Source organism: Gabonibacter massiliensis (assembly GCA_001487125.1).
Lineage (GTDB): Bacteria > Bacteroidota > Bacteroidia > Bacteroidales > Marinifilaceae > Gabonibacter > Gabonibacter massiliensis.
Genome location: LN913013.1, coordinates 1,573,796 through 1,631,466, shown reverse-complemented (window position 1 = coordinate 1,631,466; position 57,671 = coordinate 1,573,796). Strand labels below are relative to the sequence as shown.

Genomic DNA, 57,671 nt, shown 5'->3' with positions numbered 1-57,671 from the left:
CGCTTCCATTCTCTTCACCAGCTCCTGGCCGTATTTGGTCGGGTGCAAAGAGAGGAATGCAGCTCCGAAACAAGCGGAGAAGGTCGGTGTCGGTTCGGTGATTCCTCTTTCTGTCCCGGCTAATTTGGCGGTGAAACCACTCAAGAAGTAGTATTGGGTTTGTTCCGGAGTTAATTTGGAAACGGGAGGTAGTACTCCGAAAGCATCGGCTGTCAGGAAGATTACTTTTTTAGCATGTCCCCCTTTGGAGATCGGTTTTACGATATTCTTAATATGATAAATAGGATAAGAAACACGGGTGTTTTCAGTAACCGACTTGTCTGCAAAATCGATCTTTCCGTTAGCATCTACCGTAACGTTTTCGAGCAACGCGTCGCGGGTAATGGCATTGTAAATATCCGGTTCGGCTTCCTTGGATAGGTTGATGACTTTGGCATAGCAACCGCCTTCATAGTTGAATACTCCCTCGTCGTCCCAGCCGTGTTCATCGTCCCCGATCAACAGACGTTTCGGATCGGTAGACAGGGTCGTTTTACCCGTTCCCGATAAACCGAAAAAGATGGCTGTGTTTTCTCCGTTCAAATCCGTGTTGGCGGAACAGTGCATGGAAGCAATACCTCTTAACGGATTCAGATAGTTCATGATGGAGAACAATCCCTTTTTCATCTCTCCGCCATACCAAGTGTTCAGGATAACTTGTTCCTTCGTGGCCAAATTGAATACGGTCGCTGTTTCGGAGTTTAAACCTAACTCTTTGTAGTTTTCGACTTTTGCTTTGGAAGCGTTGAAACAAACAAAATCGGGTTCCCCGTAGTTAGCTAACTCTTCTTCCGTGGGACGGATGAACATATTTTTAACGAAGTGTGCCTGCCAGGCTACTTCCATGATAAAACGAACCTTCAAACGGGTACTGGGATTTGCACCGCAAAATGTATCTACCACAAACAATCTTTTTCCGGACAGCTCTTTGACAGCTAATTCTTTCAATGCTTTCCAGGTAGCTTCGGATGTCGGTTTGTTATCGTTTTTATATTCATCGGAGGTCCACCATACTGAATCTTCACTTGCTGCATTTTTTACAAAGAATTTATCTTTGGGAGAACGGCCCGTGTAGATACCGGTCATTACGTTTACAGCCCCTAATTCGGTTACGACACCCTTATCGTAGCCGGTTAAACCCGGTTTCGTCTCTTCCTCGAAAAGAGTTTCGTAGGAAGGATTGTGTAAGATCTCTGTTACACCGGTAATTCCGTACTTGCTTAAATCTAATTTTGACATAATAGTAAATTTATATAAACCATTTATTAATACTTTTTTTCTGTAATTACTTTGCAAATGTAGGAAACATTTCGTTATAAAATTGTCTTCTTCCTTTTTCCTCTTCTCCTTTATGCTTTATTAACATTCAATTTTCATTCTATATTTACACCGCTTCTCAAACGTTCGAAAATCAGTCGAACGTATTTATCCGTCCCGATTTTAGAAGCGATGTTTTGGATATAATTAGCCGAAAACGGGGTATTTAGCTTTTTTTCGATCCGATTTCTTGCGATAGCGGTTAAGGCGGCTACTTGAAGGTAGGGGACGCCCGATTCCAAAAATTCATCTACTATTTCTTCTAAATCTTCTCGTTTGGATAACACGAGGGTTCCAAAATATTCGGCGATTTCGAAATTGAAACACAAAGATAATAATTGTGTAATTTTTTCTTTAATTGCCAAAGAAGGAGGTAACAAGAAACATGCCAAGATTTGTTCTTCGCGTCTTTGGGTACCCCATAACAAGAGAGCGAGTTCCAGATTTCGGGGATAGTTCCGGGATAGCGTTTTCAGGGATATATAGCTGGCTCCGACTTGTCCTTGGGTATCCGCCCCGATTCTTTCCAAGCTGTCTAATCCTTTTCCGTTCTGTAACCGGCGTATCCGGTGGCGAATCTGGTGAAACAATTGTTCCAGCTCTTTATTGATCGGGCGTATTTCCATAATCCGGTAAATATGAAGTCTGCATGTTATTTTTATACTTCACAAAGTTAGCGATAAGAATTTAGATTTTTTTATTTGCAAATATGTTTTGTAGCATATGCAAACGTTTGAGTAGATGAGTTTTATCACTCAACTTTGTTTGTTAAAAAATTATTAAGTCTTTATAAAAAATAAATTATTCCAATAGATGTTTCTATCTTCGTTCCCATTTCGAGAAAAAAGGTTTATTTAAAAAATAGTATAATGATGATGAGATGTTTTCTATGGTTATTTCCTTGTTTCTTTGTTTTAATTTGTACCGGTCAACAAGCCAACTATAAACGTGCCGAGCAATTTATGCGGGGAAGGGGAAATGATTTGATCGGCTCGACGAAAGTCGAACCCCGATTTCTTAAAGAGAGTGATAAATTTTGGTTTACGTACAAAACGGGAGACGGCTTGCGCTACTATTTCGTCGATCCGAAGGCCCGGAAAAAGCAAGAACTTTTCGATCGTGATTTTATGGCGAGAGAGTTAAGCAAGATCACTCACAAACCGATGAATAGTAAAAATTTAACTTTACAGAATATCCGATTCAAGGAAGATGAAAAAACAATGACTTTTCAGATGGATACTTTTGCATTTTCTTATGATATATTTGCCCGGCGATTGGTTAAATTGGATTCTTTAGAGAAAGAAGAAAAGTCGAAATCCCGTGCTCCGGGGCTTATCGGTAGCTATTCTCCTGACAGTACTTACGTGGTGTATGCTAAAAAGCATAACCTGTACGCGATGCGGGTAAAGGATTCCGTTGAAACCCAGTTGACTACCGACGGGGAAATTTACCATTCCTATGCTTATGCGGAAGAGGATACTTCCGCTCAGAAGATGGCTGCCAAGATTGTGTGGTTTAAAAATTCCAATCGGTTTTACGTGAGACGGTCGGATGACAGGAAAGTAAATTCTTTATTTGTTGTTAATGTCCTGGGAGAACGTCCTCGCTTGCAAAAATATAAATATGTTTTTGCCGGAGACGAGCACGTGACGCAGTACGATCTCTCTGTTTTCGATGTGGATGCCAAAAAACAGATTCGGGTTCCGATTGAGAAGTGGAAGGATCAGAAAGTGAGTGTTTTATATGTGGCGAAGAAAACGGATAAATTTTATGTACAACGTAAAAAGCGGACGTGTGACGAATTGGATATTTGTGAGGTCGATGCGATTACCGGTGAGGTGAAGGTTTTGATAAATGAGACGGATAAGCCTTATTTTAACGATGATTTTTACCATATCTCTTTTCTGAATGACGGGGAGGATATCATATGGTGGTCCGAGCGTACGGGACACGGACACTTCTATCATTATGACGGAGAGGGAAATTTAAAAAACGAAATTACTTCGGGGGAATGGACAGCCGGAAAAATGATAAAAATCGATACGGTCCATCGAACGATGTATTTTGCAGCCTATGGGCAAGTAAAGGGAGAGCCTCCTTATTATGCACGGATTAACAAGGCCGATATAGACGGGAAAAAAGGTGTTGAGATATTGACACCGGAGATGGCAACCCATGCTGCCGATTTTTCTCCCTCCGGACGCTATTTTGTGGACAATTATTCCCGGGCGGATTTGGAACCGAGGAGTGTGTTGAGAGACAACAGAGGTAAAGTCGTGTTCGAATTACCGAAGCCTGATCTTTCCCGTTTGTATGAAACGGGGTGGAAAATGCCGGAACCTTTTACCGTGAAGGCGGCCGATGGGGTGACCGATCTGTACGGTTTCATGTGGAAACCTTTTGATTTTGATTCGACCAAGACTTATCCGGTTATCTCCTACGTCTATCCGGGACCGCAGACAGAAGCTTTCCCGTTAGTCTTTAGCGTTACTTCCGTTTACAACGCGGGGTTGGCTCAGGTCGGTTTTGTCGTAGTCTCGTTCGGGCACCGCGGGGGAACTCCCTTGAGGGATAAATGGTATCATACTTACGGTTACGGAAACTTGAGGGATTACCCTCTGGCGGATGACAAGTACGGTATAGAACAGTTGGCATCCCGTCATCCTTTTATCGATATTTCGCGGGTGGGTATTTTCGGGCATTCCGGAGGTGGTTTTATGTCTACGGCCGCCTTGTGTACGTATCCTGATTTCTATACGGCAGCGGTATCTTCTGCCGGTAATCACGATAATAATATCTATAACCAATGGTGGGGAGAGACCCACCATGGAATAAAAGAAGAAGTTCGTGAAATCCGGGAAACGGTAAAGGATTCTCTTACCGGGAAGGACACGACGATCGTTCGTCGGGAGACTTATTTTAAAACCCGCGTTCCGACTAATATAGAGTTAGCGAAACAGCTGAGAGGGTATTTATTGTTGGTGACGGGAGATGTGGATAATAACGTGCATCCGGGTAATACCCTTCGGATGGCAGATGCATTGCTGAAGGCCGGAAAAAATTTCGATTTGGTGGTGCTCCCGGGTATTCGTCACGGGTTTTCCGGGATTCAGGATGATTTCTTCCAGCGGAAGATGTGGTTTCATTTTGCCAAGCATCTTTTAGGAGATTACACGTCGGAAACTTATCGGGAAATTGATGAGTATAACAGGAAAAAATAAAGGTCGCCGAGCGACCTTTATTTTTATAATTCGGCCAACTGTTGCTCGATGGCTTTAATTCTGGCTTCGGCATCCGCCTGCTTCTTTTTTTCGTTTTCGATTACTTGTGCCGGGGCTCCGTTCACGAATTTCTCGTTGCCGAGTTTTTTCATGACGGAAGCCAGAAAACCTTTGGCGTAAGCCAGGTCCGTTTCTAATTTTGCTTTTATCTCTTCCGTGTTCAGTTGCCCGACGGCGGGAATAAAATATTCCACGGTATCGGCAATGAAACTCCATGCTCCTTTAACGCTGTCGCTAACCTCCTCTACCCGTTCTATATTTCCCATCTTTCGGATAATGGATTCGAATTTTTTCGGATAGCGTTCATTACTTTTTATCTTTAGAACGATAGCCTCTTTAAAAGCGACGTTATTTTGTTTACGTATGTTGCGGATGCCGGCAATTACTTCTTTGGCGTGCTCGAATTCGGTTAGAAAACGATTGTCGTATTCTTCCAGCGTCGGCAATACGGAAACCATAATGCTTTCTCCGCTTTTTCTTTCCCGTAAATTTTGCCAGATCTCTTCCGTGATAAACGGCATGAAAGGGTGGAGGAGCTGTAACATCTCTTCAAATAGGCGCAATGTTTTCTCGTAAGTCGTCCGGTCTATCGGTTGCTCGTAAGCAGGTTTGATAATCTCGAGTAACCAGGAAGAGAATTCGTCGCGAAAACCGGTATAAACAGTCATTAAGGCTTCTGATATCCGATACTGGTCGAATTGGGCGTTCAGGGTCTCTACGCTTTTTCGTAAGTATTGTTCGAACCATTCGATCGCTAACTTCGAGTGAAGAGGTTGTTCAATGTCGGCAACCTTCCAGTTGTTAACGAGACGGAAAGCATTCCACATTTTTGTTGTAAAGTTTCGTCCTTGTTCCGGTAGGCTTTCGTCGAATAACAAATCTCCTCCGGCCGGAGAGCATAACAACATGCCTACGCGGACGCCATCGGCTCCGTATTGTTCAATCAGGTCTAAAGGATCGGGAGAGTTCCCTAAAGATTTGGACATTTTTCTTCCGATCTTATCCCGGACGATTCCCGTGAAATAGACACTTCGGAAGGGCATGGCCTTTCGGTATTCGTATCCGGCCATAATCATGCGGGCAACCCAAAAGAAAATAATATCCGGAGCCGTGACGAGGTCACTCGTCGGATAATAGTAGTTGATTTCATCGTTGTCCGGATGATTGATGCCATCGAATAGGGAGATAGGCCATAACCAGGAGGAGAACCAGGTATCGAGGCAGTCCTCGTCTTCCCGGAGATCGGCAAGCGTGAGGCTTTTGTTGTTGCTTTTTACCTTCGCTAATTCTAACGCTTTTTCAGCTGTTTCCGCCACCACGAATCCTCCTTCCGGGAGGAACCAGGCCGGGATCCGATGTCCCCACCACAACTGTCGGCTGATACACCAGTCTTTGACGTTTTCCATCCAATGACGGTATGTGTTTTTGAATTTGGCAGGATAGAATTTGATATCGTCCTTCATAACGGCATCTAATGCCGGTTTGGCTAAATCGGCCATTTTCAGAAACCACTGCATGGAGAGTTTGGGCTCTATCGGTACATTCGTGCGTTCTGAATAACCTACTTTGTTTTCGTAGGATTCGACCTTCTCCAGCAGCCCCGCGGCTCTCAGATCTTGTTCGATCTGCGTACGGACCTCGAAGCGGTCCATGCCGATATACAGTCCCGCGGCCTCGCTAAGAGTTCCGTTGTCGTTGAAAATATCGATGGAAGGCAGGTTGTATTTTTCGCCTAACATATAATCGTTCACGTCATGGGCGGGAGTCACTTTCAAACAACCGGTTCCGAATTCACTATCCACGTACTCATCCTCGATAACTGGAATGACGCGGTTTACTAAAGGCACGATCACTTTTTTACCTTTTAAATGTTGATTTTTCGGATCGTTGGGGTTGATGCACATGGCCGTGTCTCCCATGATGGTTTCCGGACGGGTGGTCGCCACGATGGCGTACCCCTCTTCTCCTTCGATTTTGTAACGAAGATAGTATAGTTTGCTATGCTCCTCTTTGTAGATAACCTCTTCGTCGGAGAGGGCGGTCAAGGCTTTGGGATCCCAATTTACCATTCTCACTCCGCGATATATCAATCCTTTGTTATACAGGTCGACGAAAACCTTGATAACGCTTTCCGAACGTTTGTCGTCCATGGTAAAGGCTGTCCTTTCCCAGTCGCAGGAAGCCCCTAATTTGCGAAGTTGTTTTAAAATAATACCCCCGTGCTCTTCCGTCCAATCCCAGGCGTGTTTCAGAAATTCGTCTCGCGTTAAATCTGTTTTTTTGATCCCTTTCTGGGCTAATCTGTTTACTACTTTAGCTTCCGTGGCAATGGAGGCATGATCGGTTCCCGGCACCCAACAGGCATTTTTACCGGATAAACGGGCCCTTCTGACGAGAACATCCTGAATAGTATTGTTCAACATATGTCCCATGTGCAACACTCCGGTCACGTTGGGAGGAGGAATTACTATGCAGTAAGGAGTTCTTGTTTTGTCGACCGAAGAATGAAAGAGCTTGTGTTCCATCCAGTATCGATACCATTTCTCTTCGCTCGTTTTCGGGTCATAGTTTGTGGGAACCATTTTCATTTACAGTTTTAAATTTACGATTTCTAATTTTTAATTGAAAAAAGAGGTTGTCCGAATGTTTTGTCGGCAACCTCTTTATTTTATTTAAATATTCAGCTTCTTTTATTCATCCGCTTTTTTTACTCTTCTGCTCTTCTTCTTCTGAGATTCAAGTGCTGCTTCCAGGTCTGCCTGTTGCTGTGAACCGTCGTAGTCACAGATGTATTTGTCAATTAATATACGGCCGCAATATTCACAGACGATGATTTTTTTCCGGGAACGGATGTCCAATTGTCTTTGAGGAGGAATTTTGTTGAAACATCCTCCGCAGGCATCCCGGTCCACGGTGACGACGGCTAAACCGTTGCGAGCATTGGCGCGAATCCTGCGGTAAGCCGTGACGAGACGCTCATCGATAGTGGCAGCCAATTGTTCCGATTTGGCCGTCAAAGACTCTTCATCTTTATGTGTCTCTTGGATGATATCGTTCAATTCACTTTTTTTAGCTTCCAAATCAGCGACTTTGTCTTCATACCGTTTGGTGGCTTCTGCCATTAAAGCTTCTTTTTCCGTTTTGTTTTTTTGCGATTCGCGAATTCGTTTGTCCTGAAGTTCGATTTCTAATTTTTGGAATTCGACTTCCTTGCTCAAAGCGTCGTATTCCCGATTGTTGCGAACATTATCCAATTGTTCGCTGTATTTTTTGATGGCATCTTCAGCCTTCTTTATATCTTGTTTTCTTTGAGCGGTTGTTTTGTCCAATTCACTCAATTCCGTTTTAAAGTTTTCGATTCGAGTTTCTAAACCTGCGATCTCGTCCTCAAGGTCCTGAACTTCCAACGGCAACTCGCCCCTGAGTGTTTTGATTTTGTCGATCTCGGTGTCAATTCGTTGTAATTCATACAGGTTCTGCAATTTCTCTTCAATTGTCAGATCTTGCATTTTTTCATTGTTATTCGTCACCATATATTATAAATAGTTTATCGGATTTGTATTAATATCAGAAAACTGAACGGCAAATTTAGGCATTTTTTTTGTAACTAACTCATAAAAGATATCTTTTGTGAATTGTTCACTTTCATAATGTCCGATATCGGCTAAAATAATCCGGTTCTCCGTTAAGAAAAAATCATGGTATTTGAGATCTCCCGTAATATATAGGTCTGCCTTTTTAAGAATCGCCGTTGGCAGAAATGAAGCCCCGGCTCCCCCGCATACGGCTACCCGTTGGATTTGTCTCTTGGATGGGTTCGTATAACGGATGCCTTTACAATGAAAAGTCTCCTTCACGTGTTGGAGGAAAAAGATGGGATCGACAGGGGAATCCAGCGTTCCGATGATGCCATATCCGTATGGATAGGGCGTCTCTCCTTCCTGTTGCAATATTTCCTGATCTGTCAAACATAGTTTATCCGCCATTCTGCCGCTGACTCCCTGGGCGATAACGTCCATGTTCGTGTGGGCCGCGTAGATCGCGATCTCGTTCTTAACGGCAAGTATAATGGATCTTTCGACGTAAGTTGAAGGGGTGATTTGTTTTAATCCTTTGAATATAAGAGGATGATGGGAGATGATAAGATTGTGTCCTTTTTGGATTGCTTCCCGTACGACATCCTCTGTTACGTCGATACAAAGTAAAATCGAAGTGACTTCTTGCTCGACATCCCCACAAATCAGCCCGGAGTTATCAAAATCGGCCTGTAACTCTCTTGGTGCATACGCTTCGATGATCTGAATAATCTCCTGTATTTTCATGACGAATGGGTTTAAATCGTAGAAAGATTCGTTTTACTTCAGATTCTCCTTGATGGAAATCAGTTCTTCCTTTATGTTTTTTAATTTCTTAATGATCTCGAATCGGAGTTCCGTTTCTTCTTTTCTGTCTTTTAGTTGTAACTGGGCTCCTTTCAGGGTCATTCCTTTTTCTTTTACAAGATGATAGATCAAGTGAAAATTATCCACGTCGTTTTTGGTGAATTGTCGGTTGCCCTTTTTGTTTTTGTGCGGCTTTATGATATCGAATTCTTTTTCCCAGAAACGGATCAAAGAAGCATTTACGCCGAACATACCGGCTACTTCTCCGATGGAGTAATATACTTTTAAATCTTGTTCTTCTTTTTTCATAATCCCGTATGATTTTTAGTCTGGATTACAAAGTGATTTAGTCCATACTCTGTCCCGTATTGTTAGCCGCCTCAACCATGGCATCGAATTCTTCCGCGGTAAGGTCGTTAAAATAGTAGTTTATCGGATCTACAGGTTTTCCGTTTTTCCGGACCTCGTAGTGTAAATGAGGACCTGTGGAAAGTCCCGTATTCCCTAAATATCCGATGACATCACCCCGTTTTATTTTTTGCCCTTTTTTCACGTAAGACTCTTTCATGTGAGCGTAAAGGGTTTTATAATTAAAGCCGTGGTCGATAACAACATGGCGTCCATATCCTTTGTCGAATGTGTTGCTCTCCACGATTCCGTCTCCCGTGGCATAGATGGGAGTTCCCACGATACCGGTGAAATCCATTCCTGCATGAAATTTTACCGTTTTGTAGATGGGGTGCATGCGCCATCCGTACGAAGAAGAGACAGGATGTGCTGCATTTTTAGAAACGGGTAGGATGGCCGGGATAGAAGCTAACATTTCGATCTTGTTTTTGGCCAGCTTTTCGACTTCGTCGTACGATTTGCTCTGAATATAGATGGCTTTGGATAATTGATCGATTTTCCGGGCTGTTTCTATAATCAGATCTGAATTTTTCAGGTGCTCCAAGTACTCGTATTTGTTGACTCCTCCCGTGCCGGCCCGGCGTATGGAAGTTGCAATCGGGTCCGTTTCGAAGATGACGCGGTATATGTTATCGTCTCTCTGCTCGAGATCTTTTAAAATATTGTCTAACCGTTTAACTTCGTTACTTAATAGATGATATTGGGTAAGGATCTCTTCGTTTTCCCTTTTCAGGGCTTTCTCCTTGGGCGAATCCATAAAAGCAAATATAAGAAGAAGCATCACGATGGCTAAAGAGAAACTTGAGATGAATTTTTGAATGGCCTTTCTGATTCTTTTTCTTATCGTTGTCTCTATTTTATCAAAAGATAATGTTTCTGAATTAAAATGATACCCAGCTTTTGGCATAATCTGGTTTGTTTGTAATAAATTTATTGTTTCCGGCGCAAAGTTAAAAGAAATAATCTAAATTTGCAACCTTATAATTCTATGGCCTTTCGGACACGATTGCAGTTCGTTAGCGGAGTTTAATTATTTAGAAAAATAGCTATATGAAGTCGGCAGAGATCAGACAAAAATTTCTGGATTTTTTTGAGAAGAAGTCTCATATGATAGTCCCTTCCGCCCCGATGGTAATTAAGGGAGATCCCACGTTGATGTTTACAAATGCTGGGATGAATCAGTTCAAGGATATTATTTTGGGAAACGTGCGGCCGAAAGCGACGAGGGTGGCCGATTCTCAGAAATGTTTACGGGTTTCAGGTAAACATAACGATCTGGAAGAGGTGGGACATGATACCTATCATCATACGATGTTCGAGATGTTGGGAAATTGGTCGTTCGGTGATTATTTCAAAAAGGAGGCGATTGCTTACGCGTGGGAGTTCCTGACCGAGGAGATGAAATTGGATAAAGAGAGATTATATGCTACGGTGTTCGAAGGTAGTAACGAGGATCATCTGGATGCGGACACGGAAGCTTTAACATTTTGGTCCGATTATTTACCCCGGGAACGTATCCTCTTCGGGAATAAGAAGGATAATTTCTGGGAGATGGGAGATATGGGGCCTTGCGGTCCCTGTTCGGAGATCCACATTGATTTGCGTCCCGAAGAAGAACGAAAATTGAAGCCGGGGTGCGAATTAGTGAATAAAGATCATCCTCTCGTAATCGAGATATGGAATCTGGTATTCATGCAATATAACCGGAAAGCAGATGGTAGTTTGGAGAATCTTCCCAATCACCATGTGGATACGGGTATGGGATTTGAACGGTTGTGTATGGCTGTTCAAGGTAAACGTTCCAATTACGATACGGATGTATTCACTCCCATTCTTGAAGAGATTTCCGAGCTTAGTGGAATTCGCTACGGTAAGGATGAAAAGGCGGATATCGCCATGAGGGTGGTAGCCGACCATTTGAGAACCATAGCTTTTTCGATTACCGACGGGCAATTGCCGTCCAATGTGAAGGCGGGTTATGTCATTCGTCGTATTTTGCGGAGAGCGGTACGTTATGCGTATACCTTTTTAGGCCAGAAAGAGGCTTTTATGTTTAGGTTGGTTCCCGTGTTGATAGAAGTTATGGGGCAACATTATCCCGAATTATCTAACCAACGGGTGTTAATAGAGCGTGTGATCCAGGAAGAGGAACAGGCTTTTTTTAAGACGTTGGATAAGGGGATAAAGTTGTTGGACAGAATTATTGCCAAAACGAAGGAAGAGGATTACGTGACGGTTCCGGGGAATGTAGCTTTTGAACTTTATGATACGTATGGTTTTCCTTTGGATTTGACGGAATTGATTCTTCGTGAAAACGGATTAGTTGTAAATCGCCGGGAATTTAAAGCGGAAATGGAGGCTCAAAAAGAACGTTCCAGATCAGCTGCCGCTGTCGATACAGACGATTGGGTAGAATTGATCGCGGACGATACGCAAGAGTTCGTGGGTTACGATTACACGGAGACAGAAGTACGGATAGCCCGTTACAGAAGAATAATCACCAAGGGAAAAACCTTTTATCAACTTGTGTTTAATATTACTCCTTTTTATGGAGAAGGGGGTGGTCAGGTAGGTGATAGCGGTTATCTTATTTCTGATGTTGAAAAAATACGGATCATCGATACCCAGAAAGAAAACGGATTGACGGTACATATTACGGATAAATTACCGGGAGATCTGACCCAGACGTTTACGGCACGGGTTGACACGGAAAGACGGACGGCTATTGCAAACAACCATACGGCGACTCATTTGTTGCATCATGCTTTGCGGGAAGTGTTGGGAACGCATGTGGAACAAAAGGGGTCATTCGTGAGTAACGACTATCTGCGTTTTGATTTCTCCCATTTTCAGAAGGTTACGAATGAGGAGTTGGACAAGGTCGCTGCTATCGTGAATCGTAGGATACGGGAAAATTCGCTGCTGGAAGAGAATCGTTCCATGCCTATAGGGGAGGCGAAGAAAATGGGAGCAATGGCGATTTTCGGCGAAAAATACGGGGATTTGGTACGCGTGGTGAAATTTGGGGAATCTGTGGAGTTGTGTGGAGGAACGCATGCCCATGCTACCGGACAACTCGGATTTTTTAAAATCGTTTCCGAAAGTTCTGTTGCCGCGGGGATACGTAGGATTGAAGCGATAACGGCAGCAAAGGCCGAAGAGTACATTTTGAATCATTTCCATATGTTTAACGAGGTGGAGAATATGTTCAAGTCCAATCGCGGGGTTTTGGAGAATATTCGGAGTCTGTTGGAAGAGAACGTGGAATTGAAAAAAGATATTGAAAAGTTTGAGAATGAGTCGCTAAAAATAGCCAAAAACGGTCTGAAAAACAGTAAACGGGTAGTAAGGGATATTAATTTTATATCTAAAAATCTCTCGTTCCCGTCTACGAAGGTGAAGGATTTGGCTTTTCAGCTGAAGGGAGAAGTGGATAGACTGGTTTTGATCATAGGAGGCGTATACAACGGGAAACCCCATTTAACGGTGATGATCAGTGAATCCTTAGTAAAGGAATATGATTTGCATGCAGGACAAATTGTCAAAGATGCGGCACAGGAAATGAAAGGCGGTGGAGGCGGCCAACCGTTTTTTGCAACTGCCGGAGGTTCAGATCCTGAAGGTGTAGAGCACGCGATCCAAAGAGCCGAGAGGTTAATATTAGACAAAATTAAAGTGGATTTGGTATAAAATTTGCACTTCGATGTGTAATGTTAAAAAAAAATTATACATTTGTTTTGTGGAAAAGTGAAAACTAATTTGAGTATTACAAATAAAATTAAGAATTCTATGAAAAGAACTTTTGGATTGGTTGCGGTTATTGGTTTGACCGGACTTGTTGCTGTGTCTTGTTCTTCTTTGAAAAAGATGGAAAAACGTGCAAATGAAGTTACGTATGTGGTAACTCCTGAAACTTTGGTTACGAAGGGCGGTATGGTTGATTTGAAAATTGATGTTACTTTCCCGGAAAAATATTTCCATAAAAAAGTAACAATTGAAGCCACTCCGGTATTGAGATATGAAGGAGGCGAAAAAGCCTTTGCGGCAAAAGCCATTCAAGGAGAAAAAGTACAGGGCAATAACGAAGTGATTCCTTATGAGGCAGGAAAAACGGTTTCTTACGTGAGCCGGATTCCTTTTGAAGATGCCATGAGACTTTCAAATTTAGAGATCGACATTCTTGGTTCTAAGGGAGAGGCATCTCGGAAATTTGAACCGAGAAAAATCGGTGATGGTGTGATTGCTACGGAAACTTTAGTAGAGAATCAACCGGCTATCGCTTTAGGAGCTGATGCCTTCCAGAGAATTATTAAACAACAAGAAGAGGCTGCGATCTATTTCTTAATCAATGCAGCCAATATTCGTTCCAAAGAGATGACTTCCGAAGAGATGAAGAACTTGCAGAAATTTGTTAAGGAAGCGGCTTCTAAGGAAAATATGAAATTAAACGGTATCGATGTTAGATCATATGCTTCTCCGGACGGTAGCTATGATTGGAACGAGAAGTTAGCTAACAAACGCGAGGCTAATTCTTCTACTTTCATGAAGAAACAAATGAAAAAAGATAAAATTCAACAATATAAGGATGCTGAATTTTTCAAAAAATACGTGGTGGCAGAAGATTGGGAAGGATTCCAGAAAGCTATGGAGGCTTCTAATATTCAAGATAAGGAGTTGATCCTTCGCGTTCTTTCTATGTATTCTGATCCGGAAGTGAGAGAAAGAGAGATCAAAAATATTGCTTCTGCTTTCACGATCATTGCCGATCAAATTCTTCCGAAATTGAGAAGATCCATGTTTGTGGTAAATGCTGAGTTAATCGGTAAATCGGACGAAGAATTGAAAGGTTTGGCTAAATCTAATCCTGCTGAATTGAATGTAGAGGAGTTACTGTATTCTGCTACCCTATTCGATGACAATGCAGACAAATTAGCTATTTATAATCTTTGTATCAGTCAGTTCCCGAGTGATTGGAGAGGTTATAATGATGCCGGTATGATTCAGTTCGAAATGGGACAAGTAGATTTGGCAAAAGCTAATTTCGAGAAAGCCAACTCTTTGTCAGCCAACAATAAAACAATTCAGAATAACTTGGGTGCTATTGCTTTGAAAGAGGGTAATATCGGACAGGCTGAAGTTTATTTCGGAGCTGCTACCGGAGTGGGTAATGAAGTAGATTACAATAAAGGTGTTGTCGCTATCATGAAGGGTGATTATGATAATGCAGTTCGATATTTTGGAAATTGTAGTTGTGTGAACGCTGCTTTAGCTAATATTTTGGCCGGAAATAATAATGAGGCTTTAAAGAAATTGAATGCAGGTGAAAATTCGGCTATGGCTTCTTATTTGAAGGCTGTAATTGGAGCCAGAACAAATGACGATGCCATGGTATTGGATAACTTGAAGAAAGCATGTGCCATGGATGCTGATTTGAAACAATTGGCCGCAACAGACATGGAGTTTGCAAAATATTTCGATAATGCGGATTTTACTTCGATCGTAAAATAATTAATTTCTGATAATTTGGAAAAGGCTATCTGTAATTTTTCAGATAGTCTTTTCTTTTTACCCGCTTTTTTCTTGAGGGAATGCAATATTTTTTATATTCGTAATGTTATTTTTTACTTCAAAAAATTGTTTTTGGTCTTTTTATTTACCTTTTCTTTAACATATTGTGATTGCGCGAATATTTATCTTTGTATCCCATTTTAGGTTTGAAAGTATGAGGGTACTGCTTGCGGCAATATATTTTTTGACATTGGTTGCGTGTACACATTCTGATAGTGTACAGGTGGGAGGGCGTTTTGACGTGCAAGACTCGGTTGTTCGGATTACCGCCAACAATCGTGAATTTACCTTTCCTTTGGATGATAAGAATTTTTTTTCCGGAAAAATAGGTTTGGAGCGTGCTACTTACGCGAGTATGGATCGATACGGCATCAGTTTGTTTTTAAGTCCCGGTGAAGATCTGGAAATCAATGTAAATTCGATGGACTTTGGCGGAACTTTACAATTTCGCGGGACGTTGGGAGCCATCAATAATTATTTGTACGAACGGGAAATAGAAAATGAATTGAAATTTAAACTTTTTGATTTGGATGAAGAGGAGTTCGTAAAAGAGATGCAGAATCTGATTCGGGAAAAAATATTACTGTTGGAAGCTAAAAATTTTGGGGAGACCTTTTCGGATTTGGAACGGGAACGGATCAAATACGTTGTTGCCGGATGGGCTCTTTACTACCCTAATTTCCACCGGATGGATTCATTGCATGGGAAATATGTTCCGGGTCCTGTATTCGATGAATTTGTTTCCGGCTTCTCTTTGGACAATGGAGATCTGATTGGTTCACGGGATTTTTCCCGATACGTGTTGAACTACATATATTACAAAGGACGTAGTATGGATATACGCGAGCTTGTAAATTATGTATTGGAGAATATTCATAATCAGACGATAAAAAACTATTTGTTGTCGGAGGTAATCATGAATCATGTGACAACGAAAGGATTAAGGGATTCGGATTATTTACTCTCGCTTTGTTGGAAAGAGGTGACGGATACGGCGAAAATATCGAGGATAGAGAGGTTGGTGGACCGTTGGCGGCGACTTTCGGCCGGGGCTACCGCACCTGATTTCGGGATGATGAATCAACAGGGCGAGGAGTTTTCTTTGCGCTCGTTTGCCGGCCAATACGTTTATGTCTATGTATGGGCGACCTGGAATGAAGCTTCCAGGGAAAAATTTGAAGCTTTAAGGCTTTTGCAAGAGAAGTTTAAAGAGAAAAAAATACGTTTTGTCGTTCTTTCGTTGGATGATGTACAACTTAAACATCTTTGGGAGAAGTATATAGTGGAAAATAATATTCCGGGTGAACACTATATCCTTCAAAAACGGGACGAGTTTTGCGCCCGTTATATGGCTTACACTTTTCCTCGTTTTTTATTGATAGATCCCATGGGAAAGATTATTACGCCCACGGCTCCCGCTCCTGACGGAACCGAATTGCTTTTTAAGACGCTTGATCTGTAATACTTAAGATTTTTTGAAGCTTTCCGACAGATAATTCTTTTATGAATGATATTTTTGTATATTTGTCGTAAATTAGCGGATATCTCATGAAGATACCATTACATCCTCAGGATGTGTATTTTAAGTAATAAAGACCAAATATGTTTATTATGAGAAGAATTAATTTAATTTTAGTGCTTATCGCATTTCTATTAAGTGCATGCAATAGTGATCAGGTTAAAGTTCGGGGAAAAGTGGAAGGCTTGAATGGGCCTGTAAAATTAATGGCTGAGATGCCGGGGAGACCGGGCTTGACCATTCTTGCTGAACAGGAAGTGAAAGATGGTAATATAGATCTGAGAACGGATAGTCTGAAAATTCCGGCACGTGTTTGGGTGGATATTGACGGGAAAAGGACCCTTGAAATTATTCTGGATACGAAGGACATGATCTGGATTAAAGGTAAGATCAAATTTCCGACTGAAATTGAAGCAAACGGTTCCGGATTGATGGATGAATACGAGAATATTAAGAAGCAATTCAAAGAAAAATACGAAGAACCTATTAAGGAGTTAGAGGCTAAGAACGAGAAGATCGCCAATAGCAAGAAAAAGAGCAAGGATTATGAAATGTTGATGGGCGTCAATCAATTGAGGATTCAACGTTATTTGAAAATGCGGGCCAACTGGGCAAAAGCTTTAATCGAGGCAAATCCGGGTAAGGAAGTTTCTTTATTTATCTTAAAAGATGAGTTGGTTGATAGCTTGGATGCACAGAAAGCTCTTTTCAAAAAGATGATGATCGAGAATAAAGAAAGTAATATATACAAAGTATTAGAAGACAAATTAAAGTAAAAAACCATTTTATGGTTTTATTTTCCCGTTTTTATTACTTAGTTGTTTTTGAGAGGTGCCTTTCCCGGGTACCTCTTTTTTGTTGCATGATGACGTAAAAAATACTATTTTCGCTAAATCTATTTCTGTTGGTATGATCAAAAAAATAATAATCAGAATATTAACCGTCGTTATGTTGGTCGCCTTTATTGCTGTCGTCGGTGTACAGTGGTTTTGGATAAAATACAGCATGAGAGAAAGCGAGATCCGTTTCTCCTCAAAGGTGCATGCGGCCCTGGAGCAGGTGGTAAATACGATTGATGATATTAATAATGTTCGTTATCTTACCGAAATAACAGAACACATGAAGCGTATTGAAGAGCAGAGTAAAGAGGTGATTCCCTGGGATTCGACGAATATGGAAGGAGAAAATTTTCCGGCTTTTTCTTTTATTACGCAAGTATGGGAATACGGTAGTAAATCCTCCAACAAGAGTACTGCTTTCGTGATCGAAACCCCGGGTAGCATCCCTCCTCATAATTTGCCGCAAAGAAGATACCTGAATCAGGACCTTTTGGAGCAAAGCATTAAGACATTGGGGTTTGGAATCCAAGATACGACGAGTAATTTGAGTCAACAGGCTCTGTACAAGAGATTGGAGGATCTCATGTTGAAATTGATTAAAGAGAAGGATCCGGAAAATGTCTCTGTCGAAAAGCGGTTGGAAGGTGTAGACATCAATAGGCTTTTGAGAATGACATTGGATGCTAAGGACATCCGTCTTCCTTTTAAGTACGAGATCATAAGAAAAAAGGAGTTGAAACAAAAAGCCATAAGGGATGACCTGAAGAAAAATTTCTATTGTACGGATTTATTCCCGAGGGATTGGATTGTCAAGGATGCGATTTTGGGCATTACCTTAGAATCGGCAGATTCGTTGATTTACGAAAATATCGGTTGGATGTTGATCGCCTCTGCTTTTTGCATTTTCGGCTTAATGGGGGTGTTTATTTTCACCATAGTAGTACTTACGCGTCAGCAAAAAGTATCTGTCATTAAAAATGATTTCATCAATAATATGACGCATGAGTTTAAAACGCCTTTGGCGACCATATCTTTAGCGACATCGGCAATCGAAAAGGAAAAGGTATTGAATGATAAAAATCAGCTGTTGAAATTTAATACGATGATCCGTAAGGAGAATGACCGGATGAATAAATATGTGGAACGTATTTTGCTTCAGGCCAAATTGGACCGCAGAGAGATTCATTTGAATAAAGTAGAGGCCGATTTGAATATATTGGTAGATGAGGCCGTACAACATTTCCGGTTGCAGGTTGAAGAACGGGGAGGAGAAATTAAGGAAGAGTTGGATCCGGAAGGATTTGTCATGGAGGCCGATGAGGTACATATGTTAAATGTCGTGTGTAATTTGTTAGATAATGCGATCAAGTATTCGTATGATTCGTTGAATATTTATATATTTACACGTCGTGTCGACGGACACTTTATTATTGGGGTTTTAGATAGCGGTATCGGAATACCTAAAGAATCTCAGAAAAAAGTGTTTAAGCGATTTTACCGTGTACCGAGCGGGAACTTGCATAATGTAAAAGGTTTCGGATTGGGATTGAGTTACGTGAAGTCGATCGTGGAGTTGCATAACGGGACGATACGCTTGACTTCTAAGAAAAACAAAGGGACGTTAGTGGAGATTATTTTTAAAATAGAGTAGACAAACTATAACCTGAACCATAAATTAAAAATTGAGTGTATGGGACATAAAATACTTTTGGTAGAAGATGATCCTTGTTTCGGATCTGTTCTGAAATCCTATTTGGAGTTGTCCGATTATGATGTGGTCCATTGCGTGAATGGACATGACGGATTTGAAGCTTTCCGGAAAGAGAAATTTGATCTGTGTCTTTTAGACGTGATGATGCCTGAAATGGATGGATTTACACTGGGTAAGAAAATTCGGGAGATCGATATGGCCGTACCCTTTGTGTATATTACGGCTAAAAGCATGAAAGATGATATGAAACAAGGATACGAAATCGGGGCGGATGATTATATCGTTAAACCGTTTGATTCCGAATTGCTTATTTTTAAAATAAAAGCGATTCTCAGCAGATGCGAGCACGACGAGACGGAAGTAAAACCGAAATTTATAGAGTTGGGTGCTTACGTTTTCAACACGGAATTAAGAACGATCACGAAAAATGATGAAGTAATAAAGCTTACCCCGAAAGAATCCCGTTTATTGGAGTTGCTATACTACCATAAGGACGGATTACTGCAGCGGGAAAAAGCGTTGAATGAGATATGGGGTTCGAACGATTATTTCACGGCGAGGAGTATGGATGTTTACGTGACGAAACTACGTAAGTATTTTAAGGATGATCCTTCTATCAAAATTGAAAATGTACATGGTTCGGGATTTCGGCTTATCCTGGAATAGCAATCGCAATGTCCCTAAATTATAAATGCCGTCCGTTGATGTTTCGGACGGCATTTTTAATTATTCTTCGATTTTTAATATTGAAGCTTTGCTGTTGGCTGAATATTGCGGTGCGTATATACATTGCAAGGTGGCAATTCCTCCCTGGTAGACTCCGTCTTGTGCAACCCATAACGTGTATTCGAATACATGGGTTCCTTTGGGAAGGAATTCGAAGAAGAAGTTCATGGCTGCATCCGTGGTCTCCTGGTAGTAGGAGATGCCGTTTTGCCAACGGTAACCGGAAAGCTGTTCTGTCGGTTCAAGGCAACCGGCACGTAAATCTTTTAAATGAACGAACTGCATATCCTGCCCTGTTTGTACGGTGATTCGAACATTGATTTTATTTCCGATCCGTAGTTTCTGACCGGCTAAAGGTATCAGGGTTTTCCCGTTCTTTCCTGTTTCTTCTATGAAAAGTTGCTTGTTCACGGATACCCCACCGGAATGAGACGTTATCCTGTCTAATTTTTCAAAATATTGCAGATAGAGACCGCCCCAGGAGGCCTGATCGGTGGTTTTCGTAATACTTGCCTTCGTCATTTTGGATGTGATCTCCTTTGCCGTATAGCTTTTCTTTATGTATCCCAATTTTGCCTCTTCCGGCGTGACATTGATATTTTTGTTTCCCAATTTTATCGCCAGATGATCTTGTTGGGAAAGTTGATCTTTTCCCGTGAGGACAAGGGCGTAAATGGCATCCACGGTTGTTGGCGTACTTCCCCAGTTTTGGGTTTGTTTCTGACGTAATAGCCACTGTTTCATGAGTTCGGTATCCTTGGAATCTCCTTCGATCTCGTGAAAAGCACTCATGAGCGCCACCTGGGTTTGAATGGCCGAATTGGTAAATAAATTCGAACGGTTATTGGCCCAAAACATGCCCATTTCCGGAGTGATGGTAGCGTATTCTTTCAGCGAATGAAGAATGCGTTTAGCCGTTTCTGTTTCACCGTAACGGTACAATGTCATGGCGGCAAGGGTTTTTTCATAAAGAGATAGATCGGCCCAGGAATCTTTGAATTTCGATAGATAGTGTTTGTGGGCTTCTAAGGCGTTTGTTAGAGGAATATCCCGGAACGAACTCCTTGTATAGAGGTACAGTAATTGCGAATATCCGTATTCGTTTTTTTCACTATATTCTCTTTCGATTTGATCGTCTAAGTATTTTAAAGCCTGAATTTGCATCGTTTTTTCTTCTTGAGATAGTTCCGTCGCTCCGGTTCTAACTAATCTTGCCATGGCTTCTAATACGTTCTCGGTAATAAAGGTATTGGACTTGGATCCTTTAAACCAACTCCAGCCTCCATCGCTGTTTTGCAGTCGGGCTAATTGGGTCAGGACTTGTTTACGGATGTAATTTTGACGATTGATATCTAATAATTCTCCCAATAGGTGCATTTGCCCGGTTTCGTTTTGAGCCTCTCTTACCCAGGGTGTCAGTTGGAGAAGGATGGATTTTAATTCTTCATTTTTTTCTAAAGGAGAGGTCAGGGTATTGCCCGGTTTTCTAAGCCATTCTTTTATTGTTCGGGTAATTTCTGGATTGGCATTTGCGATAGCGGTAGCTAATGTGCTGACATAATAGGATGCCGTGATTTCGGTGACATTGTCCGTTTGAGGGGTGTTGATGCTCGGTAGGGCCAGTACCGCGTACCAGATCGGATTGGCTGTCATTTCAAGCGTCAACCGATACGGAGTAATCTTTTTAGGTATGTTCATCGCGAACGTCTCTTCTCCTTTGCGAATCATATAAATGGGTAAGGTTCTGGTTACCGGTATTTCATTCGGAACGACTGCTATCACTTGCTGTTCTCCGTCGCTGAAGAGGGAAGAGGAGGCCACGGTTCTGCATCCCAACATATCGAACCCTTCCGGAACTGTAAAAGAGAAGCTGAAAGTTTGGTTTTGATCGGTAGCTACGTTGAATGATTGCGTTTGTCTGCTAATCGTTTTGTCCGTTATAGGATCGAATAACTCCAAATAAATATTGCCTTGTTGTTGAGACGGGGAGAGATTATTCACGGTAGCCTTGAGTATTACCTGATCTCCGGTACGGACAAAACGGGGAAGGTTCGTGCTTACCATGAAATTTTTATTGGTGAGTACCGATTTCTCCAATTGGCCGAAGTCCATGTCGGGAGTGTGGGCTAAGGCCATAAAACGCCAGGTGGTCGTAGCTTCAGGGGCGGTAAATCTAATACTAATATTTCCGGCGGAGTCCGTGCGTAATTGCGGATAGAAAAAGGCCGTTTCCTGTAAGTTTTGTCGGATTTGTACCGGGGGAGTTTGCTGTTCTTCCGATTTTGTTTCGTCCGAATATTCACCGGCATAGTCATATTCTGTAACACTGTTCTCTTCCAATACGGCATCCTGCATGACCGTTTTGGCTGCCCGGCCGGCAGCGTATCCGCGAACGACGATGGGCTGATTGAATTTCAACCCGAAAAGGTTCAGCCGGTCGAATTTGAATGCGGGGATCTTGTAATTTTTTGATTTGAAATCGATAGATCTGTATATGTTGAACGAAAGAGTGTTGGCGTCCCATTGCGGTGTTATTTCGTGGTACCGGAGCACAGGATTGAAATACCATCTGTTCGAGGCGAATTGATCTAAGGATGCATCGTACATTCCGGCCATAAATTCGGCGAACGCGGGTTCTCCCGCCTTGTTGCGAACCGTAAAACTCCACTCCTCTTTTTGTCCGGGAGAAAGATGATCCCGGAATGACTCGGTGAAGATATCCAGTTGCTTGTCGGGCTCCTGTCGTTTAATCGTGATGGCATTATAGAATAGTTGTCGATCCTTCACGTAGGTGATAAGTAATTGGATCGATTTTCCGTAATCTGCCTTATAAGGGACGGATAGCGTGATGTTCTCGTCTGTTAGCTCAAAACGTTTTCTTTGTATAAATTGTCCCCGATCGTATATTTCGTATAAAACGTATACGTCGGAGGCGGAAGAACCCAATGTGATTTTGGCCTCTTCTCCGGGCTTACAAGTCGTTTTTTCTTCTATAAGCCAGTTATAAGTCAATATCGGCGGACGTTTGTCCGATGGGGCGTAGAGATAAAAGATTCTTTGTCTGCGGATCTTCTGCCCGTTGGAGGTACTACCTTCTGCCGTGAACAGGTAAGCTCCGGAAGGATAAATGGATAAATCGATATGTAACGGGTTATTCCCGGTTTTGTAGACTCCCTGGAGAATCTCTTTTTCAATGATGACATTGTTTATCGAATAGGACTCTTTTAAATTAGAGAGAGGTTTGAGTTGTGCGATGGAGTAGTTTACCGTCTGAGCTAATGGATTACCGTTAGCATTGACAGCTGTGATTTCTACATCGAGAGGGTTATGCTTGTTCCACCGCGTGGGTAGTTGTATGCTTAGTTGGTAAGGGGTCTTGTCGATACGGAGTGTAAATTCTTTTGTTTGTGTTTCTCCGTTCGGAGAGGTAATGGTAACCGAAACCGTGTAGTAAGTGTTGTATATTCCGGTATAAGGCGTATCTTGTGTTGTCGTGTCTGTGGCAAATCGAATTTGGAAATTTCCGTTGCGATCCGTCATTACTTCACCGTGGGATATAAAACGTTTGGGATTAAATCGGTAGAAATTATTTTTGGATAACGTGTAGGAGACTTGACAGTCGGATAAACTTACTCCGGAATAGGTTTTTGCTTTCCCTTTTACGGTTATCGTGTCGCCCGATTGATAACTTCCCGTTACAGGATCGAACGTGATCTCGAATTTGGGACGTTGGTATTCGGCAACGCTTACAAAATGTCGGGCTCCGTCAGTACGGATCGATACGTGGCCGTTTAATATATCTTTGGGAATCGTGAAATTTCCGGCAAATGATCCGAACTCGTTAGAGGTGAACCGTTTACTGGCGATCTCCTGGTTGTTGGCATCGTGGAAGGTTACGGTATACACTTTTCCCGCGATCGCTTTTGAATTTTCTTTATTGGCTTCCCAGGCTATTCCGCAGAAATAGATCGTCTGCCCCGGCCGGTAAATGGCCCTGTCTGTAAACAGGTTTACCTCGGATAGTTGTGTGGGATTTTGATAATTGGAATAGTATGAAGGTAGATAATGAACAGCACCGTAAGTGTCTTCTCCTGAAGATATTTGAAAACAGAGCGTATTTCTATGGTCCGTGGGAATAGAAGCCATGCCGTATTTATCTGTACGATATTGAGAAATGTACTGGTAAGTTTCATTTCCCGTCCGATTATAAATATTTACCGTTGCTCCGGGTATGGGTTTTCCGCTCTCCATATCGCATACCAATAAGGAATTGGTATTTTTCTTTATTTGGCGAGGGAATCCGGCGAAATGGCTGGAACTGAAATAAAGAGTATCTTTTTCTAACGTGTTTCCCTGACTGCTGATAATCAGTTCGTAAAGACCGATCCGGGTGATCGGAATCTGAAAAGTCGTGTCGTATGCAATCAGCCAGGAGGGAAGTTTGTATGAACGGGTTGAAATTTTTTCTTTCGGATAGGCTTTGGAGGTACCGGTAAGATAGTCGTTCATTTTTACGTTTAATTTATACAATTCGAATTTGATGGAAGAGGTATTTTTGTAGTTTACGTGGATAATCTGGTCTTTTCCCGGATATACCGTTTGAAGGAGATTGACACTCACTCGGCTTCTTTTGATTGTTGTTTCCAAATCTTTTAAGATATTGATCCTAAAATAATGGGGAAAAAGTCGAATTCCTTCCTGGCATAATCGAAGGGCTTTGCGCGTCTCTTTTTCCTCTTCGGATTTTGTCGGATTTTCCGGATTCTCTATATGGATTTTAGATTTCAATCGTTCGATATTTTTTTGAAGGTATAATTGGGCAAGAGTATGCAATATCTCTACTCGAAGCGGATCGTTTCGGTATTCTTCGTTTAACTCGAATAGGGCTTTTTCATAGAGAGAGCTGGCATTTACACTCGTAATATGAGTCGATACGAAATTCAGCCGTTGTAGATTGGCCCATAATAATGTATTTTTTTGTCCCGAATTAAATTGAACCTGAAGTAAAGATTGGTATAAGCGGATGATGTATTGATCGCAATTATAAGGTTCTTCGGGTAGGGACAATTGGACAAATTCGTCTGCGGGAGCAAACAGCTTATCGTTCGTGAGAGGTTTTTGCTCAAAGAAGTCGGAAACGTAGTAGCTTATGGAAGAGAGCAGTTTGATATTGCGATAAACAAGTAAATCATAAAGTGTCGGACTGAATTCCCGGGAGTCTTTTCCTAAGATTAAAATATCTTTGTATTGCAGGCTGTTTGTGGCGATTAGTTCTTTAGACGGTTTTAGAGAAGCTTCTATATGTTGGAAAATCTTTTCAATAAAGATGTTACCCGTCCAAATTTTCATATCTTCAGGTGTGTATCCGCTGATTGGAGTCTGCCTGTTGATTTCAAAGGCCCTGTTTATATAATAGGATTTGTATAATTCGGCTAAAAGCGAGTGTAAAATACTTTTTTCAACCGGATTATTACTTGTCGCTGTAAGACTTTCTAAATTGGACAGCAACGTCGGTATACTGTCTTGGTCGATTAAGCTTTGGTATTTGATCTGTAGGATAATCGACTTAATCAAAAGAGGAGAGTTTTTCTTTTTTAAGGCTTGTTCATACGTCTTACGAGCTTCGGCCAAGGCTGTCCTCGGATTTTCTTCTGCATTTTCTGACTGTCCGAATCCTTCTGTTACGAACAGAACGAAAAGTATGGCTACAAGTAATCTTATTGTTTTCATTTCCTTTATTTTTTCGTCAATAATCAATTTATTATTCGTTTTTAAAGCTGAATAGTTGTTCTATAGATGCTATTCAACGGATAATTCCATAAAAATAATGATAATTTTGAGGATATAAATAACTATTTACATAAACATACGGTGTCCAAAGGTTTTTTTAATACACACCGAATTAAAAAATCGGGGAAATAAATTACATTTGTTAGAATATAAAGTTCGTCTGGCATGAATACGTCATTAAACGGTTTATTGATCGGGATCAATACTAAGGACCTGAAAGCATGGGAATGTTTGTATGCAGACTATTACGCGACATTATGTTCTTATGTGAATCGAATCGTGAAGGATAAGGATGCGTCCCAGGACATCGTACAGGATATATTAGTATCGATATGGACGTCTTCCCGACAATTTTTAAATATGCGTGATTTCTCTATGTACCTTTATCGTTCTTGTTATAATAATGCTTTAATTTATATACGGAATAAGAATCTGCATTGGGGTATTGAGCAACGAATGATACGGGAGTCCGTGAATACGGACGAAGAGATGTTTGCTCTTACGATAGAAGAGGAACTAATCCGGCAATTGTATGTTTACATTCAGGAGCTACCGGAAAAAGGGCGTGAAATTATAAATTTAACAATACAAGGATTTTCCGGACCTGAAATCGCCGAGAAATTAGGAGTGACCATTCACACGGTAAAGACACATAAGAGTCGGGTATTTAAATATTTAAGATCTCGTTACAAAAATTCACTTTTATTTTTTGTTTTAGGAATCTAAAAAAACAGGTTTATGTCATACTCTTTCGAATTTCATGTATTATACATCATGAAATTCGAAAATTGGTGTGATGGAGAAAAATGTATTTAAGATAATAGATTTATTTAGACGTTCGTGTAAAAATGAATTGAATGAGAAGGAAAAGCAGGAGTTCGAAACATTGATGAAGGACAATGTTATGCGGGGAATATTCGAACGGATGAAAGATGAAAAATATTTGCTTGAGCGAGTAGAAGAACTGAAATCGTATGATTACAGGAAAGCTTTTGCCTGTTTGAAAACTCGGGCCCGTAAATATCGTCGGTTGAAATGGATGTTAGGTGTTGCGTCTGCTGCCGTTTTATTGGTAGGGGTGTTTAGCCTTGCGGTGTGGCAAGAAGCTGATGATACTCTTTATCAAACCGGGATGACCGTAAAAGAAAACAGAATCTTCCCCGGGAAAAAACAAGCTGTTTTGAGACTGACTGATGGAAGAATCGTGAAAATACAGGATGATACGCTCAAGATCAGAGAAAAGGGAGGAACTTCTATTAAATATGAAAGGGGGGAGTTGAGCTATTTGTCGAAAGGTGAGTCTGTTTCGGAGGCGGATTCCAATGAATTGATTGTACCTGTCGGCGGGGAATGTTTTGTGCGTTTGGATGATGGAACCGAAGTTTGGTTGAATGCCGATTCGAGACTGAAGTATCCGCTTGTTTTCGGTAAATCGACACGGGAAGTCTATTTGGAGGGTGAGGCTTATTTTAACGTGAAGCGGGATGAAAAGTGTTCTTTCGTCGTTCATACGGGTTTTGGCGAAATCGATGTATTGGGAACCTCCTTTGGTGTGAGCGCCTATTCCGGGACAGAGGGATATGTGACATTGGTGAATGGAAAAGTGAGCTGTACTTCGGTAGAGAATGAAAAAGTTATTTTGGTTCCCGGTCGACAAGCCGTAATGCCTAAAGCCGGCGATATGAGGGTTCGGGACGTGGATGTACAGGAGTATGTCGGCTGGAAGGACGGATGGTTCGTGTTTAATAACAAATCGCTGAAGGATATAATGATCGTCTTGGAACGATGGTATGACATAAAGGTGGAATTTCGGGACGAAGGGTTGAGGTCATTGACTTTTACGGGGAATTTACGTCGATATGATGATATTACGGTCTTTTTGGAATTATTGCGGCGTTTGCGGGAAGTGCGTTACGAAATATCGGAAGAGGTGGTTGTGTTGTATAAATAAATAGGGGAAACGGATTTCAAATTTCTCAGGTCTGTCGTCCGTTTCCCTCGAATTACTTATAAATAATTTACAATGTTATGAAAAAAATTCAATTGCTATGGCATTTTTGCCTGTGGAAAAAGTACAAAAAGATTCTTATGATTATGAAATTGTGTTGCGTGTTTGTTTTCTTGCTGTGTTTGAACTTATCTGCAACCGTGAGTGCCCAAAGTGAAAAAATTTCTTTGGATCTGGAAAATGTATCTATGGAACGTTTTCTCACGGAGTTGAAAAAGCAGACGAGTTATAGTTTTATGTACAATTCCGAATTGGTTGGGAAAGCAGGTCGGGTTTCTGTCAAGGTGAAGAAAAAAATGTTGAGTGAGGTGTTGACGACGGTATTGCGGCAGGTGGATTTTGAATACGAGTTTTACAATAATGTTATTTTAATTCGTCCGAGTACTAATGTCCCGGAAGAGAAAACTCCCCGGAAGAATATCGTGCGTGGAGAGGTAAAAGACGAGACGGGTCTACCCTTACCGGGAGTGACTGTGGTAATAAAGGGGTCTTCTGTCGGTATCGCTACGGATAAGGATGGAAAGTTTGAAATCCTGTTGGTGAAGGACACGGTTACGTTGGTATTCACTTTTGTCGGCATGAAAACGCAACATGTGAAGATAGGTGAATTGAAGGCGGGGGAAGAACGTAAGGCGTTGGTCATTGTGATGAAAGAGGATAAGATGGTTCTGGAAGATGTTGTGGTAACGGGATATGCCAATATCCGGAAATCGAGTTTCACGGGATCGGCGACGCAAGTGAAACGGGAAGAGCTGTTAAAGGTTTCCACGGGGAATGTTATTGACGCTTTACAGGTATTCGATCCGTCCTTGCGAATGATTAAAAATAACGAGATGGGATCGGACCCGAACACGTTGCCCGAATTTTATATTCGTGGACGTTCTGGTATGGAGGGCGTAAAGCAATTGGATAAGATTCAATCGTCGGATATATCGGAATATGCCTTAACGAATAACCCCAATCTTCCGATTTTTATTATGGATGGCTACGAGGTATCGATAGAGAAAGTATATGACATGGACCCGAATCGTGTTGAAACGATAAATATTTTGAAGGATGCGGCAGCGACTGCCATGTATGGTTCGAGAGCTTCGAACGGAGTGATTGTTATCGAGACGGTAGCCCCGAAACCCGGACAATTGCGGGTGGCTTATAACGGGACGCTGGGAATAACGGCTCCAGATTTGTCGGATTATAATCTGATGAATGCACGGGAGAAGCTCGATGCGGAAGTGGCTGCCGGACTATTGGATGCGGATAGTCCTTTGGAACCGGGAACGAATGATTACGCTAACCGTGTGGCGGATTACAGAAATAAATTGAATAATGTCCTGTTGGGAGTAGACACTTATTGGTTGGGAAAACCCTTGAGGACGGAAGTTAATCATAAGCATAGCCTGTTCGTGGACGGAGGAGTGGAGTCCGTTCGATATATGTTAGGGCTGCGTTACGAGGGACAAAACGGGGTCATGAAAGGATCGTACCGGAATAAAGTCGGGGCAGATTTGAAATTGGACAGTCGGATCAAGAGCGTTCAAATCAGCAATCAGGTTTCTTATGATGTGGTACGGACACAAAATTCACCTTATGGTACTTTTTATGATTATGTAAAAATGCAGCCTTATTGGAAGCCGACGGACGAAAATGGAGAGTTGATACAAAGTTATAAGCGAACTTATGGCACCAGCGGCGGTACGGCCAATCCGTTGTATGCAGCGACGCTGAACAGTTATAACCGGAGTAGTTACCAGGAGATTACCGATAATTTGCAGTTAAACTGGTATATTACAAAAAGTTTGCAGTTCAAAGCTCAGCTATCTCTTGATTGGAAAGAGGAGACATCTAACGTGTTTACCGATCCGAATCATCCGATTTATAACGATATAGATCTTTCCGGGGGAACGGTTTCCGAACTGGATAAAGGAGGGCTTAACTATGCGCAGAAGAAAACGTTCGGCTGGAATACTAATCTTTTATTGATGTATAACGGAGTGATAGGGAAATACCATAATATTAATTTGACCTTGGGTGCAAACGTGAAGGAAGATAAAACGAATTATAACCAAATCCGATATATCGGTTTTCCCCTCTCCGGGATGAGCGACCGGAAGTTTGCAAACCGGATAGACAAGGAGACCCTCCAGAGTAACCACACCCGGCTTGTAGGAGCGTTTTTACAGGGTAACTATACCTTCAATGATATTTATTTATTGGATGTCTCTTTACGTTTGGACGGATCGTCGGAGTTCGGGGCGAACAATCGTTTTGCCACGTTCTGGTCCGGGGGAGCAGGTATCAATGTCCATAATTACGCTTTTATGAAAGCGTTCCCGTTGATAACGTTATTACGGGTAAAGGCAAATTACGGACAGACCGGTAAAGTTAATTTTCCTCCTTTTGCGGCTCGTCACACCTATGAGATTTTGTCAGACAGCTGGCATATGACGGGAATAGGGACGGTTTTGTATTATATGGGTAATGACGATCTGACCTGGGAAAAAACGAAGACGTTGAACCTGGGGCTTGATATAAACGTGGCAAAACGCGTTAACTTGGAGTTGTCCTGGTATAATAAGCGAACGGTAGATTTGATCACGGATGTATCGGTACCTTCTTCCTCCGGGGCAACGGTGTACAAGGATAATTTGGGAGAGGTGCGAAATCGCGGATACGAGATTAATTTGAATGTTAATGCTTTCCAGAATAAGAATTGGGATGTGAGTACTTTCGTACGATTGGCCCATAATAAAAATAAAATAATGAAGATTTCCGATGCTCTTCGGGAATACAATGACCGGGTAGACTCGTATTATAACGACTACGATTCTGGAGACGATCAGTACTCGAAACCTGTTATGAAATACCAGGAAGGAGGTTCGCTGACTTCTATTTTCGGGATGAAATCCTTGGGAATTTCTCCAGCTAACGGAAATGAGTTATTTCTTTACCGGGACGGTAAAGTTTCTTATACGTGGAAATCTTCGGAACAGGTGATTATCGGGGATACGGAACCAGAAGTACAAGGTTCGTTCGGATTGAATTTGCGGTACCGTAATTTTACCTTGTACACGACGTTTTTATTTGAATTGGGCGGAGATACTTATAATCAGACTTTGGTCGATCAGGTAGAGTGTGTGAATTTATGGGCCCGTAATGTGGATAAGCGCGTATCTTCCGCTCGTTGGCAAAAGGAGGGTGATATGACTTCGCTGAAATCGATAAAAGACCGTTATAACGTTACCCGCTCGACTTCTCGTTTCGTGGAGAAAAACAATACCTTGAATTTTAACTCTTTGACATTGGGCTATGATTTTGATAAGGAGTCGCTTCGGCGTTTGGGAATAAGTATGTTACGTCTGTCTTTTAATATGAAAGATGTAGCTGTTTTCTCGACGGTGAAACAGGAAAGAGGATTGAGTTACCCTTTTGCCCGTACTTTTAATTTTACGTTGAATGTAAGTTTTTAATGCATAAGGTTATGAAAATATATCGATATATCACAGTGTTTTTCATCGTTGCGGGCGGGCTCTCTTCTTGTAACGATTGGTTAGACGTAAATGCCGACACGAAAGTGGTTCAGGAGGAACTATTCGAGAGTTACGAGGGGTTTCGTTCCAGCCTGAACGGTATTTATCGTTTGTTGGGGACAAAAGAGTTGTACGCTCGTAATTTGACTTGGGGGGTTGTCAGTGTATTAGGGAATAATTATGAAAAAAACACCTTGCCTTATTCGTACCGGGATTTTCTCAATGATTACGAGTCCGTAAGCGGTAAAAAGTACGTGGAGGAGATATGGGAACAAGGATACAGGTTGATTTCCAATTGTAATAATTTGTTGATACAAGGGAGGAGTAGGGGTGATGATTTTTTCCCGGAGGGGAAGGTTGAAAAGGATGTGATCATGGGAGAAGCTATCGGGATGCGCGCTTTGCTGCATTTTGATTTGTTACGTCTCTATGCACCCTCGCCTGCGGCGGACGATGGTAAGTTGTATATACCTTATGTGACCGTTTATCCGGAACATCAGCCGAGACATCTTTCGGTAACGGCCGTGATGGATAGTATTATTTCAGATTTGAAAAGAGCCCGGGATATGTTGGCCTATAACGATACGTTATATAATGTAAATGCCGTTAATGGCGTAAAAGTTCGTTTTCACGGTGTCTCGACTTCTGTAAAAGGAGGATTCTTTTTCTCGAATCGGGGAGGCCGTATGAATTATTTTGCGGCTACGGCTCTGTTGGCAAGAGCGTATTTGTACAAAGGAGACAAGACGAATGCTTATCGCTATGCCGAAGAAGTTTATCGCTATTCGACCGGGAAAAGCTATTTCGGCTTCACTCCTGCTTCGGCTTTCGAATTATGGGATAAAAACGGGTGGCCGCAAAAAATGTATGACGATATTCTGATGGCTGCTTATAATGAAAAAATGTATGATATTTATAAGGATGAGTTGAACTCCCAATCGAAGGAGATTAATTTCTATTTAAATAAGATCGATAATTTGTACAGCTCCGATGCCAATGATTTCCGTAAAACCAAATTAATTAACAGCAGTTGGGATGACTGGGAAGAAGTTTGGACCTATCTTTCCAATCGTTGGTCGAAACCGGCTGATTTGACCTATTCGGAGGCACAGGATGTTGCGGCTTATCAGGGTCCGATTGCCCCGGTGATTCGGATGAGCGAGGTGTATTATATTATGTGCGAGTGTTTGGCGGAAGAGGGAAAAGTGGATGAAGCCACTCGTTTGTTGCAAACGGTGAGGACGGCTCGGGGAGCGATTAATCCATTAGCTCCCGGGATGACAAAAGACGATTTTTTGATCATTCTGCATAAGGAGATCGTAAAGGAATTTATGACGGAAGGACAGACATTCTTTTTATATAAACGTTTGAATGAACCTGTGTATAACGGTTCTTACGGAATAGATATGACGGGTAAATGGGTATTGCCTGCGCCGTATAGTGAAACTGCATATATGAATCTTTAATTTAATGATGATGAAAAAACTATTATATATATGGGGAATCGGCTTGCTCTTTTGCTTGAGCTGCCAAAAGAACGAGATGATGATATATGATGGAGATAATTACATTCAGTTCATAAAGACATCGAAAGACACGAATACTTTTTCTTTCTCTTTTTTTCCGGGATTGAACGATTACGAATTTCCGGTAGTTTTGGAAATGTCGGGATCAGCCTGTAAAACGGAGACTTCTTATCGTGTTGTGGTGGATAAAAAGGAAACAACAGCCGAGGAAGGAAAACACTTCGTACTCCCGGAGAAATTAACGTTTAAGGTCGGAGCTTACCGGGATACCTGCTTGGTGAAATTAATGCGTCGGGAGGAGATGAAAAAAAGTAATTTAAGGATCGTATTGCGAATTGAGGAGAATGCTTCTTTTAAGCAGGGGGAAGAGAATAAGTTGGTTGCCGTGTTATTGGTGAATGATAAGTTATCGCAACCGAAATGGTGGGACGATAAAGTGTCCTGGTATTATTTAGGTACTTATTCCGACGAAAAATATGAATTGTTTATTCAAGCTACGAAGCAATATGATTTGATGGGAGCGGATGAGGGGATGCTACGGTATTATTCGTTGATGTTTAAATATTGGTTACAGGACGAGGGACGAACGGATATTTCTGTCCCGGTAAAAGGATGATAACTTTAATAAAAAAAATTATGAATGCAAAGATTATAGTATGCATGCTTGCCTGTTTGTTTATCATCCAGGCTTGTTATGATGACAAAGGAAATTACGATTATATTCGTTCGAACGGGGTTACGATAACCCTTAATCCTGTTTCGAAAGTGGCTTATCTGGGAGAAATTTATTATTATAATCCGGATATAACTTTTGCCGATACGTCGGATGCTGCCGGTTTTGAGTATTGGTGGGAATATACCGGAAGTAGTGCTTCCGGAGGTTCTTATGACACGATTTGTAAGACCAAGGTTTTGAATTTTAACCCGCAGGAGACCGGGGAGGTTTGGGTTAGGCTATGCGCAAAGGAACAGAGAACGGGAGTCGTAACGACTTCGGATATTTTAGCCCTGAACGTACAAAGTTCTTACGGGAAGGGATGGATGATCTTGGGACTGGATAACGACCGGACGACGCTTTCTTTTGTCCGGCCGGGCTACGGAGAGACGGGAGAGGGGAAAAAGAGAATATATACCCCGATAGTCGATTTATACGGAACGATTTTTCCGGAACAACCTTTGGGCTCTTCGCCTGTCGGGTTAAGGCAGATGTTGACTTGGGACGACGGAGCTATTATGGTATTGCAAAAGAATACTCCTCTCTATCTGAACGGAAATTCTTATAAAAAGGAGGTATTGTTGAGTGATGAATTTGCGGGAGGAGTACCGGATCATTTGGAGGTAAAGGATTTTTTTAACGGGACTAACGTAGATATCGTGTTAGATAAGACGGGTAAAATGTACGTGCGTAATTTTTTGAATGTGCAAGGAATGTTTCAACCGCTTTATACTCGTGATTTTACAAATATTCCCTCTAAATATAAAGGAAAGGATTTGCATATTGACCGCGTGATTCCTACCCGCCCCATGTATGATTATGTTTGTGGTTTGTATGATGCGGAGAACGGTCGTTTCTTGTGGGCGGGGGTTGCTTATAGCGCAAGTGTGGACGTGGTGATCCCCTCCGTGATGCAGACTTCTGCTTCCGAATATATCGACCTGACTGATTTGCAGGGATGGGAATTGGTATTCTGCGGTACGCATACGGGAGGTTCTGCCTACGGGCAACCTCGTTTTGTGGCTATCTTTAGAAAAGGAGATATCGTAAAAGCGCAAACATTTACGGCGAAATCTACTCCTTCTTATTATAATGCTTCGTCGGTCTCCATCATCGATGTTACCTTACGGGATTTCTCGGGTAAAAAATATATTTCGGAGAATACGAAATATTATACGTTAAAGACTCGGGGATACATGTTCTTTGCGGAAAAGAACGTGGTATACTGGTATGATCTGACCACGGGAGAGAGTTACCCCTTCTATACCTTCGAAAATGAGAATGCTTCGGTTGTGGCAATGAGTTCCAATCCGCAGGAATCGGAATTGGGGGTAATATTGGACGACGGGGTCTTCGCCACCTTGAACATTGAAAACGAAAAGTTGTATTCTGGAGAGTGTATATACGAGAAATCGGGGTTCGGCAGGGTAATGGACATCGATTATAAGTATCCGAACTATAATGTGTATAATTATAGGACAAGCGCTAATAATGCGGATTAATTTTTACCTGTGATTAAATCATAGCGGTGGTTGAAAGCAAGGGTGTTTTATGGTAATTGTCTTTTTGGGAGAATAAATTCCATAATACCTTGTTTTCCTAATGTATTTTTAATAAAGTTGAAAAACATACGAAAAGGTTCATCAATTCCGATAAGGGTATTAATGGAAAGAAATAAACGACAGAAGGAGATCCGTAACGATCTCCTTCTGTCGTTTAAGTATAAGGATGTTAAAAGATATGCATATCATAAAAGGAGCGATTACAGATACTGGTGTAATGAAGTGAAAATTATAAAAGATGGACGGGATTGAATCTTTTTAACGTGCTGATGGATAATAACAAGATAAAGATATTATCTTTGACGGGGTGATTTTGTTGTGGAATTTTTGAAGTTTTGATTAGCGATCATTTTTTTCGTGTTGGAAATAAATAGGGTAGTTTTTATATACTATGGTGGATAAAGTCTCTTTTGATGCGATAAAGCGGGGTGATATAAAAGCCTATAAGACTTTGTTTCAGCAATATTATGCGTCCATGTGTACCGTCGCCAAACGGTATATAGGAGATGGGGATGCGGCTAAAGATATTGCTCAGGAGATTTTTATCAAACTATGGGAGAAACGGGAAGAGTATGACACGATCCCTAACTTGGAAATCTTTTTGTATGTATTGGTACGTAATCGCTGTTTTGACTATTTGAAATCGCGGAAAGATACGGTTGACTATATGGATTCGGAAGTCGTCGGCAATGAAAGTTTTTTTAGAGATCTATTGATAGAGGAAGAGTCTTATCGAATTATTTCCCAAGCCATTGATGCCTTGCCCCCGCAAAGCGCCCGGGTCATTAAGCTCTCTTTGGACGGAAAACAAAATAAAGAGATTGCGGAATTGTTGGGGATTTCGGTGAATACTGTTAAAACATTGAAATACCGTTCGTTAGAATCATTAAAAACCTCCTTAAAGGATTATTTCTATATTCTTCTAATTTTGTTAGGGATTTAAGCACTTCGGTTTTCTTGTCGTATTATTTTTTTTGTTTTGGGTGGTGGGTTACGGATGGATGACCGGCTTCATCTGTCGAATCGTGTCGGACAAATGAAGCCGGAAAAATTTACGCGTAGGTAATCATCGCTTTTTTACGCGCATATCATTTCAGGTAATTGTTGAAAAATGTTTCCAACTGATCGAAAGGTATTGTATCCGTACGGTCGTATAAATCCGTGTGATTTGCACCGGGTATGATCATTAACTTCTTGTTGTCGCCTCTCAGCTTTTTGAAAGCGTCCTCGCTGAAATAACGAGAATGGGCTTTTTCTCCGTGTATCAAGAGTACGGCACTACGGATTTCATCGCTGTAAGAAAGGATAGGCATGTTGATAAATGACAGGGCCGATGTTTTGTTCCAGCCGCGGTTGGAGTTTAACGAGCGGGGATGATAACCGCGTTCGGTCTTGTAATAAGCATGATAGTCTTTCACGAATTGCGGAGCATCTTCAGGCAACGGATCGATCACGCCTCCGGCAAGTGCATAAGTGCCGTTCCGGTAATCTGCGGTCCGTTGTGCGTTAAGTTGCTTACGTAGTTCGTGGCGAGCATCGGCATCCGTTGCATCGAAATAACCGTTAGCGTTTACACGGCTCATATCGTACATCGTCGAAGCTACCGTTGCTTTGATGCGAGTGTCGATAGCGGCTGCGTTGATCGCCATCCCTCCCCAGCCGCAAATACCGATAATGCCGATTCGTTTTGGATCGACGTCGTCGCGTGTCGAGAGGAAATCGACTGCCGCGCAAAAGTCTTCCGTGTTGATGTCCGGCGACGCCACGTAACGGGGTTCGCCGCCGCTCTCGCCTGTGAACGATGGGTCGAAGGCTATGGTTAAAAAACCGCGTTCGGCCATAGTTTGAGCGTAGAGGCCGGATGATTGTTCTTTTACGGCTCCGAACGGCCCGCAAACGGCTATGGCCGGTAATTTCCCCTCTACTTTTTTCGGTATATACAGATCGGCCGCGAGCGTGATGCCGTAGCGGTTACGGAAAGTTACTTTGCTGTGATTTACTTTGTCGCTTTGCGGGAATACTTTGTCCCACTTTTGAGATAAATTCAAATTCTCCTTCATATTCGTATCGGCTTTAAAATGATTTTCGTTTGCTTCGACTCTCTTTATCGATTTTGGTGTCCGTTCTCTGTCTTTTCCGTGACATGGGACGCATAAGGCTGTAATTGTCAATACCGTTAAAAATAAAATTCGTTTCATATTGCTCTTCATATCTTATTGTTTTAATACAAAAATACGGAGTTGCTATATATCGTATCATACCAAAAACAAGGTTCGATTTACCTTATTTACGGATTTTGCAATTTTTACTATTGTTTGATGTTCAATGATATTACCTGAATCACGGAATATACGGAAAGAATTACCCCGATTACCGTTTTCGGATGTGATCCCGGTTCGGATACGAGAAAAACACTATCTTTGTTCTGAATAAAAGTCGTCGCTATGGATATGAATGAATCCCCTATATTGAAAGTAGATACGATCGAACAATACAATAACCTCTTCGATTTCGAGACTCGGCATCCGCAAGTCAACTTCGTCGATTTCGATACGGTGGAGAGTCAGAAACCGTATCGCATGACGGTCGGTTTCTATTCGATCTTTTTGAAAGAGACGGTAGCCTGTACGATAAACTACGGAAAGACCAAATATGATTTCGACGATTGGACAATAGTCAGCATTGCTCCGGGACAAACCGTCGGCTATTCCACGATCGAGGGAATCCCGACCAAAGCCAAAGGCTTGCTGTTCCATCCTGATTTCATTCGCGGTACTTCATTGGGGCAGAAAATTAAAAAATATTCGTTTTTTGCTTACGAGTCTAATGAGGCACTACACCTCTCGAAAGAGGAGCGAACGATCGTTCTCAACTGTATGTCTATAATAAAAACGGAATTGCAACATGCCATAGATAAACATACTAGAGGACTGATTTGCACGAATATAGAATTATTGCTGGATTATTGTCTACGATTCTATGAACGGCAATTTATCACGAGGCAGGATATGAACCTCGACGTGTTGGCTCGTTTCGAGAGACTTCTTGATGACTATTTGAGTACGGGGATTGCTTCGGAAAAAGGTGTGCCGTCCGTTCAATATTTTGCGGACAAGATTTGTCTCTCGCCCAATTATTTCGGTGATTTGATCAAAAAGGAAACAGGGAAAACGGCAAAAGAATATATACAATTGAAAATGCTGGACGTAGCGAAGGAAATCTTGTTTGATTATAGCAAATCGATCACCCAAGTCGCTTATGCGTTGGGTTTCCAATATCCGCAGCATTTCGTACGTTTTTTTAAAAGATATGCAGGCGTAACGCCTAACGAATACAGACGGGCGAATTGATACCTCGGCGACGACAGGCTCCGTTTTCGCCATCCCGTAAAAAACAAACTATAGCACTTGGGGACGGGGTAAAAGTGCTATTTCCTTTTTTCCACCGATAATTTCAGAATGTTCTCTATTTCAAAAGCTTTTTCTCGTTCGTAGTTTTTAATACTCTTATCTGTTGAATGACAATATAATTGGGTTTTATAAGTCGTTTGCCCTATGGAATTCTTTATTTGATAAAGACGGTATTTTGAAACAGACGGCTTGTTTGATAAACGCGCAATCGGTTTAAAAACTGATCTTATAACTGACGTTCGGTACGATATTGGCTTCGCGTTCGGCTTCGACCTTGTTGTTCCGAAAGTTATAGCGATGGCCGTAATAATCTTTGAATCCCGTAATATTTATCAGTTTTGCCGCAAACTCGTGCGACACTTTCCGGCGGTTGATCTGATAGCTAACGGTCAGATGCGCCAATACCATGGGGGAGAACCGACATGCATAGGGTTTGCTTTCGTCATATATGGCGTCTTGTTGTAACAAGGAGCTCTCAATAGCGATGGGCGAATAACGATCGCCTCCCTGAACGGTCAATTTACCGTTCAACCCCAATATGTTCTGCTTATTTCGGCCCAGTATCCACTCTTTGCCGGCGAGGAGATTGACTGTAAAATGGCGGTTATAGCGTGAGTTAAACCATGTAGCGTCGTCGGAAGTGCGGTATTTCGAATTGTAGAGCGAAGCTGTCGCCATGTAATAGAATTTGCGCGACATATACTTTTCGAACGTGATGTCGATACCGTAGTTCATGGCACTACCTGTATTGACCAGCCGATCCACAATGAACCAGTCTTCGTTACCCTGCAAGTTGAGCATCGCAAAAGTGCTTCCGGGTACGACAGGTACGTCGTAAAGCCATTGGAAATAGGATTCTATCCGCAGATAGAGATTTTCGCCGAGCGAAAGGTCGTACCCGAGTGAAAGGTGGTGCGCCTTGGTAAAATCGAGATCTTTGTTAATCATCTTGTTGCGATTGTCTTTGGTGAAATAGTAATTCAACATCTCCAGACGACTGTGCATGCCGTAGGCAAACGAAAACGATTGCCGGGGAGCGAATTTCCACTTCACGCTCAGTCGAGGCTCGACGGTAAAACGGTCGTTGAGCGTGAACCATTGTCCTGCGATGCCGATATTCATCTTCACTCTGTTGCCGAGGTCAAGCATGGACTCTGAATAGATGTTTACGAGCGAACTGAAACCCGATTCATCGGCAATGCTAATTAAATTTCCCAAATTTTCCGTGGCATCAGCAAACATGAGATCGTATTGGAGCCCCGTCCACCGGATGCCCGTGCGGTTCGTATGTACCCGGCTGAAGCGTTTCTGAAAGTCAGTTGATGCGACGAAATTGAGGTAGGTATTGTGGACGATGTTCTTGGGTAGCAACCGGTCGTCGTTCCCGAGTAGTTCGGTGTGCATATCGATGCTGTTAACAGTCGTGGCGAATGTAGACTGAAGTGAAACACCTTCTCCCACGCAGATCTTGTGTTTGATACCTGCCGCACCCATATACTGTTTCACTTTCTGATTCTGCATATCCTGTTCGTATTGCCACTTGATGCGGTCCGGTTCGGGAGTCGTACCCGAACGGTCGATCAATCCGACACCCCATATTGAAAATATTCCGGCTTTCTCTGCAGGAAGGAAGATGTTGAACGACAGGTCCTGATAATTCGTTCCATCGGCATCTTCGGGGAGAAGGAAAGAAAGAAGCGAAAGGGTCGAGTAGCGATAATTGAAAAGATAGGAACCTCCGTAGCCCTTTTTGAAGGGACCTTCGGAAGCGGCTTCAACACCGAGAGAACCGATTTGGACGGTATATTCGTGATTTGCACTGTTACCACGGCGCATATGCATGTCGAAAACTCCCGAAAGTGCATTACTATACTCCGCTGGGAAAGCTCCTGTAAAGAAATCGGAGTTGCCGAGCACTTGTTTGCTCAATGCAGTAAATCCACCGCCACCGAAACTCGTAACATCGGCGAAGTGGTTGGGATTGGGAATTTCCACGCCTTCCATACGCCATTGTAAAAATTTGGGGGCATTTCCTCGTACCACGATACCGTTGTTGCCCACGTTTTGCGTTACTCCGGCAAAAGAGGAGACCAGCCGGGCGGGGTCGTCCAACGCCCCGGCATAACGCCCCGCTTCCTCGACACTGAGCATGCGGCCGCCGAGTGCCATATTGTTGATCGGTTCTTGCTTGTTGATGCGGGGACGTACGATAACCTCCCCGAGAGTCATCGAATTTTCGCACATCTCCACCTCAACAAACGTCTCTTTACCGTTTCCGACAAGAAGCTCTTTAACGATCACAGATTCATAACCGATAAAACTGAATTTGAGATCGTAGCGTCCCGCCGGGACATGAGTCAGTATGAAATTTCCCAATGAATCGGTCGTGCAACCTGTTGTGTAGCCGTTTCCAGAGAGTACAACCGTAACATAGGCAATCGGTCGGCTTCCGCCTTGTTCCTTTACTGTTCCGCGGAGAGTCTGAAAATGCTGTGCATTTGCAACCTTTAAGAGTAAAATTCCCAAAATCAAAATAATAAATCTCTTGTACATAGCAGCTTTTTGAGGCAAAATTAAGCTGTTGCCAAGAGTGAAAAAATACTGATTTATCAGTATTCGATCAGCCCGAGAGATAACCCGTATCGCACAGCTTCGTGTGAATTGTCCACATGCAGCTTTTCAAGTATATGTTGACGATAGGTATTGACGGTATGGACGCTTATGTGTAGCTGATCCGATATTTCCTTACTCAATTTGCCTTGAGCGATAAGATTCAATATCTCCAATTCGCGTTTCGTCAATATCGATTCGTTTTTATAATATTTGGTCAACGGAGAAAATACCTCTCCCGTAGCGGTATTGATGATTTGGGAGTTGACCGTAAATGGCGGCATCTGATTGGGTGAAATCTCCAAAATACACAAGGTCAACCAGATATTTCCTATTTGGTCGGTTTCCAAAACCTGTAATGATTCGGTTACACGTCGGAACTTGTCTCCTATTTTAGCTCTGTATTCCCGTATTGTTTTCATGTGTGCGAAGTTTTTATTTCCTTGAAACACATGTTTAAGGGCAGCTATCGCATTTTTCAATACATCGGCCAAGTCATCAGGATGAACTTTCATCTCTCCATTTCCGAACAGTCGCCTGTGGTATTCCGACACGTATGCATGTTCGAAACGGTAATTGTCATAGATCGTGACGGCGGAGCTCTGCAATTCGTTCGATTGTGAGAATATCTCGATATGCCGTCGTAATAAATCGTAATTAAGAGACTGTCCGTTAGGTTGTTGAGAGAATATCAGCCTTCTGTACTCTTTACTTAAATCCTTTATCATAAACTATTTCTAAAGCTATAATGTTGGTTGGTAAAGATACTAAATTCTCCGCTAATGTATATCTGTATTTAATATATTGTTGTAATTCAGTGTGTTGCATTGTCTTTTTTATCGCGATTAGAGAAGAGTCGGTATTAGTCGTGTTTCTCATTGTAGTCGAATGTTTGTTAAAAGCTTATTGCAATATTGCCGTGAGGTTCAAGTGAGGAAATTCGTAAGCTCATTTAAAAAGTTGTTTTGCTTTGGGGGCAAAAGTGACAGTTGCGAATCCGGGGCTTTAAGGTCGTTCCTTCTGAAAACGGTTATGTCAATTTTTTTTCCATCAGGTTACCGGTATATTCGCCGTCGATAACCGCTCCCACGTGTCGGAACCCGAGACTTTCGTACCACCTGTTCAATGCTTTGTTTCCCGCACTGCAATCAAGTCGCAGGAACTTCTTGCCATTTAACCGACATAGGTTTTCAATCTCCTCAAGCATTCTCTTTCCGGCTCCTTTCGCATCGATTGCTGCTACAAGATTATGTACGTAATAGGCGGAAGAGGTGATGACGTCCCAACGTCCGTCCTTTTCCAACAATACCGCTCCTGCCACTACCTTGCCGCTCATCTTTTGGTACAGAACATACAATCGTCCTGCCTGTACGGCGTCGACGTAATATTCCTCCGGGTAATGCTCGCGGTAATGGCTGTTGTTCCACTGATCTATACCGTTGGCATCCATCCATGCGATGCGTTCGTCAATCAATCTCATCATTTGAGCGACGTCGGTTTCCGAACCTTCTTTGAATTCATGGTCTTCGTACATAGATATATCACAAATATTGTTTATGCGAATATTGCGGTCGGGGAATATTCCGTATCGTTTCTCGTTTTGCGCCAAGGTATAAAACATATCTCGAAGGTTTACCAATAGAGATACTTTGAATTTGTTTGCCATCGCTCCGTCTAAGCTAAATAAGATAAATATTGCTTCTATGTTGTTTTTTGAAAACAGTCGATATAGCACTTTTACCCCGTCCCCAAGTGCTATTGAAATGTTAAAAATGAAAATAATAGAGAGAGCGAGTCATCCTTTTGAGTTTTTTAGTCGTTCTGTAAATGAAGGATAGAAATTTTATGTTAAAACCTAAAGATTATTAAATATCCCGTTTGATTGTCAAATGGTTTGTTTACGGACTTTCCCCAAAGGAGGAGGAGAAGTCGGAACGGGATAAATACATGGAGGGGCGGATATTGAAAAAAATGGGGGGTGAGCAAAAGGTATCTCCTTTAAAAAAAACGGAAATTGGATTTGAAGATCGGGATCGCCGCTTTGATTATTTTGTGTTTTGGTATTCGTGTGGGAACATCCAAGACGGTTTTAACCACATTCAAAAGAAAACAGATCGGATTGCAGGATGGTAATGTTCGACAGATGGTTTTAAATATTTGATTCATCTGGATTTACAAGGGATAGAATACGTCCGAGGAATTGAAACGGTATCAAGATATCCCGGAAGGCTTACGAATACGGGAGAATCAGTAAAGATCTCTTTGAAGTTCAATAAAAATAACGTGGTGACACAGAATAGCAGAATTTTAGTGTTATGTAAAAAGCAGAAAATACTGGTCCTATTTTCTGCTTGAAGATTGAGTTTAGATAATGATTAACAAATCGATTATTAATTATTAAGCATGTAAAAGTATGAAAAAAAGCGGAATCAGGGTCTTTGATGAGAATCAAAGATTGCTAAAAATGCGATTTATTTTTAAACGCTGCGTTCTTTTTCTGTTCATGTCGTTCTTTTTTCTGCAGGTTGATGCAGCCCAGCGGATCATAAAATTGACCATGAACATGAGAGACGTTACCATCGATGAAATTATCACGAACATGAGTGAAGAGACGAGCTATCGTTTCTTGTATCAGGTAGAAGAGGTTCTGAAATACGGCAAAAGAGACCTCAATGTAAAAAACGCGGCTTTGGAAGAAGTTTTAAATCAGCTGTTGAAAGGAACTTCCCTTTCTTATGAAATCCAAAATGATGTTGTGATCATTACTCCTGTTAAAGAGGAGAAGAAAGAGGATAAGAAAAGAGTAATCAAAGGAAAAGTGATCGATATTCAAAAAGTACCCCTTCCGGGCGTGACGGTTGTGATTAAAGGTACGACTTTAGGCGTTTCGACGGATCTCGACGGAAAATTTACCATCGAAATTCCCAAACAGGACACGACCATCCTTGTATTCACTTTTATCGGGATGGAAAAGGTGGAACATCGTCTTAGCAAGGACCCGAAAGACGACGAGAAAGAGTTGGTCATCACGATGAAAGAGGAGGTAAAAGAGGTGGACGAGGTGGTGGTCACCGGGTACGCGAATATTAAAAAGGAGAGTTTTACGGGTAATGCTGTTTCGGTGAAAAGAGATGATTTGTTAAAAGTTTCTCAGACGAATATAATCTCGGCTTTACAGACATTCGATCCTTCTTTGCGTATCGCCGTAAATAATAAATTTGGTTCGGACCCCAATGCGGTACCAGAACTTTATATTCGGGGTAGATCCGGAATGGGAATTAAGGAGTTAGATCAAGAAGGACTTGATAATGTTTCGCTAAAGAGATCTTCTTTGGAAAACAATCCTAATTTACCGACTTTTATCATGGATGGATTTGAGGTGAGTGTACAAAAAGTATTCGATTTGGATCCGATGCGTATCGAAACGATTACTATATTGAAAGATGCAGCGGCCACCGCAATGTATGGGTCTCGTGCTGCCAATGGCGTAATTGTGATTACCACGGTTGCTCCTAAACCGGGAACGTTGAATGTATCTTACAGTTTGGTCGGAGAAATCGTAATGCCTGATTTGAGTGATTATAATATTGCTAATGCGCGAGAGAAATTGGAGATAGAGCGTTTGGCGGGTTGCTTTGAACCGGATCCTGTGTTGGGTTCTGACGATTGGATAAATAAAGAATCCCGTTATCAGGAAAAAATGCAAAATATTCTTGAAGGGGTCGATACGTATTGGTTAGGAAAGCCTTTAAGAACGGCTTTCGTTCAAAAACATACCCTCTATCTGGAAGGAGGAAACGAGTTGGTGCGCTATGGGGTGGATTTTATGTATTCCGGGAAAGACGGTGTGATGAAAGATTCTTATCGTAATACGATGAATCTCGGGTTTTCCCTTGATTTTCGATTGAAGAACAAGCTACAGATAAGAAATCAGATTTCGTATGGATTCATGAAAAATCAGGAGTCTCCTTATGGCGATTTTTCGATGTATACCACCGCTCTTCCTTACAATAAATTTAAGGATGAGAATGGTAATTATTTGAAACATTTGGAGGGATGGGGTTCTGGGATCGATAACCTTAATCCGTTATATGAAGCCAGCCTGCATAATCATCATCGTTCTCAATATGATGAATTTACAGACAATTTTATGATTAATTGGTATATAACGGAGTATTTCCAGCTAAAAGGACAATTCAGTGTTCAAAAGCAATATGAAAAGACGGATCGTTTTGTCGATCCTAATTCGACATTGGTAAGTACGGAACCGACGAGTGAGAATCAGTTGGCCGGAGATTTATATCTTACCCAAAATGAAGCTTGGGGATGGGAGGCTAAATTTTCTTTAGCATACAATAGAAGTATTGGACATCATAATGTAAATATAGATCTTGGCGTGGATGCGCGCTCTAATATGTCGCAGTATTTGAAATTGCAATACAGAGGATTTCCGTCCGGTTTGTTGAGCTCTCCTAATTATGCGGCTGAAGTTGTAGGTAAACCGGCGAAAACGGAAAGTAATAAAAGAATGGCCAGTGCTCGGGGGCAACTGAATTATTCCTATAATAATATTTACTTGCTCGACCTCTCTTTCCGTTTTGACGGCTCTTCCGAATATGGAACGAAGAAAAAAGTGGCTCCATTCGGTGCTTTCGGGATTGGATTAAACATCCATAATTATGCATTTATGAAAGATAACAATTTATTCAACACCTTGAGAATAGCTGCTTCTTACGGTTTGACTGGTAAGGGAAATTTTCCCGCCTATAGTGCCGTTACGATGTATCAATCCATGACGGACGATTGGTTCATAACGGGTTATGGTGTTAAATTGAAATATTTGGGAAATCCTAATTTGAAATGGGAAAGAACCGGTAAGTTAGATTCAAGAATAGAGGTTGGTTTGAAAAACGGACTTTTGGAATTCAAATTCGGTTATTATAACGAACGGACTCTTGATTTGATAACGGATGTGACCTTGCCGACCTCCTCCGGTTTTTCCGTGTATAAGGATAATATGGGAGAAGTCGAGAACGTGGGGTATGAATTGGATATCCGATCCAATATAATCAGGCGTAAAGATTGGGATTTTTCCGTGTATGCCAATATGTCTCATAACGAGAACAGAATGCTGAAGATTTCGGATGCTTTAAAACGTTATAATGATCGTATTGATGCCTCGTATGACGAGTTAGATTCAAAACGTGATAATTCAAGGGCTTACACGAAGTATAAAGAGGGTATTTCACAAACGGCGATTTTCGGGATGAAATCATTGGGAATCGATCCTGCAACCGGAGACGAACTATTACTTAATTCCGATGGAACGGTTACTCATGAATGGGATCCTAAAGAACAGGTTGTAATAGGTGATCCCGAACCTAAAATCAGAGGTTCTTTCGGTTTTAATTTACGTTGGAAAGACCTGACGTTATTCACGTCGTTTATGTATGAATACGGGGGACAAGAATATAATTATACTTTAGTGAATGATGTTGAGAATGCGAATATCCGGTATGCTAACGTGGATAAACGGGTGGCGACCATGAGATGGCAAAAGCCGGGCGACATTGCTCCATTAAAGAATATTGCCAAGAGCGAATCGACGACCCGTCCCTCTTCTCGGTTTATCCAAGACAATCATTTTATTGATTTGTCCGCGATAACGTTATCTTATGACTTTAGGACGGAGTGGTTGAAGAAATGGGGTCTCGGTATGTTACGTATAGAAACGAGCGCTTCCGATATTGCAAGATTTTCCACGATCCGTCAAGAAAGAGGTACGAGTTATCCGTTTGCAAGAAGTATAAATTTTTCTTTACGAGCAACTTTTTAGAAATCAGGAATATGAAAAAATATAAATTATTATTTTTAGTTGTTTTTGCCATTTTTACATCCGCGTGTAACGAATGGTTGACGGTGAATCCTGAAGAGGAGATCAGTGAAGATCTCTTGTTTGAAAACGGAGAAGGTTTCCGGAATGCTTTAAATGGCGTTTATAGAACGATAGGTTCTTCTAATCTTTACGGAAGGGAGTTATCCTATGGTTTGATTGCTTATTTGGCACAGGAATTTGATGGAACAAAAACATATATTCATGCTTATAGGACGGCCGTCGGGTACGAGTATAAATATGATCGGTTGCAAACGGTAGTGGATGCTATTTGGGTAAATGCTTACAATGCTATTGCTAATTGTAATAATATCATTGCCAATATTCAGCAAACGGATTCCATGAAGTTTTATAAACGTTCTTTGGAAAAGGCATTGATTCATGGGGAAGCGTTAGGATTAAGGGCCATGCTGCATTTTGATTTGTTGAGAATGTTTGCTGCTTCTCCCGTGGATAACAGCGGTGCTAAATGGATTCCGTATGTGGATGTTTACCCGGTAATGTTTCCTCCGAAATTAACGATGAAGGAGACTTTTGAGCGAATCGTTAAGGATCTGAAAGAAGCACGTGAATTAGTTGCTAATTACGATACTTTATATATGCCGAGTAGTGTGGGATACAGGCTGGAATATATGGGAGGAAATTCGAATGACGATCGTTTTTTCGGCCATCGAGGATATCGGTTAAACTATTATGCGATCACGGCTTTATTGGCTCGGGTTTATCTTTATGCCGGAAATCTGGATGAAGCTTATAATGAGGCTTATCGTTTGTTGAAGACGGATAAAGGGTCTACCCGTTTTAAATTTACCAGTTCGTCATACGACATGAAGAACGGGAAAATCAAACTATATGACGATGTGATATATGCAGGTTATAATGCGAAATTGGGGGATATCGAGAGACAGGTCAATGAGTCGGGAAGCGGTAACTACTCGACTCGATTGGCTTTACAGCCCGATGGGGCCAATGTTATATTTAAGAACGAAGTTGGAGATTATCGTTATCGTTATCAAATAGAAGTTCCTGTAGACGAGCATGGTGAGCCTTTGAAGAATGGAGATCGGGTTTTGATAAAATACCGGGAGCAAAGCAGTGATAAATCCAAAGGAAAATATAATACGAAGATGATTCCGATGTTGCGTTTAAGTGAGATGTACTATATTTTGGCAGAAACAATGTATAAGAAAGCCGCATCCGATGCTGAAAAACAAAAAGCATGGTCTTATCTGGAATACATCCGTAACGTTCGGGGACTTTCATCGACACCTCCGACGCCGACAGAATCTAGTTTTATGGATTTGTTATATAATGAGATGCAACGAGAATTTTTGGGTGACGGTCAAATGTTTTTTCAGTTTAAACGGTTAAAACGTCCGATACCACTGAAAGACGGGGCCGAGTTAAATTTAGGTACCAATTTTATTGTGCCGATACCGGATAGTGAAAACATTTAAGAATTTGAGATTATGAAAATGTATATCGTTTTATTTTGTGTATTTGCTTGTTTTTTTTCATGTAGCTATGAAAAATTAACTGAATACAATGAGGATGAGTCCTATATTTATTTCTCTAAGAGTATAGAGAGCGACAGTATTATGCTTTCGTTTTTCTTTCACGCGGGAGATCAGGTGAAACTTCCGTTTGAAATGAGTGTTTCCGGTCTCGTGCCAAAACAGGATATTATCTATACTGTTTCAGCTTACGGTAAGGGGACGGATGCAGATCCTAAATTATATGATATTCCTCAATCTTTTACGTTTCGTGCGGGACAGACAAAAGATACGGCTTATATCGTGTTTAATAATGCACCGGAATTGAAAACACAATCCTATCGGTTAACGCTGCAAATTGACGCGGGTAAGGATTATTTATTAGGTCCAAAGGTTAAACGTATGGCCAGAATCTGGTTGATGGATAAACCTTCCAGACCGGATTGGTGGGAAGAAGGTGGGCGAGTGGAAATTGCTTTTTTAGGGAAATATTCGGAAAAAAAATACCGGCTTTTTATGGAAGTGACAGGTGTTTCTGATTTAAGTGAAAAAAATTCAAGTCAGAAACGTCTTTTAGCACTTCGTTTTAAAAAGTATTTAAAGGAGGAAGAAAAAGCGGGAAGACCTGTAATGGATGAAGAGAATAATGAAAAAATGACGGTGACCGTAATGACCGGACTTTAAAATAATGAAGTTATGAAAAAAATCAATTTTATAGTGTTGTTTGTAATCGGTTTGTTGTCTTTAAGTTGTTTTGACGACAAAGGAAATTATGACTATATCAAACTAAATGAGATTAGTTGGGATAAAAGAATTGCGGACGAAACGGCGGATGTCGGTGATAAGGTGATTGTAAAGAAGCCGAAACTGAAGTTTTCATTGGATAGCGTGGACATACAGTTGGGGTATGAATGGAAAATTGATGGGGAGTTGGTATCCACGGACTCTGTATTGGAGTATATTCCGGAAGAGATAGGTACCAAGGCGTGTGCTTTTATTGTCTACGATAAAAGGGTCGGGAGAAAATTTTATAATCGTTTTTCTATAAAAGTGCAATCCCGGTATAAAAAGGGGTGGTTGATTTTGGCTGAAAATAATGGGGTTTCGGAATTGACATTATTACGAACAGAAGAAAAAAGCGGGTATTGGGAAGGGAAAAACGATACGATGATCGTAAAGTCCATAGAGCGTGATGTTTATAAAACATTAACAGGTAGTTCGTTAGATGGGAATCCCGTGAAATTGCATCAATATAAGGCACAAGATGATTTTCAAGGTCAATTATTGGTTATGCAAAATGGGGGAAAAGGCTCTGTCGAGCTGGATAACGTAACCATGGAGCGTGTGATGTATTTGCAGGATGAGTTTTTAGATCGGGATCTGCCTGTAAATTTTGAAATGAAAGAAGCCGGATTTTATCCGTGGAACAGTTATGTTTTGTCTAACGACGGGTACCTGTATTCAAGAAAGAATGAAGATAACTATGAGCATTTCACTGCATTCTTTATCAAGGAGCCTTATTTGGCGGGACGGAAAATACAAAAATTAATCCCGATAAATATATTCACGTACCGTTTCTTTTTATTATTCTCTGAAGATGGAAATTATTTAGCTATCGAAGAAGATTCGTATTCGGAAAGTACCTCCGGGCGTTCGTTGGTATTTCAATATGACAACAAAGAGTTTGCAGAGGATTTTGTCAATTTAGAGGGGGAAATGGTTGCCGCCATATCTCAAGAAGGTGATAAAGGGACTGTTGTAACAACGGTTTTTAATAGAAATGGGGTGTATTATATTCATGACTTTTCGATAAAGAAAGAAAACAGAAAAGCTATTGTGACGGTTTCCCGTTCCTCTTTACGTCCCTTGGGAATAACGAACTTGTCTTGTACCGGAGGTTTTAAAAAGTATAATGAATATATTTTCTTTAACGGGGGAGATGCACAGGATAAATTATATTGGCATAGACCGTTAACGGGGGAGACCGGACTTTACTATGATTTTAAAGGTAAAAAAATTATGGCGATCGACTGTTGGGAAGATTGGAAACCGAAACCGGGTCCTTTGGTGGGAGTCGTTACGGCTGATGGACAATTCCATCTGTTCGAATTTGACCGGCTAAATTTGAATTCTCCTAAAGTTACCGCGAATACGGAGTGGAGGGTAGAAGGAATGCCGGTAGATTTACTGTATAAGGGTGATTTATAGAATATGCTGTTTTAGTGTTTCGATAAATAGTCGGAAGGAGTTTTCTCCTTCCGACTATTTTTTGTCACGCGTGGATAATAAGTCGTTCATCGCAAAATGTATGAAAAGATTATGAATTTATTCTTGTCGGTTTTCCGGCGCTTTTGTAATCTTGAGATCGTGGGTGAAATGTTAAATAGCACTTGGGGACGGGGTAAAAGTGCTATTTACGACTTCGTATTGGTCGATAACGAATGCAGAAGGAGCGCATCATAAAAGCATTAAAATAGACAGATGAATATATGGACGAAGAACGGAAAAGGATAAGGTGGTAGAATAAACGTCCCGTTTTTTACATAAATAACGGGATGTTTTTTGTATCTTTACATCTGCATACAAGATAAAATATGAAAATAGCAGAACAGATAAAACATCAGATTGGGACGTTTTCAGAGGACTTTATATTTTCTGCATCGGATTTAAATCATGGGTAAAACGGGAACGGCATTTCTAATCGATGGTGATCCGAAAAGTACTCAATACGCATTTATAAGCAATAAAATTTGCCGGACGTTTATTGTGAGTGCTTATCATAGGATATTCTCGTGGAAATTCGGACAAAACATTACTCGATACGTTTTTTGAACATAAAAATTGTGTATCGATCAAGCTGTTTTGCGAATTGCTTCCTCGGAATCCTCCACAACAAAAGATCAGCGATCAATAGAACTATATAGACAAATTGATATGACTAATTTCGACGAATATATCCGTCAGAGTGAACCGCAGAAACGAGAAAAAGGCTATGCGTGGCAGACAGCTATTGGTTTACAGGCAGTAGATGGCTTAAAGCCCTCTGAATATCTTATTAATACGGCTCGTAGACACATCGAGGGGGATATAACTATTGATGAAGTGCAGGAACTTATCAAGAGTTACTATGAGTCAAAAGATATTCAAACTGAAAAGGATAATGGAACAGAAGAAGCGGATAAGGTTTCTACCAACATAACTAAGTTACTTAATGAACGATCTTTTGCTTTTAACATAGCCGGACTAACTGCTGTACATCGGCGCATATTCGACGATGTGTTCGAATTTGCAGGACAAATTCGCAATTATAATATAACGAAAAAGGAATGGGTACTTCGTGGAGATACTATATTGTACGTATCTGCTCCCGACATTCGAAGGGCTATTGAATATGACTTTGAACAAGAAAGAGCCTTTGACTATACAGGATTAAACATCAGCCAAATAGTTAGACATATAACCAATTTCGTATCAGGCTTATGGCAGATACATCCGTTTGGAGAGGGCAATACACGTACAACTGCTGTATTTACCATTCAGTATTTACGTTCCATGGGATTTGATGTGGAAAATAACCTTTTTGCCAATCATTCTTGGTATTTCCGTAATGCATTGGTAAGAGCTAACTACCAAAATATTCAGAAAGGTGTAAAACGGGAATCCGAATATCTGGAACGTTTTTTCCGCAATTTGTTAATGGGTGAAAACAATGAGTTGAAGAACCGATATTTGGTCGTTGATACTCTGGAGAACGCAATTGCACTCTCCCCGACAAGTACCCCGACAAGTACCGAAGATGCATGGCATACGGACAATGAAAATATCATTCGCCTGATTAAGGCTCTTTCCGGCAATCGCCTGTCTGTAAAAGAACTGATGCTGGCTATAGGATTAAAAAATCGTGAAAACTTTATGGAATACTCACTTAATCCTGCCATCAAAGAGGAATTTGTTTGTATGCTCTATCCAGATAAGCCACGACATCCACGGCAGAAATATTTGCTAACGGTTAAAGGCTTGGCAACATTGAACCGTTTGAGCGCAAAATCCGATAACAGCCTCTGAATTCATGGTCTTCGTACATAGATATATCACAAATATTGTTTATGCGAATATTGCGGTCGGGGAATATTCCGTATCGTTTCTCGTTTTGCGCCAAGGTATAAAACATATCTCGAAGGTTTACCAATAGAGATACTTTGAATTTGTTTGCCATCGCTCCGTCTAAGCTAAATTAGATAAATATTGCTTCTATGTTGTTTTTTGAAAACAGTCGATATAGCACTTTTACCCCGTCCCCAAGTGCTATTGAAATGTTAAAAATGAAAATAATAGAGAGAGCGAGTCATCCTTTTGAGTTTCTTAGTCGTTCTGTAAATGAAGGAGAGAAGTTTTATGTTAGAACCTAAAGATTATAAAATATCCCGTTTGATAGCCAAGCAATTTGTTCACGGACTTTCCTCCGGGGAGGAGGAGAGATTGGAGCGTTGGTTGGCTGCTGACCCGGACAATCGGAGATTGTATGACCGGATTATGGATTCGGATAACAAAGCGGAGCGGGATAAGTACGTGGAGGGATTGGATATTGAAAAGGAGTGGAGAGCGCTCGAGCAACAGTTATCTCCTTTTAAAAAGAAAAACCGGAAATTAGGTTGGGGGATCGGGATCGCCGCTTCGATTGCTTTGTTGGTCGGTGTCGGCTTGTGGTTTTTCCAACAACGGGAAGAGATCTTACCGCCTGTCGAATTTACCGGTATTCAGGTAGGAACATCCAAGGCGATTTTGATTACGTCCGGAGGAGAGCAGATCGAATTGCAGGATAGTAATGTCCAGCAGATCGTTTTAAATAACGGTGTCGTGGCCTTAAATACCGGAAAGAGTGTGGCTTTACAGGGAGGAGGACAAGATACGGTAGTGCGGGAGATTCGTTATTCTACGATCCGTATTCCCCGGGGAGGGGAATATAATCTGACTTTGTCCGACGGATCGAGGGTTTATTTGAACTCTGATTCAGAAATACGTTTTCCGGAGTTGTTCGGCGAGGGGAAGCGGGAGGTATTTTTGAAGGGAGAAGCTTTTTTTGTGGTAGCGAAAGATAAAAGTCATCCATTTGTTGTCAACACGCCGAATAAGTTGCAGGTAGAAGTTTTGGGAACGGAATTTAACGTACAGGCTTATGTTGATGAGGAGGATGTCGAGGCGACTTTGAATCAGGGAGCGGTTCGGGTCGTTTTAGGTAATCAGTCCGTGGAATTGCATCCGAATCAGCAAGCTGTTTATAATAAAAAAAGCGGGAAGCTCTCTTCTCGAGAAGTGGATGCAGAAGCCTATTCGGCTTGGAAAGACGGACGTTTCGTGATGAAAAACGAGACCTTGGAATCGATTATGGCCCGATTGAGCAGATGGTATGATATTCGTATTTTCTACATGAATCCGGAAGTGAAAAATTATCATTTCTCCGGAGAGTTGGAACGGTATGAAGATTTTTCGGAAGCTTTACGGATGTTAGAGAAATCGGCGAAGATCTCTTTCGAGGTCAATAAAAACAATGTGGTGGTGCGTAAAAGGATGTAATGGAATTCGAGTAGTAAAAAATAAAAAGCAGAAGATACTGGTCCTATCTTCTGCTTGAAAATTGAGTTTAGATAACGATTAACAAATCGATCATTAATCATTAAGCATGTAAAAGTATGAAAAAAAACGGAATCGGGGTCTTTGATGAGAATCAAAGATTGCTAAAAATGCGATTTATTTTTAAACGTTGCGTTCTTCTTCTGTTCATGTCGGTCTTTTTTCTGCAGGTCAATGCCGGTCAGCAGGTCGTGAAATTGACCATGAATATGAAAGACGCTACCATCGATGAAATCATTACGAACATGAGTAAAGAGACGAGCTATCGTTTCTTGTATCAGGTGGAAGAGGTCCTGAAATACGGCAAAAGAGACCTCAATGTAAAAAATGCGGCTTTGGAAGAAGTTTTAAATCAGCTGTTGAAAGGAACTTCCCTTTCTTATGAAATCCAAAATGATGTTGTGATCATTACTCCTGTTAAAGAGGAGAAGAAAGAGGATAAGAAAAGAGTAATCAAAGGAAAAGTGATCGATATTCAAAAAGTACCCCTTCCGGGCGTGACGGTTGTGATTAAAGGTACGACTTTAGGCGTTTCGACGGATCTCGACGGAAAATTTACCATCGAAATTCCCAAACAGGACACGACCATCCTTGTATTCACTTTTATCGGGATGGAAAAGGTGGAACATCGTCTTAGCAAGGACCCGAAAGACGACGAGAAAGAGTTGGTCATCACGATGAAAGAGGAGGTAAAAGAGGTGGACGAGGTGGTGGTCACCGGGTACGCGAATATTAAAAAGGAGAGTTTTACGGGTAGTTCGGTTTCTATCAAGAGAGAAGAGTTATTGAAGGTTTCTAAAACGAATGTAATAAAAGCATTGTCTACTTTCGACCCCTCTTTCCGGATACAACAAAGCAATCAATGGGGTTCCGACCCGAATGCCGTTCCGGAAATGTATATCCGGGGACGTTCCGGTATCGGGGTAAAGGATTTGGATAAGGATGCGTTGTCCAAATCTTCGTTGAAAAACAATCCGAATCTTCCGGTATTTATTATGGATGGATTCGAGGTGAGCGTACAGAAGGTATACGATATGGACCCGATGCGGATAGAGAATGTACAGATCCTAAAAGATGCTTCTGCAACGGCCATGTACGGATCCCGGGCCGCTAACGGAGTCGTGGTGATTACCACGGTTGCTCCCAAGCCGGGAGAGGTGGTGATTTCTTATAGTTTGACAGGAGAAGTTTCAATGCCAGATCTTACGGATTATAATTTGGCAAATGCGGCAGAAAAATTGGAAATAGAAATGAAATCCGGTTTGTTTGATCCGAATATTGCTTTCCAAGGAACCTGGATGCAGGCTATGAATGCCTATAATGAACGTTTGGTACGTGTAAAAGAGGGTGTTACTACGGATTGGTTGGCTTTACCTTTACGTAATGCTTTTAAACATAAACACACCTTGTCTGTTGAAGGTGGTAACAAGGATTTGCGTTATGGACTCGATGTCAGTTATAAAAACGATAATGGAGTGATGAAAGACTCTTATCGGGATAATTTAGATCTCGGTTTTCATGTGGATTATCGAATTGGGAATTGGTTGCAGGTTGTTAATTATATAGAATATACCTATACGGATGCCCAAGATTCTCCCTATGGTGATTTTAGTGATTATGCTCATTTGCAACCGTATGACCGTCCTTATGACAAACAAGGTAATCTTATTCAAAAATTAGAATTTTCTAAAAAAAGAGATAATACGAATTACGGAAAGAATAATCCTTTATATGAAGCCTTGTTAAATAATTTCCAGTACGATAAATCGGATACTTTTATCGAACGTTTGATGGCTCAGGTTTACATTACGGACTATTTTCATTTGAAAGGTCAGTTCGCTATAACAAAATTTATGTCTAAAAATGAGCGTTTTATAGATCCGAAATCTTCCAAAATAACCTCAACAGAGTATATGGGTGATTTGTATATTACCAAAGGAGACGAAACCAAATGGGATGCTCAGATAGGAGCTTATTTTACAAAAGTATTTGGAAATGCACATGCTTTAAATGCTTCTTTGGTAATGAATGCAACGAATACCAAAACAGAGAGTACTTCGTCTCACTATCGGGGTTTTCCGTCCGGAGAATATCACTCTCCGAATTTTGCCGCGGAAGTTTATAATAAACCTTCGAAATCTGAAAACCTAACTCGCTTGGTCGGTTTTCTTTTGTTAGCCAACTACACTTGGAATGATATCTATTTAGCGGATCTTTCCGTCCGTTTCGATGGCTCTTCCGAATTCGGATTGGATCAGAAATGGGCGCCTTTCTGGTCCGGAGGTTTGGGAATCAATGTTCATAATTACAGTTTTTTAAAGAACAATGAAGTAATAACCCGTTTAAAGTTAAGAGGTTCTTACGGGCAAACCGGAAAAACCAACTTTGCCCCTTACAATGCAAAGACTATTTATAAGACTTTTGACCGTTGGTATATATCCGGGTTCGGAGTTGGTTTACGGGCTTTGGGTAATAAGGACTTAAAGTGGGAAACGACGAATAAGATGAATATCGGTACGGATTTAGGTTTTTGGGGTGATCGTATAGTTTTAAATTTTGATTATTATCATGATAAAACCGTGGATTTGATCACGGATGTTACTTTACCTGGCTCTTCTGGTTTTCCTTCTTATAAAAGTAATTTAGGAGAGACTTTGAATGAGGGTTTTGATATCAGGGCTCAGTTTGATATTATAAAAAGTAAAGATTGGTATCTGAATATTTGGGGAAATTTAACTCATAATAAGAACAAGATATTGAAGGTTTCCGATGCTTTAAAACAGTATAATAGTCAGGTTGATGATTATTATGCCGATGCGGAGGTGAGTCAGCAATTGGTTCCGTGGTGGGATAAGACAATGGAAGAATATGCCAAGCCATTGATGAAATACGAAGAAGGAGCTTCTTTAACCTCAATTTACGGAGTCCGTTCTTTGGGTATCGATCCGACCACCGGTAAAGAGTTGTATCTCTACAGAAACGGTCAGGTTAGCGGTAAATGGAAATCGTCTCAACAAGTCGTTTTGGGAGATACGGAGCCGGATGCCAGTGGTTCTTTCGGAGTAAATGCTACCTATAAGGGCGTGAGTTTATTCGTCTCTTTTGCTTACGATTGGGGTAAACAGATCTACAATGAAACTTTGGTGAATAGCGTAGAGAATGCGGATATCGAAAACAGTAACGTGGATAAACGAGTGCTGACTCAGCGTTGGGAGAAACCGGGAGATATAGCTCCGTTAAAAGATATTAAAAACAGAGATGCGGTAACACTGCCTACCTCCCGCTTTGTACAGGATGAAAATGTATTATCGTTGAGTACGCTGACCCTCGGTTACGATTTTAATCAGGATTTGTTACGAAAAATCTATTTGAGAACGCTGAATATAGAATTTCAAATGAACGATATTTTCCGTTTGTCCAGTGTGAAACAGGAACGGGGAACCAGCTACCCGTTTGCAAGAAGTATAAATTTCACCTTACGTGCAACTTTTTAGAATTTAGGTAATATGAAAAAATATAGATTTTTATTGTTATTGTTTTTACCATTCTTTATATCGGGATGTAACGAATGGTTGAACGTGAAACCGGAGGATGAAATTGATGAAGAAGATCTTTTTGATTCTGCTGACGGTTTTCGTCATGCGCTGAATGGTATCTATTATACCATGGGAACAGGGAATTTGTATGGAATGAATATGAGTTGGGGTATAGTGGAT

At 41.3% G+C, this 57,671-nt stretch carries 36 protein-coding genes and 1 pseudogene (2 of these 37 running past the window's edge); 25 read left to right on the top strand and 12 right to left on the bottom strand.

The features are described from left to right. Positions 1-1,278, bottom strand: the 5' portion of a protein-coding gene (pckA, locus tag BN3283_RS11150; protein ID WP_041502763.1) for a phosphoenolpyruvate carboxykinase (ATP). The gene continues 330 nt to the left of window position 1, outside the view; the window shows 1,278 of its 1,608 coding nt (coding positions 1-1,278); the start codon lies at positions 1,276-1,278; its stop codon lies beyond the left edge, outside the window. A 134-nt stretch (positions 1,279-1,412) separates the two neighbouring features. Next, positions 1,413-1,982, bottom strand: a complete 570-nt coding sequence (locus BN3283_RS11145) for a hypothetical protein (RefSeq protein ID WP_059026685.1) — start codon at positions 1,980-1,982, stop codon at positions 1,413-1,415. A gap of 243 nt (positions 1,983-2,225) precedes the next feature. Here BN3283_RS11145 and BN3283_RS11140 point away from each other — a divergent pair, with 243 nt between their 5' ends. Continuing rightward, entirely contained in the window at positions 2,226-4,577 is a 2,352-nt protein-coding gene (locus BN3283_RS11140; protein WP_350308233.1) for a S9 family peptidase, read from the top strand. Between the two features lie 23 nt (positions 4,578-4,600). Here the strand turns inward: BN3283_RS11140 and BN3283_RS11135 are convergent, their stop codons facing one another. The 5 genes from BN3283_RS11135 to BN3283_RS11115 form a co-directional block, all read right to left on the bottom strand. Then, positions 4,601-7,219 carry a valine--tRNA ligase gene (locus BN3283_RS11135; protein WP_059027248.1) on the bottom strand — a complete coding sequence of 873 codons (2,619 nt, stop codon included), beginning with the start codon at positions 7,217-7,219 and terminating at the stop codon, positions 4,601-4,603. Positions 7,220-7,327: 108 nt separating this feature from the next. After that, entirely contained in the window at positions 7,328-8,170 is an 843-nt protein-coding gene (locus BN3283_RS11130; protein WP_041502765.1) for a zinc ribbon domain-containing protein, read from the bottom strand. A 3-nt stretch (positions 8,171-8,173) separates the two neighbouring features. Then, entirely contained in the window at positions 8,174-8,959 is a 786-nt protein-coding gene (locus BN3283_RS11125) for a Nif3-like dinuclear metal center hexameric protein (protein WP_059026684.1), read from the bottom strand. Between the two features lie 33 nt (positions 8,960-8,992). Beyond that, on the bottom strand, positions 8,993-9,328 hold the full coding sequence (locus tag BN3283_RS11120; protein WP_059026683.1) for a MerR family transcriptional regulator: 336 nt from the start codon (positions 9,326-9,328) through the stop codon (positions 8,993-8,995). A 37-nt stretch (positions 9,329-9,365) separates the two neighbouring features. Continuing rightward, positions 9,366-10,334: a M23 family metallopeptidase gene (locus BN3283_RS11115; RefSeq protein ID WP_041502768.1), complete on the bottom strand. Its 969-nt coding sequence runs from the start codon at positions 10,332-10,334 to the stop codon at positions 9,366-9,368. 143 nt (positions 10,335-10,477) lie between these two features. Here BN3283_RS11115 and alaS point away from each other — a divergent pair, with 143 nt between their 5' ends. The 6 genes from alaS to BN3283_RS11085 all read left to right on the top strand — a co-directional run bounded on the left by alaS (position 10,478) and on the right by BN3283_RS11085 (position 19,730). Beyond that, on the top strand, positions 10,478-13,117 hold the full coding sequence (gene alaS / locus BN3283_RS11110; protein ID WP_059026682.1) for an alanine--tRNA ligase: 2,640 nt from the start codon (positions 10,478-10,480) through the stop codon (positions 13,115-13,117). 99 nt (positions 13,118-13,216) lie between these two features. Next, complete coding sequence (locus BN3283_RS11105) at positions 13,217-14,935, top strand: tetratricopeptide repeat protein (protein WP_041502770.1); 1,719 nt, start codon at positions 13,217-13,219, stop codon at positions 14,933-14,935. A 214-nt stretch (positions 14,936-15,149) separates the two neighbouring features. After that, a complete protein-coding gene (locus tag BN3283_RS11100) occupies positions 15,150-16,457 on the top strand; it encodes a TlpA family protein disulfide reductase (RefSeq protein ID WP_041502771.1) in 1,308 nt (435 codons plus the stop codon). Between the two features lie 149 nt (positions 16,458-16,606). Beyond that, entirely contained in the window at positions 16,607-17,290 is a 684-nt protein-coding gene (locus BN3283_RS11095) for a hypothetical protein (RefSeq protein ID WP_041502948.1), read from the top strand. Positions 17,291-17,423: 133 nt separating this feature from the next. Then, positions 17,424-19,004, top strand: a complete 1,581-nt coding sequence (locus BN3283_RS11090; protein WP_059026681.1) for a sensor histidine kinase — start codon at positions 17,424-17,426, stop codon at positions 19,002-19,004. A gap of 39 nt (positions 19,005-19,043) precedes the next feature. Then, on the top strand, positions 19,044-19,730 hold the full coding sequence (locus BN3283_RS11085) for a response regulator transcription factor (protein ID WP_041502773.1): 687 nt from the start codon (positions 19,044-19,046) through the stop codon (positions 19,728-19,730). 60 nt (positions 19,731-19,790) lie between these two features. On the opposite strand, the gene BN3283_RS11080 is transcribed toward BN3283_RS11085, so the two are convergent. Then, positions 19,791-25,520 carry an alpha-2-macroglobulin family protein gene (locus BN3283_RS11080; RefSeq protein WP_059026680.1) on the bottom strand — a complete coding sequence of 1,910 codons (5,730 nt, stop codon included), beginning with the start codon at positions 25,518-25,520 and terminating at the stop codon, positions 19,791-19,793. Between the two features lie 225 nt (positions 25,521-25,745). Between BN3283_RS11080 and BN3283_RS11075 the strand changes: the two genes are divergently transcribed. The 7 genes from BN3283_RS11075 to BN3283_RS11045 all read left to right on the top strand — a co-directional run bounded on the left by BN3283_RS11075 (position 25,746) and on the right by BN3283_RS11045 (position 35,861). Beyond that, positions 25,746-26,306: an RNA polymerase sigma factor gene (locus BN3283_RS11075; RefSeq protein ID WP_059026679.1), complete on the top strand. Its 561-nt coding sequence runs from the start codon at positions 25,746-25,748 to the stop codon at positions 26,304-26,306. Positions 26,307-26,376: 70 nt separating this feature from the next. Beyond that, positions 26,377-27,531 carry a FecR family protein gene (locus tag BN3283_RS11070; RefSeq protein WP_059026678.1) on the top strand — a complete coding sequence of 385 codons (1,155 nt, stop codon included), beginning with the start codon at positions 26,377-26,379 and terminating at the stop codon, positions 27,529-27,531. 77 nt (positions 27,532-27,608) lie between these two features. Then, complete coding sequence (locus BN3283_RS11065) at positions 27,609-31,055, top strand: SusC/RagA family TonB-linked outer membrane protein (protein ID WP_286137653.1); 3,447 nt, start codon at positions 27,609-27,611, stop codon at positions 31,053-31,055. An 11-nt stretch (positions 31,056-31,066) separates the two neighbouring features. Then, a complete protein-coding gene (locus BN3283_RS11060; RefSeq protein ID WP_286137652.1) occupies positions 31,067-32,581 on the top strand; it encodes a RagB/SusD family nutrient uptake outer membrane protein in 1,515 nt (504 codons plus the stop codon). A gap of 10 nt (positions 32,582-32,591) precedes the next feature. Next, positions 32,592-33,257 (top strand): DUF4843 domain-containing protein, encoded by a 666-nt coding sequence (locus BN3283_RS11055; RefSeq protein ID WP_286137651.1) that lies wholly within the window; start codon positions 32,592-32,594, stop codon positions 33,255-33,257. A gap of 20 nt (positions 33,258-33,277) precedes the next feature. Beyond that, the gene (locus BN3283_RS11050; RefSeq protein ID WP_286137650.1) at positions 33,278-34,858 is read left to right on the top strand and encodes a PKD-like family lipoprotein; all 1,581 of its coding nucleotides are present in this window, start codon (positions 33,278-33,280) and stop codon (positions 34,856-34,858) included. A 451-nt stretch (positions 34,859-35,309) separates the two neighbouring features. Beyond that, positions 35,310-35,861: an RNA polymerase sigma-70 factor gene (locus BN3283_RS11045; protein WP_041502775.1), complete on the top strand. Its 552-nt coding sequence runs from the start codon at positions 35,310-35,312 to the stop codon at positions 35,859-35,861. A gap of 145 nt (positions 35,862-36,006) precedes the next feature. Here BN3283_RS11045 and BN3283_RS11040 read toward each other — a convergent pair whose 3' ends face one another. Then, positions 36,007-37,128 (bottom strand): alpha/beta hydrolase, encoded by a 1,122-nt coding sequence (locus BN3283_RS11040; RefSeq protein WP_434059165.1) that lies wholly within the window; start codon positions 37,126-37,128, stop codon positions 36,007-36,009. 240 nt (positions 37,129-37,368) lie between these two features. Here BN3283_RS11040 and BN3283_RS11035 point away from each other — a divergent pair, with 240 nt between their 5' ends. Beyond that, positions 37,369-38,268, top strand: a complete 900-nt coding sequence (locus BN3283_RS11035) for a helix-turn-helix domain-containing protein (RefSeq protein WP_059027245.1) — start codon at positions 37,369-37,371, stop codon at positions 38,266-38,268. Between the two features lie 273 nt (positions 38,269-38,541). Here the strand turns inward: BN3283_RS11035 and BN3283_RS11030 are convergent, their stop codons facing one another. The 3 genes from BN3283_RS11030 to BN3283_RS11020 all read right to left on the bottom strand — a co-directional run bounded on the left by BN3283_RS11030 (position 38,542) and on the right by BN3283_RS11020 (position 42,604). After that, complete coding sequence (locus BN3283_RS11030; protein WP_059026674.1) at positions 38,542-40,881, bottom strand: TonB-dependent receptor; 2,340 nt, start codon at positions 40,879-40,881, stop codon at positions 38,542-38,544. Between the two features lie 56 nt (positions 40,882-40,937). Beyond that, positions 40,938-41,666: a response regulator transcription factor gene (locus BN3283_RS11025; RefSeq protein WP_059026673.1), complete on the bottom strand. Its 729-nt coding sequence runs from the start codon at positions 41,664-41,666 to the stop codon at positions 40,938-40,940. Between the two features lie 302 nt (positions 41,667-41,968). Next, positions 41,969-42,604: a GNAT family N-acetyltransferase gene (locus BN3283_RS11020; RefSeq protein WP_082667100.1), complete on the bottom strand. Its 636-nt coding sequence runs from the start codon at positions 42,602-42,604 to the stop codon at positions 41,969-41,971. A 212-nt stretch (positions 42,605-42,816) separates the two neighbouring features. Here BN3283_RS11020 and BN3283_RS11015 point away from each other — a divergent pair, with 212 nt between their 5' ends. The 10 genes and pseudogenes from BN3283_RS11015 to BN3283_RS10975 form a co-directional block, all read left to right on the top strand. Continuing rightward, the gene (locus BN3283_RS11015) at positions 42,817-43,071 is read left to right on the top strand and encodes a hypothetical protein (protein WP_059026671.1); all 255 of its coding nucleotides are present in this window, start codon (positions 42,817-42,819) and stop codon (positions 43,069-43,071) included. 331 nt (positions 43,072-43,402) lie between these two features. Then, positions 43,403-46,774, top strand: a complete 3,372-nt coding sequence (locus tag BN3283_RS11010; RefSeq protein ID WP_286137649.1) for a SusC/RagA family TonB-linked outer membrane protein — start codon at positions 43,403-43,405, stop codon at positions 46,772-46,774. A gap of 11 nt (positions 46,775-46,785) precedes the next feature. Then, positions 46,786-48,288 carry a RagB/SusD family nutrient uptake outer membrane protein gene (locus tag BN3283_RS11005; RefSeq protein ID WP_059026669.1) on the top strand — a complete coding sequence of 501 codons (1,503 nt, stop codon included), beginning with the start codon at positions 46,786-46,788 and terminating at the stop codon, positions 48,286-48,288. Between the two features lie 12 nt (positions 48,289-48,300). Beyond that, complete coding sequence (locus BN3283_RS11000; protein ID WP_059026668.1) at positions 48,301-49,008, top strand: DUF4843 domain-containing protein; 708 nt, start codon at positions 48,301-48,303, stop codon at positions 49,006-49,008. A gap of 12 nt (positions 49,009-49,020) precedes the next feature. Beyond that, positions 49,021-50,532 (top strand): PKD-like family lipoprotein, encoded by a 1,512-nt coding sequence (locus tag BN3283_RS10995; RefSeq protein ID WP_059026667.1) that lies wholly within the window; start codon positions 49,021-49,023, stop codon positions 50,530-50,532. Positions 50,533-50,997: 465 nt separating this feature from the next. Continuing rightward, positions 50,998-51,093: pseudogene (locus BN3283_RS14550) on the top strand (DUF4357 domain-containing protein); the annotation flags it as partial. A gap of 165 nt (positions 51,094-51,258) precedes the next feature. Then, the gene (locus BN3283_RS10990; RefSeq protein WP_059026666.1) at positions 51,259-52,389 is read left to right on the top strand and encodes a Fic family protein; all 1,131 of its coding nucleotides are present in this window, start codon (positions 51,259-51,261) and stop codon (positions 52,387-52,389) included. Positions 52,390-52,701: 312 nt separating this feature from the next. Next, positions 52,702-53,898 (top strand): FecR family protein, encoded by a 1,197-nt coding sequence (locus BN3283_RS10985; protein ID WP_082667099.1) that lies wholly within the window; start codon positions 52,702-52,704, stop codon positions 53,896-53,898. 116 nt (positions 53,899-54,014) lie between these two features. Beyond that, the gene (locus tag BN3283_RS10980; RefSeq protein WP_082667098.1) at positions 54,015-57,449 is read left to right on the top strand and encodes a SusC/RagA family TonB-linked outer membrane protein; all 3,435 of its coding nucleotides are present in this window, start codon (positions 54,015-54,017) and stop codon (positions 57,447-57,449) included. 12 nt (positions 57,450-57,461) lie between these two features. Next, on the top strand, positions 57,462-57,671 hold the start of the coding sequence (locus BN3283_RS10975; protein ID WP_059026664.1) for a RagB/SusD family nutrient uptake outer membrane protein. It continues 1,320 nt past the right edge of the window; 210 of the gene's 1,530 nt are visible here — the first part of the coding sequence; its start codon is at positions 57,462-57,464; its stop codon lies beyond the right edge, outside the window.

Bases quoted from the DNA above. Each gene is read 5' to 3' on its own strand.
- BN3283_RS11130 (WP_041502765.1), bottom strand. From the start codon at position 8,170: ATGGTGACGAATAACAATGAAAAAATGCAAGATCTGACAATTGAAGAG.
- BN3283_RS10980 (WP_082667098.1), top strand. From the start codon at position 54,015: ATGAAAAAAAACGGAATCGGGGTCTTTGATGAGAATCAAAGATTGCTA.
- BN3283_RS10995 (WP_059026667.1), top strand. From the start codon at position 49,021: ATGAAAAAAATCAATTTTATAGTGTTGTTTGTAATCGGTTTGTTGTCT.
- BN3283_RS11120 (WP_059026683.1), bottom strand. From the start codon at position 9,328: ATGAAAAAAGAAGAACAAGATTTAAAAGTATATTACTCCATCGGAGAA.
- BN3283_RS11050 (WP_286137650.1), top strand. From the start codon at position 33,278: ATGAATGCAAAGATTATAGTATGCATGCTTGCCTGTTTGTTTATCATC.
- BN3283_RS11025 (WP_059026673.1), bottom strand. From the start codon at position 41,666: ATGATAAAGGATTTAAGTAAAGAGTACAGAAGGCTGATATTCTCTCAA.
- BN3283_RS11020 (WP_082667100.1), bottom strand. From the start codon at position 42,604: ATGGCAAACAAATTCAAAGTATCTCTATTGGTAAACCTTCGAGATATG.
- BN3283_RS11105 (WP_041502770.1), top strand. From the start codon at position 13,217: ATGAAAAGAACTTTTGGATTGGTTGCGGTTATTGGTTTGACCGGACTT.
- BN3283_RS11055 (WP_286137651.1), top strand. From the start codon at position 32,592: ATGAAAAAACTATTATATATATGGGGAATCGGCTTGCTCTTTTGCTTG.
- BN3283_RS11005 (WP_059026669.1), top strand. From the start codon at position 46,786: ATGAAAAAATATAAATTATTATTTTTAGTTGTTTTTGCCATTTTTACA.
- BN3283_RS11060 (WP_286137652.1), top strand. From the start codon at position 31,067: ATGAAAATATATCGATATATCACAGTGTTTTTCATCGTTGCGGGCGGG.
- BN3283_RS11135 (WP_059027248.1), bottom strand. From the start codon at position 7,219: ATGGTTCCCACAAACTATGACCCGAAAACGAGCGAAGAGAAATGGTAT.
- BN3283_RS11045 (WP_041502775.1), top strand. From the start codon at position 35,310: ATGGTGGATAAAGTCTCTTTTGATGCGATAAAGCGGGGTGATATAAAA.
- BN3283_RS11095 (WP_041502948.1), top strand. From the start codon at position 16,607: ATGAGAAGAATTAATTTAATTTTAGTGCTTATCGCATTTCTATTAAGT.
- BN3283_RS11040 (WP_434059165.1), bottom strand. From the start codon at position 37,128: ATGAAGAGCAATATGAAACGAATTTTATTTTTAACGGTATTGACAATT.
- BN3283_RS11125 (WP_059026684.1), bottom strand. From the start codon at position 8,959: ATGAAAATACAGGAGATTATTCAGATCATCGAAGCGTATGCACCAAGA.
- BN3283_RS11030 (WP_059026674.1), bottom strand. From the start codon at position 40,881: ATGTACAAGAGATTTATTATTTTGATTTTGGGAATTTTACTCTTAAAG.
- BN3283_RS11065 (WP_286137653.1), top strand. From the start codon at position 27,609: ATGAAAAAAATTCAATTGCTATGGCATTTTTGCCTGTGGAAAAAGTAC.
- BN3283_RS11080 (WP_059026680.1), bottom strand. From the start codon at position 25,520: ATGAAAACAATAAGATTACTTGTAGCCATACTTTTCGTTCTGTTCGTA.
- BN3283_RS11070 (WP_059026678.1), top strand. From the start codon at position 26,377: ATGGAGAAAAATGTATTTAAGATAATAGATTTATTTAGACGTTCGTGT.
- BN3283_RS11115 (WP_041502768.1), bottom strand. From the start codon at position 10,334: ATGCCAAAAGCTGGGTATCATTTTAATTCAGAAACATTATCTTTTGAT.
- BN3283_RS10985 (WP_082667099.1), top strand. From the start codon at position 52,702: ATGAAGGAGAGAAGTTTTATGTTAGAACCTAAAGATTATAAAATATCC.
- BN3283_RS11010 (WP_286137649.1), top strand. From the start codon at position 43,403: ATGCGATTTATTTTTAAACGCTGCGTTCTTTTTCTGTTCATGTCGTTC.
- BN3283_RS11000 (WP_059026668.1), top strand. From the start codon at position 48,301: ATGAAAATGTATATCGTTTTATTTTGTGTATTTGCTTGTTTTTTTTCA.
- BN3283_RS11075 (WP_059026679.1), top strand. From the start codon at position 25,746: ATGAATACGTCATTAAACGGTTTATTGATCGGGATCAATACTAAGGAC.
- BN3283_RS11090 (WP_059026681.1), top strand. From the start codon at position 17,424: ATGATCAAAAAAATAATAATCAGAATATTAACCGTCGTTATGTTGGTC.
- alaS (WP_059026682.1), top strand. From the start codon at position 10,478: ATGAAGTCGGCAGAGATCAGACAAAAATTTCTGGATTTTTTTGAGAAG.
- BN3283_RS11100 (WP_041502771.1), top strand. From the start codon at position 15,150: ATGAGGGTACTGCTTGCGGCAATATATTTTTTGACATTGGTTGCGTGT.
- BN3283_RS10990 (WP_059026666.1), top strand. From the start codon at position 51,259: ATGACTAATTTCGACGAATATATCCGTCAGAGTGAACCGCAGAAACGA.
- BN3283_RS11140 (WP_350308233.1), top strand. From the start codon at position 2,226: ATGATGATGAGATGTTTTCTATGGTTATTTCCTTGTTTCTTTGTTTTA.
- BN3283_RS11035 (WP_059027245.1), top strand. From the start codon at position 37,369: ATGAATGAATCCCCTATATTGAAAGTAGATACGATCGAACAATACAAT.
- BN3283_RS11085 (WP_041502773.1), top strand. From the start codon at position 19,044: ATGGGACATAAAATACTTTTGGTAGAAGATGATCCTTGTTTCGGATCT.
- BN3283_RS11145 (WP_059026685.1), bottom strand. From the start codon at position 1,982: ATGGAAATACGCCCGATCAATAAAGAGCTGGAACAATTGTTTCACCAG.